A 56570-nucleotide genomic window follows, 5' to 3' on the forward strand; every position below is an offset into this window, starting at 1 on the left:
AATGGAACGGGTAGCCCTCGGGCCGGACGCTTACTGATGAAGTGGGGAGAGCTTCAGTCAAACAAGCGCAAACCCATCGTTCCTATCAGCGGGCCGATGAAGGATGTTCTCGAGCGGCTTCTTGTTTGTCATGGAGATGGATATCTCCTGAGGGCAGGGGGCAAGCCCCTCGCAGAAAGCTCGCGCAACTGGACCCAGATGATGCACCGCTTGGTGCAGCGATCCGAGATCGACAAGAACCTTGCGAAGGGACAGACGGGCGCCAACTGGTATTCCATCAGGCACACCTTCGGCGACTTTCTGGCCGGGCGTGTGCCGGATTTCGCCATATCGGCGGTGATGGGCCACACCTCCATCACGACGTCCGAACGCGACCGCCTTTTCGCCGAAGGCTCGCCCACAACGGAGATCTACAAGCGCCGGCAACTCCAGCCCGTACTGGATGTGGGTGAGGCGTTGGAGGCTGCGTGGTGGCCCGAGATCGTCGCGCGGTCGAAGACCTTAGCGAATGGCTGAGAGGCGATCACAGATACTGCCAGCCGGAGAACACAGCGAGGACGCGCATACCCTGCGCGTCCTCTTTGCTGTCGACATGGAAGCTGGCACATCCGTGGTCACGCCATGGAGGCGTCCGGCGCGAACTGGTATTCGATCCGGCACACCTTCGGGGACTTCCTGGCGGGGCGCGTCGCGGATTTCGCCATCTCCGCTGTGATGGAGCACACCTCTATCACGATTTCCGAACGGGATCGTTTGTTCGCCCGAGGCTCGCCTACAACCGAGATCTACAAGCGCCAGCAGCTTCAGCTCGTTCTGGATGTAGGGGAGGCGCTGGAGGCGGAGTGGTGGCCCGAGATCGTCAAGCGGTGGAACACTTGGCACAGGGCTGACCGACGCGCTCAGCGCGTCGGCGATCAGCCTTCCAGCAGCCTGATCAGCATCCGCCGGTGATGATCCTGCCCGCCGAAGAACACCGCGAGAACGCGCACGACCTGCGCGTCCTCGTTCGTGTCGAAATAGATGATGGCGCGCTCCTTGGTCACGCGCCGCAGGCCGGGCAGGAGACCGTGATCCAGAGTGCCTTGATGCGGGGCGTTGCCAAGCGCGAAGATCGCGTCCTCGATAGCCCTGACGCGCCGCGCCGCCTGCTCGAATGCCCGGTCCGTCGGCTCACCGAAGTCGAGCGCGGCGGCGAGCAGGAAGTCGAAGATCAGCGCCAGATCAAGATCGGCCTCTGCCGATCGCTCAACCGTCCAGGCCAAGGGCCGCCCGTTTCCGTGCCAACATCGCTTCGGTGCGTTTGCGCGCCTCGTCGGCCCCAATGAAAGCGCCCGCGCGTCGCTGTTCCAGCAGGCTGCGCAAAGCGGCCGTGTCGGCCTCGCGCGCGTCGGTTTCTTCGTGGAGAAGGTCGAGCGCACGCTGGACGACGGCGCTGACGCTGGAATACTTCCCCTCGGCGACAAGACTGCGGGCGAAGGCGTCCTGTCGATCCGTTAGGGAGATCGAAGCCTTGACGGTCATCATCGTGAGCCCTTTGCTGGTGCTACCCAGTAGTATTCTGACTCATCCGCGATGACCCTGCAACTGCATCAGTTGGCTGGTGCAGCACTGATGTACAGCCCAAGGAACTGATGCAACTGATGCAGAGTCCAAAAAATTACTTGAAGATCAAAATGATAGATTTGAACTAAGCTCATATGCACGACGTCCAGATCACGCGGGAGTCGCCGAACTATCGGCTGGGGTGATCAAGGTCTCGCAGGTCAGGCAAGCGCGGCCAAAGTCATGCGCCGGATCGGGCGCACCGCCGCGGCGGCGCGTCGCACCCGTTCGGAACGGCGCAACCGACCGCAAGGGCCAGCCCTAGTCCGAGGCGCGCTCCGCGTCGCCATCGCGCGCGTGAGAGTCGCCGTCGCGCGCGTGGCGGATGACTGGCGGGTTTCATGTTGGCGGTTGTCATCCAGCGTCGCCTTCGCGCGCGTGGGAGATGAACAGCGAGACGCTGGAAGATCGGATGAAGGGCCGCGTCGCCTTCGCGCGCGTGGGAGATGATCCCCCTTAGTTGAAAAGCGCCACAACGGCGCGGATCCGCGTCGCCTTCGCGCGCGTGGGAGATGATCCCGCTGTGTCCAGGACGCGGTTGTCGGCCGCCTTGCCGCGCGTCGCCTTCGCGCGCGTGGGAGATGATCCCAGCGCGACGTGTTCCTCACGGGGTTCGGCGCGTCGTCCATCTCGCACGGGACACCATCCGGCATCTTCTGCCGTGCCGAAGGCGGGCCGGCCCCACGGCTTTCGGTCGCTGACCGCGCGCCCACCCGCCGGCTGCAATCGCTGTTCGCCACCTGCCCGACGCGGTATCATCCGCATCATGAGTCTGCGTCAGAGCATCCGATTTTGCGCGTCGGCAGACGGGACACGGATCGCAGTCGCCTCCTGCGGGACCGGGCCGGTGATCCTTCGCGCCGCGCACTGGCTGAGCCATGTGGACTATGACCTGGCAAGCCCGGTCTGGCGCCCGTGGGTTCAGGCGCTGGCGGTGCGGAATCGCTTTGTGCGCTATGATCCGCGGGGCTGCGGCCTGTCCGACCGCTTTGTGGCCGACCTGTCGGTCGATGCCTGGCAGGCCGACCTCGAGGCGGTGGCGGCGACCGTGGACGAGCCGCGCTTTGTGCTGCTGGGCCAGTCGCAGGGCGGGTCGCTGGCCATCACCTATGCCCTGCGTCACCCCGAGCGGGTGTCGCGGCTGGTTCTGGTCAACGCCTATGCGCGCGGCGCGCGGGCGCGGGCGACCAGCGACGCCCAGCTGCTTGAGGCCGAGACGCTGGTGAACTTCATCCGCATCGGCTGGGGCCGCGAGAATCCGGCGTTCTGCCATTTCTTCACCAACCTGTTCATCCCCGGCGGCACGCCCGAGCAGCATCGCTGGTGGGGCGATCTGGAGCGCGAGACCGCAAGCCCCGAGGTGGCGGCGGCCCTGCTGCGGGAAATGCAGGGGATCGACGTCCTGACCCAGGCCGCGCAGCTGCGGTTGCCGACGCTGATCATGCACTGCCGCGGCGACATGCGCGTGCCCTTCGACGAGGGGCGCAGGCTCGCGGCCGTGATCCCCGGCGCGCGGTTCGTGCCGCTGGACAGCGCCAATCACGTGCTGTTGGCGCACGAGCCGGCGTGGAGGATGTTTCACGCCGAGCTGGCGCAGTTTCTGGAACAGGACGGCCCCCCGCAGGCCCGCGCGATGCGCGAGGCGGGGCTGACCCCGGCCGAGACGGACGTCCTGCGGCTTGTCGCCGAGGGGCTGGACAATGCCGCGATCGCGGCGCGGCTGGGCAAAAGCCAGAAGACGGTCAGGAACCAGCTTTCCGTCGTCTTCGACAAGCTTGGCGTGACGACACGCGCGCAGGCGATCGTGATGACGCTGGCCGAATAGCCGATCCGCCCGTCACCGGGACATCTGTCCCATCCGGCGGCCCCTGTTTCCGCCGCCGCGGGACGCCCGTCCCATGCGCGCGGGCGGGGCCGGGCGCACCCTGCCGACAGGGCATCCGGGGGGATGCCGATGACAGGAGGCCGTCATGGCACAGGTTGACGAAGCAAGGCTCAACGATCTTGTGGGCCGGGTTCTGGGCGATCTCGGCGGCGCGGTCAGCGTGCCGCTGGTGCGGATCGGCGACGCGCTGGGGCTGTATCGCGCGCTGGCCGAGATCGGCCCCGCGGACGAGCGCGAGCTGGCGACGGCCGCCGCGTGCGACATCCGCTATATCCGCGAATGGCTGTCCGCGCAGGCGGCGTCCGGCTATGTGACGCACGAGGGCGGCCGCTTTTGGCTGACGCCCGAGCAGGCGATGGTCTTTGCCCAGCCCGACAGCCCCGTGGCGCTGATCGGAGCCTTCGACACCGCCGCGGCGATGATGGAGAACCAGCCCAAGGTGCAGGCGGCCTTCAAGACCGGCAAGGGCGTCGCTTGGGGCGATCAGGCGGGATGCCTGTTCTGCGCAGTGGCCCGCATGTTCCGGCCGGGCTATGTGAACGCGCTGGTGCAGGAATGGCTGCCGGCGCTGGGCGGCGTCGCAGAGCGGCTGTCCCAAGGGGCTAAGGTGGCCGATGTCGGCTGCGGCCACGGCATATCGACCATCCTGATGGCGCAGGCGTTCCCCCGGTCCGAGTTCGTGGGCATCGACTTCCACATGGGTTCGATCGCCGCCGCCACGGCGCACGCCCGCGCGCATCAGGTGGACAACGTCACGTTCGAGGTCGGGCGCGCGCAGGATTTTCCGGGCCGGGACTTTGACCTGGTCACCTGTTTCGACTGCCTGCACGACATGGGCGACCCGCAGGCCGCGGCCAGCCATATCCGCCAGGCGCTGAAGCCCGACGGCACCTGGATGGTGGTCGAACCCGCCGCTGGCGACACGCTGGACGAGAACCTCAACCCGGTCGGGCGGCTTTACTATTCCGCCTCGACGATGATCTGCGTGCCGACATCGCTGGCGCAGGAAACGGGTTTGGCGCTGGGGGCGCAGGCCGGCGAGAGGAAACTGTCCGAAATCATCCGCGCCGGGGGGTTCAGCCACGTTCGCAAGGCCGCCCAGACGCCGCTGAACATGGTGCTTGAGGCGACGTGAGGGGCGGATGGCGGCCGGGTGAGCGGCAGGGGCGGGCCGTGGCTTGCGGCCCGGCGGGTTCAGCCACGTTCGCAAGGCCGCCCGGACGCCGCTGAACATGGTGCTTGAGGCGACGTGAGGGGGCGGATGGCGGCCGGGTGAGCGGCAGGGGCGGGCCGTGGCTTGCCGCGCCAGCGGGTTCAGCCACGTCCGCAAGGCCGCCCGGACGCCGCTGAACATGGTGCTTGAGGCGACGTGAGGGTCGGATGGCGGCCGGGTGAGCGGCAGGGGCGGGCCGTGGCTTGCGGCCCGGCGGACCGGGCCGCGCCAGGCCATCGGCCAACATGCCCGGCCGACGAAACCGATGCGCGGCGTTGGCGTTGACAGGGGAACGCTCCGGCCAGGCTGCAGGCATCGGCGGTGCTGGCCCGTGCGGCCCCGTGCGGCACGGTTCCACCCGCCAGGTCAGCCACCGCCGGGCCGGTTCCCCGGCCTGCACGCCGGTTCGTCCCCGCGCGCCCACGGGCGTCCCACAGCCCACGAGGTGCGCCCATGCCCGGCAGTTTTCCCGATCCGCAGGCCGAACAAGACCCCGACACGCCCCATTACGACGGCCCGGCCGGCGGCTGGGGCTCGCTCGAGGGGCTGGGCCGCGTCCTGCTGGGCGAGCCGCCTTCGGCGGGTGCGCTGAACACGCTGCGCCGCCAGAACAAGCCCGGCGGGCACATGTGCACGTCCTGCGCTTGGGCCAAGCCCGCAAAGCCCCACGTGGCAGAGTTCTGCGAGAACGGGGCCAAGGCCACGATCTGGGATCTGGCGCGGGCCACTTGCGACCCGCAGGTGCTGGCGGACAAGCCCGTCGCCGAACTGGCCGCGCTGAGCGATCACGAGCTGGAGGCGCTGGGCCGGCTGACCCACCCGATGCGCTTCGATCCCGACACCGGCTGCTATGTCCCGACCGGCTGGGACGAAGCGTTCCGCGGCATCGGCGCGGCGCTGCAACGGCTGGACCCGAAATCCGTCGTCTTCTACACCTCGGGTCGGGCCAGCCTTGAAACCTCGTTCATGTGGCAGCTGTTCGCGCGGCTTTACGGCCACAACAACCTGCCCGATTCGTCCAACATGTGCCACGAGACGACCAGCGTGGCGCTGAAGAAGTTCATCGGCTCGCCGGTCGGCACCTGCGTGCTGGACGACTTCGACCACTGCGACATGATGCTGTTTCTTGGCCAGAACACCGGGTCCAGCAGCCCGCGGTTCCTGCACAACATCCAGCGCGCGGTGGAACGGGGCTGCAAGGTCGTGACCCTGAACCCGGTGCGCGAACCGGGCCTGCTGCGGTTCCGCAACCCGCAGCGGGTGACGCAGATGCTGGGCGGATCGACCGAGATCTCGGACCTGTATCTGCAGGTGCGTCCCGGCGGCGACCTGGCGGCGATCCTGGGGCTGATCAAGCACGTGCTGGAACTGGACGCGGCGCAGGGCGGCATCCTGGACCGCGACTTCATCGCCAGCCACACGACCGGGTTCGAGGCGCTGAAAGCGCATGCCGAGGCGACCGGATGGGAGCAGATCGAGGCGCATTCCGGCCTGTCGCGGGACCATCTGCGGCAGGTGGCGGCGATCTATGCGGGGTCAAAGGCGGCGGTCTTCATGTATGGCATGGGGCTGACCCAGCATGTGCACGGCGGCGAGACGCTGGGGATGCTGGTCAATCTGATGCTGCTGCGCGGCAGTATCGGGCGGCTGGGGGCGGGCATCTCGCCGGTGCGGGGGCATTCCAACGTGCAGGGCCAGCGCACTGTCGGCATTTCCGAAAAGCCCGAACTGGTCCCCTTGGACAGGCTGGCCGACCTGTTCGCCTTTGATCCGCCGCGCGACGAGGGGCGGACGACCGTCACCGCTGCCGAAGGGATCATCGACGGGTCCGTGCGCGGGTTTCTGCAACTGGGCGGCAATTTCGCCCACTCGATCCCCGACACCGAACGCGTGCGGCCGCACTGGGCGGGGCTGGACCTTGTGGTGAGCGTGGCGACCAAACTGAACCGCTCGCATCTGTCGCCGGGGCGCGAGACGTGGCTGCTGCCCTGCCTCGTGCGGGCCGAGGAGGACATGCAGGCCAGCGGCGCGCAGACGGTGTCCATCGAGGATTCGCTGTCGCACATCCACGCTTCGCTGGGCAAGAACGCGCCCGCCGCCGACACGCTGCTGTCGGAACCGGCCATCGTGGCGGGCATCGCCAGGGCGACATTGCCCCCGAACGCGCGGGTGCCGTGGGACGACTGGGTGGCCGACTATGCCCGCGTCCGGTCGGTGATCGAGCGGGTGTGGCCCGACCAGTTCGCCGAATACGAGACGCGGATGCGCCAGCCCGGCGGGTTCCACAAGGGCAACAAGGCGCGCGAGCGGATCTGGCAGACCGAAAGCGGCAAGGCCGAGTTCTCGGTCCCTGCGGTCGCGTCGGGCCTTGGCCGCGATCTGCGGGCGGGCGAATACACGCTGGTCACGCTGCGGTCGAACGACCAGTTCAACACCACGATCTATGGCTATGACGACCGGCTGCGCGCGCTGAAGGGCAACCGCATGATCGTCCTGATGAGCCCCGCCGACGTCGCCCGCGCGGGTCTCGCCGAAGGCCAGCAGGTGACGATGATCTGCGCCGAGGATGACGGCCACCACCGCGCCGTCGCCGGGCTGACGGTCACGCCCTATGACCTGCCCGACCGCTGCGTCGCGGCCTATTACCCCGAGGTGAACGCGCTTGTGCCGGTCGGGCTGCACGACCGGATGTCCAAGACCCCGGCCTACAAGGGGACGCCGGTCAGGATCGAGGCGTGAGGCTGTGCGGCCGTCAACCTAGTGGACCGGCGTTCCGACGTCGTCCGGTCCCTGCGACAGCGACTTGACGATGGCGGTCAGGGGCGCGCCGGGCGCCACCTGCAACTGCCCGGCGGACCGGAGGGTGATGCGCGACAACAGCGGGCCTGCGGGCGTGGACAGGCGGACCAGCACGCTGCCGCCATCCTCGCGCAGGCTTTCGACGGTGCCGGGCAGGATGTTCAGCGCCGACAGGCCCGACGGCTGGCCGCGCGCCAGCATCACGTCCTGCGCGGCGATCCGCAGCCGCAGGCGGTCGCCCGGCTGCGCCGCCAGCGTCGGCAGGAACAGCGCCAGCCCGCCCGCGTCCAGTTCGGTCACGCCGTCCGCGTGATGGCACACGACGCGCGCCGCGATCACCGCGCCCGCGTCGCGGCCGCGTCCGGCGACGGCGGGATCGGCCAGCACCTCGGCCGCCGGTCCGAAGCGCACCAGCCGGCCCGCGTCCAGCATGGCGACGGTGGTGGCGATGCGCGCCACCTCGGCCGGGGAATGGCTGACATACAGCATCGGCACCCGCAGGTCGTCGCGCAGCCGTTCCAGATAGGGCATGATCTCGGCCTTGCGGTCGTCGTCCAGCGCCGACAGCGGCTCGTCCGCCAGGATCAGCCGGGGCGCGGCCAGCAGCGCGCGCCCGATGGCGACGCGCTGGCGCTCGCCCCCCGACAGCGTCGCGGGCGCGCGGTCCAGCAGCGCGCCGATGCCCAGCATCTCGACGATCGCGGGTTCGGACACCGGGGGCGTGTCGCGGGGCGCGAACCAGCGGCCATAGCGCAGGTTCTGGCGCACGCTCAGATGCGGAAACAGCCGGCCGTCCTGAAAGATCACGCCCAGGCGGCGGCGGTGCGGGGGCACCTGAACGCCCCGCGCCGTGTCGGTCAGCACCCTGCCGTTCACGGCGATGCGCCCGGCGTCCACCCGCAGCAGCCCGGCCACGGCATTCAGCACGGTGGACTTGCCCGACCCCGAGGGGCCGAACAGGACCGTCACGCCGGGGGGCGCGTCGAACGCCACGTCCAGCGTGAAACCGGACAGGCGATGGCGCAGGGCGATGCTGACCGTCATCCGGCGATCCTGCGCGCCAGCCGCCGGGACAGCGCCTCGGACGCGACCAGCGCCGCCATCGCGACGAAAAGCGAGATCGCGACAAGCCGCGCCGCCGACGCCTCGCCCCCCGGCACCTGCAGGAACGCATAGATGGCCGAGGGCAGCGTCTGTGTCTGGCCGGGGATGTTGGACACGAATGTGATGGTGGCGCCGAACTCGCCCATCGCCTTGGCGAAGGCGAGAATCGCGCCGGCGATCACGCCGGGCAGGATCAGCGGCAGCGTGACGGTGACCCAGACCCAGGGCGCCGGCGCGCCCAGGCTGCCCGCGGCCTGTTCCAGCCTTGGGTCCACCGCCTCAATCGACAGGCGGATTGCCCGCACCATCAGCGGGAACGCCATGACGGCCGCCGCCAGCACCGCGCCGGTCCAGCGAAAGGCCAGCACGATCCCGAACCACTGGTCCAGGTGCTGACCCACCCAGCCGCGCCGCCCGAAGGTCAGCAGCAGCAGATAGCCGGTGACGACCGGCGGCATCACCAGCGGCAGGTGGACCAGTCCGTTCAGCACCGCATGCCCGCGAAACCGCCAGCGCGCCAGCGCGTGCGCGACGAACAGCGCCAGCGGCAGGCTGGCCAGCGTGGCCCAGAACGCCACGCGAAGCGACAGCCGCAGCGCGTCCCATTCCTGCGGGGTCAGCCATGCGGCCACGCGCGAACCCCCTCAGTTCACGACCGCGAATCCGTTCGCCTCGAACACGGCATCCGCCTCGGGCGCGGTCAGGGCGTCAAGAAAGGCCCGGTCGGCGTCGTCCTGCGCCGATTTCAGCAGCGCCACGGGATAGGTGATCAGCTCGTGCGTGTCCGCCGGGAAAACGCCCACGACGCGGACCCCCGGCTCGGCCGCGGCGTCGGTCGCGTAGACGATGCCATAGGGCGCCTCGCCGGTCGAGACCAGCGCCAGCGCCGCCCGCACGTTGTCGGCCTGCGCGACCGAAGGGGCGACGCCGTCCCACAGCCCCAGCGCGGTCAGCGCGGCCTTGCCGTATTGCCCGGCGGGGACGGCATCGACCATCGCCATCGCCAGCTTGCCGCCGTCCAGCAGGGCGGGCAGGTCGGTGTCCGGGGTCAGGTCCACCGGCTGGGCCGCCGGGTCGGCGGCGATCAGCACCAGCGTGTTGCCCAGCAGGTCGGCGCGGGTGCCGTCCACGACCTCGCCGCCCTGTTCCACCTGATCCATCCACTCGACCGAGGCCGAGATGAAGACGTCGGCGGGCGCGCCCTGCAGGATCTGCTGGGCCAATGCGTTCGAACCCGCATAGCTGACCGTGACGGTGTGTCCGGTCGCCTGCCGGAAATCGGCCGCGACCGCGTCCAGCGCGGTTTTCAGCGAGGCGGCGGCAAAGACCACGACCTCGTCCGCCGCGGCGGGAACGGCCAGCGCCGCCACAAGGGCTGCTGCGGCGGACGTCTGGGCAAGGCGGAACGGCATGGCGGCATCCTCGCAAGCGGTTATGTCCGGCCGAACATAACCGCCGCCGGGTCAGGGGCAACCGCTATCTTTCGCCCGGGCCGTCCGCCAGCAGGTCGCGCAGCGCGGCGATGCGGTCGGCGTTGGCGTCGCGCGACGCCGCCTCGATCTGGCGATACAGCGCCAGCACGCGCCGCCCGGTGTCGGTCAGCGCCGCGCCGCCGCCGCCCGCGCCGCCGCGCACGCTGTCGACCAGCGGATCGCGGAACATGGCGTTCATCGCCTCGACCAGCAGCCAGGCGCGCTTATAGCTCATCCCCAGTCCGCGCCCCGCCGCGGTGATCGAGCCGGTGGCCGCGATCCCGTCCAGCAGCGCCGCCTTGCCGGGGCCGATCATCCCGGTGTCGGACAGGTAAAGCCGCAGGAACAGTTCGGGGTGCAGGTTGCTCATCGCGCATGGTTCGTCCGGCGCGGGACAAACTGCAAGCGGGCGGCGGGACGGCACGGCGGATCGGCGAAGGCGCACAGCGTGGCGGAATGACGCGCATCCGCGGCCACGGCCGCGATATTGACCCAAATCAAGGTAACCCCGCCCCGCATTGCTTTACGTCAGCGTCATGCGCGTGATGGTCCGACCCGTTCCAGCCCTTGCGCCGGCCCTGCGGCTGGCCCGTCGCGATGGCCCGGCTGTCGCCCATCGGTTCGCCCGCCCGCGCATTTCCGAAAAGACCCAAGGCTGATCCGCATGACCGTCCGCCTGCCTGCCCTGATCGCTGCCCTTTTCATCGCGCTGTGCGCGCTGGTGCTGCCCGCGCCGCAAGCGCGCGCGCAGGCGACGGCGGCCGCGCCGTCGCATCTGTCGCAGCTGATCGCCGACCTGAACCCGGCGGAGATCGCGGCGGGCGCGGACAGTTTCGGCCCGATCCGCGCCGACCTGCCGGTGGCGCCGGTCATGGGCGGCGGCCAGCAGCTTGGCTGGGTCTGGATCACGTCGGATTTCGTGGGCACGACCGGGTATTCCGGCAAGCCCATCCACACGGCGGTCGCCGTGGACGCCGATGCCCGCGTGCTGGGCGTCAGGCTGGTCAAGCATTCCGAACCCATCGTGCTGATCGGCATCCCCGAGGCCAAGATCCAGGCGATGGCGGCCGACTACGTCGGCATGGACCTTGCGGCCGAGGCGCAGGCGGGCGGGTCGGCGCACGAGCTGAACATCATTTCCGGCGCGACCGTCACGATCATGGTGATCGACGATTCCGTCGTGCGGTCGGGCCTGCATGTCGCGCGGGCGCTGGGGCTGGGCGGCCTGGGCGCGGCGCCCGCCGCCGCAGCGACGGGACCGGCGGTCGAACTGGACCCCGACGCCACCGCCCCCGCCGACTGGGACACGCTGGAAGGCGACGGCACGGTGCGCCGCCTGCTGCTGGACGTGGGCACCGTCAACGAGACATTCGCCAACCACGCCGACACGCGCGCCCGGGAACGCCCGCTGACGGAACCGGCGGACACGACCTTCATCGACATGCGCGTGGCGCTGGTCAGCCATCCGGCGATCGGCCGCGCGCTGCTGGGCGACGCCGAATACGAGAACCTGAAAACCTGGCTGCAACCGGGCGAGCAGGCGATCATGGTGCTGGGCAACGGCCTTTATTCATTCAAAGGGTCGGGCTATGTGCGCGGCGGCATCTTCGACCGCATCCAGCTGACGCAGGGCGACGCCTCGGTCCGGTTCCGCGACCGCCAGCACCGGCGGGTCAACGCGCTGGCGGCCGAAGGCGCCCCGGCCTTCACCGAAAAGGATCTGTTCAAGATCCCGGCCGACGCGGGGTTCGACCCGGCCCAGCCGTTCCGCCTGCAGCTGCTGGTCTATCGGGCGGTCGCGGCCATCGACAAGGCGTTCACCACCTTTGACATGGAATACCGCCTGCCGGACCAGTATCTGCGCGCGGTCCCGCAGCCCGCCGCCCCCGCCGACGAGGCCGTCGCCGCCCAGACCGCGCCCGCCTCCGGTGCCGCCGCGCCGCAGCCGGGCCAGCCGATGGCGGCGGGCGTCCCCACTGCCGCCGCGCCCCCGGCCGTCGTGATGTCGCAGGCCGCCGCCGCCGAAAGCGAGGCGCAGGCCCAGCTGTGGCGCCGCATCTGGGAGGCGAAGACCGCCCAGATCACCGGGCTGCTGGTGATGCTGGGGGTGCTGACGCTGGCCTTTTTCTTCCAGGACTTCCTGGCCCGGTCGGCGCGCGCGGTGGCCGTCTTCCGCTATGCGTTCCTGACCGTCACGCTGGTCTGGCTGGGCTGGATGATGAACGCGCAGCTGTCGGTCGTGAACATCCTGGCGCTGTTCAACAGCCTGACCAGCGGCTTTTCGTGGCAGGCGTTCCTGCTGGACCCGATGACCTTCATCCTGTGGTTCGCGGTCGCCGCCGCGCTGATCTTCTGGGGGCGGGGCGCCTATTGCGGCTGGCTGTGCCCCTTTGGCGCGCTGCAGGAGCTGACCAACCACGCCGCCCGCAAGCTGGGCGTGCCGCAATGGCGGCTGCCGTGGGGTCTGCACGAACGGCTGTGGCCGGTGAAATACATGATCTTCCTGGGCCTGTTCGCGGTGTCGCTGATGTCGCTGGACCGGGCCGAGCATCTGGCCGAGGTCGAGCCGTTCAAGACCGCGATCATCCTGAACTTCATCCGCGAATGGCCGTTCGTGCTTTACGCCGTGTCGCTGCTGGTGATCGGGCTGTTCGTCGAGCGTTTCTATTGCCGCTATCTGTGCCCGCTGGGCGCGGGGCTGGCGATCCCGGCGCGCATCCGCATGTTCGACTGGCTGAAACGCTATCGGGAATGCGGCAGCCCCTGCCAGACCTGCGGAGTCGAATGCCCGGTGCAGGCGATCCATCCGACCGGGCAGATCAACCCGAACGAATGCGTCAACTGCATGCACTGTCAGGTGCTGTATCACAGCAAGGAAAAATGCCCGGTCGTGCAGCGCACGCTGAAACGCCGGGAAACCGCTTCGGCCGGCGCACCGGCGCTGGACCGGATTCTGAACCATCCCAACATCAAGGCGAAGGGGAACTGAGATGAGCGAGAACGGTGGCATCAGCCGGCGCGGCCTGCTGGGCGCAACGGCCACGGTGGGCGGCTTTGCCGCCCTGGGCGGGGCCGGCGCGGCGCGGCTTGGCCTGATGGGCGGCGCGGGCGCCGCGGCGCTGACCGTGGGTGCGGCACCTGCCGCGGCGCAGGCCGCCCCGGCCGAGGGCGCGGCCCCCTGGCATCTCAAGCCGGGCGAGCTGGACACCTATTACGGGTTCTGGTCGTCCGGCCAGACCGGCGAGATGCGCATCCTGGGCATCCCCTCCATGCGCGAGCTGATGCGGGTGCCGGTGTTCAACCGCTGTTCGGCGACGGGCTGGGGCCAGACCAACGAGTCGCTGAAGATCCTGACCGAGAGCATGACCGACAAGACGCGGAACTATCTGGCCGCGCAGGGCAAGAAGGTCCACGACAACGGCGACCTGCACCACGTCCACATGAGCTATACCGACGGCACCTATGACGGCCGGTTCCTGTTCATGAACGACAAGGCCAACACCCGCGTCGCCCGCGTCCGCTGCGACGTGATGAAATGCGACAAGATCCTCGAGATCCCGAACGCCAAGGCCATCCACGGCCTGCGCCTGCAGAAGGTGCCGCGCACCAACTATATCTTCGCCAACGGCGAGGACGAGGCGCCGCTGGTCAACGACGGCACGGTTCTGGACGACAAGTCGAAATACGTGAACCTGTTCAGCGCCATCAACGCCGACGAGATGACCGTCGCATGGCAGGTCATCGTGTCCGGCAACCTGGACAACTGCGAGGCCGACTATGACGGCAAATATGCCTTCTCGACGTCCTACAACTCGGAAATGGGCGTCACCTCGGCCGAGATGATGGAGGCCGAGCTGGACCACGTCGTCGTGTTCAACATCGCCAACATCGAGGCGGGCATCGCGGCCGGCGACTTTCAGGAGCTGAACGGCGTCAAGGTGCTGGACGGGCGCAAGGAAAACGCGGCGAAGAAATACACCCGCTATATCCCGGTCCCGCAGAACCCCCACGGCTGCAACATGGCCCCCGACAAGGTGCATCTGTGCGTCGCGGGCAAGCTGTCGCCGACCGTGTCGGTGCTGGACGTGACCCGCTTTGACGCGATCTTCGAGGATCAGGCCGAACCGGCATCGGCGATCGTGGCGCAGCCCGAACTGGGCCTCGGCCCGCTGCACACCGCCTTTGACGGCAAGGGCAACGCCTTCACCACGCTGTTCCTGGACAGCCAGGTGGTGAAATGGAACATCGCCGACGCCGTGCGCGCCCATGCGGGCGAGGCGGTGGACCCGATCATCGAAAAGATCGACGTCCATTATCAGCCGGGCCACCTGAAATCCTCGATGGGCGAGACGCTCGAGGCGGACGGCCGCTGGCTGGTGTGCCTGTCCAAGTTCTCGAAGGACCGCTTCCTGAACGTGGGTCCGCTGAAGCCCGAAAACGACCAGCTGATCGACATCTCGGGCGACAAGATGGTGCTGGTCCACGACGGCCCCAACTTTGCCGAACCCCACGACGCGATTGCCGTCACCGCATCGAAGATGAGCAACATCAAATCGGTGTGGGACCGCAACGACCCGATGTGGGCCGACACCCGCAAGCAGGCCGAGGCCGACGGCATCGACCTGGACAGCTGGGCCGACACGGTGATCCGCGACGGCAACAAGGTCCGCGTCTACATGTCCAGCCAGGCGCCCAACTTCTCGCTGGAGCAGTTCACGGTCCAGCAGGGCGACGAGGTCACGGTCATCGTGACCAACCTGGACGATCTGGACGACCTGACGCACGGGTTCACGATGGGCAACCACGGCGTCGCGTTCGAGATCGGGCCGCAGGCCACGGCCTCCGTCACCTTTGTCGCGGCGCAGCCGGGGGTCTACTGGTATTACTGCCAGTGGTTCTGCCACGCCCTGCACATGGAGATGCGCGGCCGCATGTTCGTCGAGCCGAAGGCGGCCTGACCCATGCGCGCAGCCCTCGCCCTTGTGCTGACCCTCGCGCTGCTGCCCGGCCTTGCCGCGGCGGCGGAACGGCGGGTGCCGGCCGGGGGCGGGGCGCTGGCCGCGGCCGTCGCTGCGGCCGCGCCGGGCGACGTGCTGCTGCTGGAGGCGGGCCTGCACCGGGGGCCGGTCCTGCTGGACAAGCCCCTGACGCTGGACGGGCAGGACCGGCAGGCCCGCATCGACGGCGGGGGCCACGGCAGCGTCGTCACCATCACCGGCGAGGGCGCGGTCGTCCGCGGCCTCGTCATCACCGGGTCGGGGTCCGAACACGCGACCATCGATTCGGGCGTGCAGATCGCCAAGACCTCGAAAGGCGCGCTGGTCGAAGGCAACGAGATCACCGGCAACCTGTTCGGGGTGGACGCCCACGGGTCGCACGACACCGTCATCCGCGGCAACCGCATCGAGGGGCGGCAGGACGCGCGCATGAACGACCGCGGCAACGGGGTCTATTCCTGGAACACCCGCGGGCTGGTGGTCGAGGGCAACGACATCAGCTTTGGCCGCGACGGGATCTTTGTCATCCTGTCGCGCAAGGCGGCGTTCCGCGACAACCGGTTCACGCAGGTGCGCTTTGCCGTCCACTACATGAACACCCACGACAGCGAGATTTCCGGCAACGTCTCGATCGGCAATCACCTGGGCTTTGCGCTGATGTATTCCGACCGGCTGACGATCCGCGGCAACACCAGCCTGGCCGACGCCAGACAGGGCTTGATGCTGAACTATGCCAACAGTTCGGACATCGACGGCAACCTGGTGGTGGGCGCCGAGAAATGCGTGTTCATCTATAACGCCCACAAGAACCTGCTGGCCGGCAACCGCTTCGAGGGCTGCGACATCGGCATCCATTTCACCGCCGGGTCGGAACGCAACGCGATCACCGGCAACGCATTTCTGGGCAACCGCACGCAGGTCAAATACGTCGGCACCCGCGACGTGGAATGGAGCGTGGAGGGCCGCGGCAACTATTGGTCCGACCATCCCGCGTTCGACCTGAACGGCGATGCTGTCGCCGACAGCGCGTTCCGCCCCAACGACCTGATGGACCACATCCTGTGGTCGCAGCCCGCCGCCGCGCTGCTGACCGGGTCGCCCGTCGTGCAGCTGATCCGGTGGAGCCAGTCGAGCTTTCCCGCAACCCTGCCCGGCGGCGTGCTGGACAGCCACCCGATGATGGCGCCGATCGCCATCGCCCCCGATCCCGAAGACACCGCGCTTGCCGCCACGGCACTGGCCCGGCGCGCGGCGGAAGGAACCCAGAATGAACAGTTTGATCCTCTCGCGGCTCACTAGGCGCTTTGGCGCGGTGGCCGCGCTGGACGAGGTGAGCCTGTCGGTCGCGCCGGGCGAGCGTGTGGCCCTGCTGGGCCACAACGGCGCGGGCAAGTCCACGCTGATGAAGATCGTGCTGGGGCTGATCCCGCTGACCTCGGGGCAGGTGCAGGTGCTGGGCGCGCCCCCCGGCAGCCCGGCGGCGCGGGCGGGCACCGCCTATCTGCCCGAAAACGTCGCGTTCCACCCGGCGCTGACCGGGCGCGAACAGATCCGCGCCTATCTGGCGCTGCGGGGCCAGCCGCGCGGGCTGGCGGGCGACCTGCTGGCCCGCGTGGGCCTTGCCGACGCCGCCGACCGCCGCATCGGCACGTATTCCAAGGGGATGCGCCAGCGCGTGGGCCTTGCGCAGGCGCTGATCGGCCAGCCGCGCCTGCTGGTGCTGGACGAGCCGACCAGCGGCCTCGACCCGGTGTCGCGGCGCGAGTTCTATGCCCTGCTGGACGAACTGGCCGCGACCGGCGCGTCGATCCTGCTGAGTTCCCACGCCCTGACCGAGGTCGAGGCGCGCACCGACCGCATGGTGATCCTGTCGCATGGGCGCGTCGTGGCGCAGGGCACGATGGCCGACCTGCGGGCCGAGGCGGCGCTGCCCGTCACCTTCGCGCTGCTGCCCGCGCCGGGCCGGGCCGAGGCGCTGGCCCGCGCCTTCCCCGACGCGGCGTCGGACGGCGGCGCGCTGCGCCTGTCGGTGCCGCAGTCGGGCAAGATCGCGGCGCTGGCCCGGGTGGCGGCGGCGCAGGCGCTGCTGGCCGACGTGGACATCGTGCCCCCCAGCCTTGAGGACATCTACAGCCGCATCAGCCGCCGCGACCTGCCCGCCGGACCGGGCGCCAGCGCCGCCGCCGATGGGCGCCAACCCCTGAGGGAGGCCGCCGAATGAGCCGCATCCTTGCCCTTGCCGCGGCCGAGCTGCGGATCGCCGCCCGCAACCGCTGGGTCGTCATCGCCGTCGCCATGATGGCGCTGTTCTCGCTGGCGCTGGCCGCCGCGGGGTCCGCGCCCACCGGGGCGCTGGGGGCCGACCGGCTGTCGGTCGTCGTCGCCTCGCTGACCAGCCTTGCGGTCTATCTCGTGCCGCTGGTCGCGCTGCTGATGTCGTTCGACGCGGTGGCCGGAGAGGTCGAGCGCGGCACGCTGCCGTTGCTGCTGACCTATCCGGTCAGCCGCGCGCAGGTGCTGGCGGGCAAGTTCGTGGCCCATCTGGCGATCCTGACGCTGGCCATCGCGGTCGGCTATGGGCTGGCGGCGGGTGCCGCGCTGCTGGTCGATCCGATGGCCGGGCGGGGCATTCCGGCGCTGTTCCGGCTGGGCTGGACCTCGGTCCTGCTGGGCGCAAGCTTCCTTGGCGCGGGCTATCTGGCGTCGTCGCTGGCGCGCAGGCCGTCCGGCGCGGCGGGGATGGCCATCGGCATCTGGCTGGTCGCGGTGGTGCTGTATGACCTGGCACTGCTGGGCCTGATCGTGTCGCGGGGGGGCGAGGCGCTGGGCGCGGCGCTGCCCGCAGCCCTGCTGGCCAACGCCGCCGACGCGTTCCGCCTGTATAACCTGGGCGCCAGCGGGGCGACGGCGGCGGCGTCCGGCATCGGCGGGGCGGCGGCGGCGATCCCCGGCTGGCAGGCGCTGACCTCGCTGTCGCTGTGGCCGCTGGGCATGCTGGCGCTGGCCGTGGCCGCGTTCCGCCGGGTGACGCCATGAGGGGCGCCCTTGCCACGCTGCTGCTGGTGGCGGCACTGGCCGGGTGCCGGGACGAGGCGGCGGCCCGCCCCGAACCCGTCGCCATGACCGCCGAATCCGTGGGCCATTTCTGCCAGATGAACCTGCTGGAACACCCCGGCCCCAAGGCACAGGTCCACCTGCGCGGCATGCCGCACCCGCTGTTCTTCAGCCAGGCGCGCGACGCCGTGGCGTTCCGCCTGCTGCCCGAACAGGACGGCGAGATCGCCGCGATCTATGTCAGCGACATGGCGGTGGCGCCCTGGGACGATCCCGGCCCGTCGAACTGGATCGCCGCCGAGGATGCGTTCTATGTCACCGGCTCGCGGCAGGCGGGCGGCATGGGCACGCCCGAGCTGATCCCCTTTGGCACCCGGGACGCCGCGCAGGCCTTTGTCGCGGCGAACGGCGGCGAGGTTCGGCGGCTGGACGACATCCCGGCCGAGCTGGTGCTGGCCGCGGACAGCCGGCCCGGCCCCGCGGCGGCCGACGACGATGCGGATTTCGCCGCACGCCTCAAGGCGCTGTCCGCGACCCGACCCGAGGAGAAGACGCCATGACCGTCACCCGCCGCCGTTTCCTCACCATCGCCTCGGCCGCGGCACTGGTGCCGCTGGCCGGGCGCGCGGCGCCGGCCGCGCCCGTCACGCAATGGCGCGGCGTGGCGCTGGGGGCCGAGGCGCGGCTGATCCTGGCCCACCCCGACGCCGACCGCATGGTCGCCGCCGCGCTGGACGAGCTGGCCCGGCTGGAGGCGATCTTCAGCCTGTATCGGCCGGGGTCGGAGCTGATGCGCCTGAACCAAGCCGGCGCGCTGGACGCCCCGTCGGCCGAGATGGTCGAGTTGCTGAGCCTTGCCGGGCTGGTCCATCGCGCAACGGGCGGCCGGTTCGACCCGACGATCCAGCCGCTGTGGGCGGCCTATGCGCAGGCCGGGGCGGCCGGGCGCGCGCCGACCGCGGCCGACCGCGCGGCCGCGCTGGCCCGCACCGGCTGGGAGGGCGTCGCCCTTGCGCCCGGGCGCGTGGCGCTGGACCGGCCGGGCATGGCGCTGACGCTGAACGGGATCGCGCAGGGCTATGTCACCGACCGCGTGTCCGCCCGGCTGACCGGAATGGGCATGACCGACCTGATGTGCGCGATGGGCGAGATCGCCGCCACAGGCCACGCGCCGGACGGGGGGGACTGGCCGGTCACGCTGACCAACGGCCGCGCCGTCCCGCTGCGGGGGCGGGCGCTGGCCAGTTCCGCCCCGCGCGCCACCTGTTTCGACCGGGCGGGCCGGTTGGGCCACATCATCGACCCGCGCAGCGGCTTGCCCTCGGACCGGCCGCTGGCGCTGGTCTCGGTGTCCGCGCCGTCGGCGGCGCTGGCCGACGCGCTGTCGACGGCGGGATGCCTGATGACCCGCCCCGAACTGGACCGCGCCGCCGCCGCATTCGACGGCGTGCGGGTCGAGGCGTTCGATCCCCTGCCAGCCTGACCGGGACCAGCGGGGCGAGGGCGGCCACACGCGCCCGCAGGGACCGGGGACCGCAGGGGCATGGCCTTGGTCCCACGGCCGACGCGGCGGCTGGGCCGTTCGGCAGGCGCGGCCGTGGCCGGGGCAGGGCGCGGCTGCCACCCGTGACGGGAATCACGCGGGCGCGGCGGCCGTCTCCGGCCACTCGCCACGGCGCGATCACCCGTCCTGCGCGGGGGCGGGGATCGTGGCGTCGTCGGATTTGGCGTCCTCGTCCGCGGCCCGCCCGGCCAGCGCCGCCAGCAGGTCGGCGGCGCGCGCGAGCCTTGCGGCCGCGTCCTCGATACCCTCGCGCAACAGGACGCAGTCGTCCTGCGCCTCCAGCCCCTCGGCCGACAGCGTCACGCCGGGCCGGGGATACAGCGCGATGGCGGCTGGCCCCGCGACGACGCGCGCCACGCCTGCCGTGCGGGCGTCGATGCGCATCCGCGCCGTCGCCAGCAGCAGCTGCGCGGCGGGGGGGATCTCGCCGAAACGGTCCTCCAGCTCGGCCGACAGCAGGTCGACGGCGTCCGCCTCGGCCAGCCGGGCCAGCCGCATGTGGACGCCCAGACGCGTGTCCTGATCCGCGATCCAGTCCTCGGGCAGGCGGCCCTGCGCGCCAAGCTGCAGGTCCGGGGTCCAGCGTTCCACCGCCAGGCCCCGCAGCCCTTCCAGCGCCGAGGCCAGCAGCTGTTGATAAAGGTCCACGCCGATCAGCTTCATGTGCCCGGCCTGCGTGTCGCCCAGCAGGTCGCCCGCGCCGCGCAGGTCCAGGTCGCGGGCGCTGATCTCGAACCCCGCGCCCAGCCGGTTCAGCGATTCCAGCGTCTGCAGCCTGCGCATGGTGCGGTCGGGGATGGTCTTGTCCGCCTCGGTCAGCATCAGCATATGGCCGCGCAGGTTGCCGCGGCCGACGCGGCCGCGCAGCTGGTGCAGCTGCGACAGGCCAAAGCGGTCCGCCTTGTGGACGATCATCGTGTTGGCGCGCGGCACGTCCAGCCCGGCCTCGATGATGTTGGTGGCCAGCAGCACGTCGCCGTCGCCGTTGGCAAAGCGGATCATCGCGTCGTCGATCTCGGCCGCGGGCAGCTTGCCATGCGCCTGCAGCACGGTCAGGTCGGGCACCGCCTCGGCCAGCGCGCGGGCCATCGGGTCCATGTCCGCGATCCGGGGCACGACGACAAAGCTTTGCCCCCGCCGGGTGCGTTCCCGCAGCAGGGCGGCGCGCAGGGTGTCGGGGTGAAAGGGCGCGACGCCGGTGCGGATCGGCTGCCGCCGGGTCGGTGGCGTGGCGATGACCGACAGCTGCTGCAGGCCGACCAGCGCGGTCTGCAGCGTGCGCGGGATCGGCGTTGCGGTCAGGGTCAGCACATGGCCCGCCGAAAGGGCGCGCAGCTTGGCCTTGTCGGCGGTGCCGAAGCGCTGTTCCTCGTCGATGATGACCAGCGCAAGGTCGCGGTAGGCCACGCCCTTGGCCGCGACCGCGCTGGTGCCGATGACGATCCGGATCGACCCGTCGGCCAGCCCCGCCTTGACCGCGCGGCGGTCGGCCGCGCCGGTCAGGCGGTGCAGGGCGCCGATGCCGATGCCCAGTTCGGCAAAGCGGCGCTGGAACGTCTCGACGTGCTGGCGCGCCAGAACGGTGGTGGGCGCGGCGAGGGCGACCTGCCGCCCGCTCAGCGCGGCGATGGCGGCGGCGCGCAGGGCGACCTCGGTCTTGCCGAAACCCACGTCGCCGATGACCAGCCGGTCCATCGGCTTGCCGGATGCCAGGTCGTCGCGCACAGCCTCGATCGCGCGGGCCTGGTCGGGCGTCTCGGTGAACGCAAAGCCGGCCGCAAAGCGTTCATAGGCGGCGGGGTCGGCGTCCAGCACCGGGGCCGTCCGCGCGCTGCGGTCGCGGGCCAGGTCGGACAGGCCCCGCGCGGTTTCCGCGATGGCCGCGTCGATGTCGTCCTTGCGCTTGCGCCAGCTCGACCCGTCCAGCCGGTCAAGCGTCACCGCGTCGGGTTCCGCGCCATAGCGCCAGATCAGATGCGCCTGCGCGACCGGCACCAGCCGCACCGCGTCCCCCGCGTGACGCAGGCGGATGGCGTCGCCGGCATCCTCGCCGCCGGGGGCGGGCAGGGGTTCGATGCCCTCGACCACGGCAAGGCCGTGATCCTCGTGGACGACGACGTCGCCGGTGCGGATCTCGGAAATCTCGGTCAAGGCGTTCAGCCCGCCCGCGGCGTCGCCCTCGCGCTGGGCGCGGCTGCCCAGCAGGTCGGCGGCAGCGACCGCAAGCACGCCGCTGCGGACAAAGCCACGGTCGGCGGGCATGGGCAGGGCCAGCACCGCGCCGGGGTCGGCGGCCGTCACCTCGGCCCACGACGCGGCGGGCCGGACCGTCAGGCCAAGCTGCCGGGCCACCCCGCGCGACAGGAACCGCAGGTCGCGCGCGCCGCCCAGCAGCACCAGCCGGTCGCCCGCACGGGCGGCGGCCCGCGCGGCGGCGGCAAAGGCGCGCACGGGCCGGGCGCGTTCGACAAAGCGCGGCGGCGGGCCGCCCGCGCGGTCCAGCGCCAGCGCCTCGTGCCCCGCCAGCGACGCCTGCCAGGCCTTGTCGTCCACCAGCCGCGGGCTTGCGGCGCCGTCGATCTCGCGCCCCAGCTTCAGCGCGGATTGCCGGCGCCGGTCGGCGCGGCGGGACATGACGACGCGCGCGCCGGGCAGGTGGTCCAGCAGGCTGCACGGGCGGTCGCCCAGCGAAGGCTCGACCACCGGCGCGATGGCGCAGCGGTCGATCTCGGCCACGGTGCGCTGGTCGATCAGGTCATAGCTGCGGATTTCGGCGATGCGGTCCTCGTCCACCTCGATGCGGACGGGGGTTTCGGACTGGCCGGGAAAGATGTCCAGCACCTGCCCGCGCAGCGCGACCTCGCCGGGTTCGTCCACGCGGTCATCCTCGGCGTAGCCCAGCGCCTTGACCTGTTCCAGCAGGTCGGCCAGCGCGATCCGCTGCCCCACGGACAGCGTCATCAGGCCGGCCGCCGCATCCGCCGGGGCGGGACAGGACCGCGCCAGCGCCTCGCCGGTCGTGACCAGCACCACAGGGCCGCCGCCCTCGGGGATGCGGGCGCGCAGCGTGGCCAGCGCCGCGTTGCGCGCCCCGATGTTGGCGGGCGAGGCGGGCGCGTCGCGGCCCGCCAGCGCGTCGCTTTCGGGATACAGGACGACCTGCGCCTGCGGGGCGGCGACGGCCAGCGCGCGGGCGACGGCGCGGGCGTCAGTCTCGCTTTCGGCGGCAAGGATGATGTCGCCGCCGGTCAGCGCCTCGGCCAGGGCGGCGGCGGTTTCGGCGTGGCCCATGCGGGCGTCGGGCGCGGATCGGTCCGGGGTTCGGGGCATCTTGGCTTTCGCTGGTCAAGGCGCGGGCAAGGGTGCGCGCCGTTTCCAGACCAGCCATGCGCGCCGTCAAGGCCGCCCGTCCTGTCTGTCGAAACCACGCCGTGCCCCGCTGCTGTGCGCGGTCCAACTGCCCCCGGCGGAAACGGTTCCCGTCGGGCCGTCGGGGGCGATGGGGGGCGGCAGGGCCGCCCCCACCGGCGTCACCAGGCGGTGATGACCGCGCCCTCGTATTTGGTGTCGATGAAAGCCTTGATCTCGGGCGAGTGATAAACCTCGACCAGCTGCTTGACCCAGGGCTGGCCCTCGTCGCCCGCGCGCACGACGATCACGTTGGCATAGGGGCTGTCGGCCTTTTCCATCGCGATGGCGTCGTCCTTGGGCGACAGCCCGGCGGCCAGCGCAAAGTTGGTGTTGATGATCGCCGCGTCCGCGTCCTCAAGCGCGCGGGGCAGTTGCGCCGCGTCCAGTTCCAGGAACTTCAGGTTCCTGGGATTGTCCGCGATGTCCAGCGGCGAGGGCGTGAGGCCGGTTCCTTCCTTCAGCGTCAGCAGCCCGTTGTCCTGCAGCAGCAGCAGCGCGCGCCCGCCGTTGGTGGGGTCGTTCGGAATGGCGACGCTGGCGCCGTCCGCCAGCGCGTCCAGCGACTTCAGCTTGGCGGAATAGACGCCCATCGGGGTGGTGATGGTCTTGGCCACCACGCTCAGCGGAAAGCCGCGGTCCTTGATCTGGTTTTCCAGATAGGGGACGTGCTGAAAGCTGTTGGCGTTCAGGTCGCCGTCGGCCAGCGCCTGGTTCGGCACGACATAGTCCGAGAACTCGATGACCTCGATGTTCAGGCCCTTGGGTTCGGCCAGCTTCGCGACCTCTTCCATGATCTCGGCATGCTCGCCCGGCGTGACGCCGACCTTGATGTCCTCGGCGCTGGCAAGGCTTGCGGTCAGCGCCAGTGCGGCGGCGCTTAGGGTCAACAGACGGCGCATGGTGGGTTCCTTTCTGCGTGGTGTCATTTGCGGCGGCGGGGGGCGCGCTTGTCCAGCCGGGCGGCGATGCCCTCGCCGATCAGCTGGACCAGCTGGACCAGCACGATCAGCACGACGACGACGGCCAGCATGACCGCGGGCATGAACCGCTGATAGCCATAGCGGATGCCCAGGTCGCCCAGACCCTCGCCGCCGACCGCGCCGACCATCGCGGAATAGCCGATCAGGCTGACCACGGCCAGCGTCAGGCCCAGGGTGATGCCGGGCAGCGCCTCGGGCAGCAGCACCTTGCGCACCACCTGCCAGGGGGATGCGCCCATCGCGCGTGCGGCCTCGATCAGCCCGGCGTCCAGTTCCCGGATCGAGGTTTCGACCAGCCGCGCGATGAAGGGCGCGGCGGCGATGGTCAGCGGCACGATGGCGGCGGTGGTCCCGATGGACGTGCCGACCAGCGCGCGGGTAAAGGGGATGATCGCCACCACGAGGATGATGAACGGGACCGACCGCGCGGCGTTCACGATCAGCCCCAGCGCGGCGTTGGCGGCTGGCGCCGCCAGCAGCTCGCCCCGGCGCGAGGTCGCGAGGAACACCCCCAGCGGCAGCCCGATCAGCGTCCCCAGGATCGCCGAGGCGGCCACCATGTAGAGCGTCTGCCCCGTGGCCTCTGCGATCAGCAGCATCAGCTCAGGCGACATAGCCCAGCACCCTGGTCATCATGCCGTGTTCCTCAAGCGTGGCGGCGGCCTGCGGGGCGCGGTCGGCGTCCAGCGCCACCAGCAGGTTGCCGAAGGGGCGGGGGCCGATCTCCTCGATGGCGCCGGCCAGGATGTTGACGTCCAGCCCCAGGTCGCGGGTCAGCCGCGACAGCATGGGTTCGGTCGCATGATCGCCGATGAACGTCACCTGCATGACTGCCTGTGCGGGGCCGGGGGCGCGTTCGGGGGTGATGCGCCCGGCGACGAAACCCGGCAGCGCGACGGTGGTGATCCCGGCCAGGAACGACCGCGTGACCGGATGCGCGGGGTTGGAGAAGACCCGATAGGTCTCGCCCGCCTCGACGATGCGGCCGGCATCGATCACGGCGACATGGGTGCAGATCTGGCGCACCACGGCCATCTCGTGCGTGATCAGCAGGATGGTCAGCCCCAGCCGCGCGTTGATGTCCGACAGCAGGCCGAGGACGGACCGGGTGGTTTCGGGGTCAAGGGCGCTGGTCGCCTCGTCCGACAGCAGGACGCGCGGCCCCGTGGCCAGCGCGCGGGCGATGCCGACGCGCTGTTTCTGGCCGCCTGACAGTTCCGCCGGATAGCGGTCGGCCTGTTCGGAAAGGCCGACCAGCCCGACCAACTCGGCCACGCGGGCGGCGACCGCCGGGCCGCGCTGGCCCGCGATCTCCAGCGGCAGGGCGATGTTGCCGCGCACGGTGCGGTTGGACAGCAGGTTGAAGTGCTGGAAGATCATGCCGACGTCCCGGCGGATGCGGCGCAGCCCCGCGCCGCTGGCCCGGCCCACGTCGCGTTCGCCCAGCGTCACGGTGCCGCCGGTCGGGCGTTCCAGACCGTTCGCCATCCGCAGCAGCGTCGATTTCCCCGCGCCGGACCGCCCGATGATGCCGGTGATGGACCCGGCGGGGACGTTCAGCGTCACGTCGTCCAGCGCCGTCACGGCCCTGCCGCCGGGTTGCGGCCAGGTCTTGGTGACGTTCTGGAAGCGGATATCTGTCGCGGCACGCATCAGCGCGGGCATAGACCCCGGTTTCGGGCGGTGCAACCGGCCGGGCGGCCGCAGCGTCGCCCCTTGGCCCCGGCGTCCCGCGACGTTCATGCTTGATCTCGGACCCAGTTCTGGCCGAGTTCGTGCGCGCACCCCCATGCGGAGCCGACGATGACCGACAGCCTTGGCCACGTGCTGATCTCCTCGATGAAGGACGAGGGGCCTTATGTGCTGGAGTTCGTGGCCCATCACCGCGTTCTGGGGTTCGACCGGATCTTCATCGCCTCGAACGACTGCCGCGACGGCACCGACGCGGTGCTGGACGCGCTGGCGGGGGCGGGGGCCATCGGGCACACCCGCAACGTGCTGGAACCGGGCGACATTCCGCAGCACAAGGGCTATGCGCGGATGCGCGCCGAACACGGGCTGGACCGCGCCGACTGGCTGATGGTGCTGGACGCAGACGAGTTCCTGCAGGTCACGACCGGGCAGGGGCGCGTGCAGGATCTGACCGCCGCCGCGCCGGACGGCACCGACATCATCGCGCTGAACCCGATGACCTTCGGCACGTCCGAGGACGAGGACTGGCGCCCCGGCCGCGTCACGCAGCAGTTCCTGCGCCGCGTGCCCGCCCGCAACCGCGCGAACCGGCCGGTCAAGACCCTGACGCGCGGGCTGAAGCGGTTCCGCACGATCCACAATCATTGCGTCAACGGCTATCGCGGCCAGCTGCCGTTGCAGGTCATGCGGGGCGATGGCGCGCTGTCGGCCATCGCGCCCGGCACGCCGCTGTGGCAGGTGCTGCGCAACGTGGCGCCCGACCAGATCGCGCACGGGCTGGCGCATTACAACCACTATGCCGTCAAGTCGCTGTCGTCGTTCCTGCTGCGCCACGAACGCGGCCGGGGCGCGGTCGCGGTGGGCGAGGGGAACGCGCGCCACACCGAGGATTACTTTGCCCGCATCGCCGGCGCCCGGATCGAGGATCGCAGCATCGACGCCCGCTATGGCGAGGCCGTGGGGGCCGAGATGGCGCGCCTGCGGGCGATCCCCGCGGTCGCCGCCGCCCAGGCCGAGGCCGAACGCCGCTATGCCGGGCTGCTGGCCGCGCTTTAGCCGCCGCCGTGCCTCGACGCGAACCGCGACTGGACGCGATTTTTCAGCCGGTCCCAGCTTTCCGTCATCGGCCAGGCATAGGTCACGCCCTTGATCCCGACATGGCCATAGCGCGCCGACAGCTGCCGGCCCGCGACGCGCGGGGACGCGCCCTGAACCGCCGTCAGATACAGCGCCGCGGCCAGCCCGGTGCGGTCGGCCCCGCCCTCGCAGTGGATCAGCAACGGCTTGGGCGCGCCGGCCATCAGCAGGATCAGCGCCTCGGCCCGCGCCTCGTCCAGGGGGGCGCCCGCCCGGATGGGGAAATCCAGCAGCCGCACGCCGGCGGCGGCGGTCGTCGCGGCCTCGGCGTCATACCAGGGTGTGCCCGGCTGTTCGCCGCGCAGGTTCACGACGCTGCGGATGCCGTGCCGTTCGATCACGCGGACAAGGTCGTCGGCGGGCAGCGTGCCCGACCGGTAAAGCTGCCCCGCGACTACGGTCTGGAAATTGCCGCTGGCGTGCAGCCCGCCGAACCAGCCGACCAGGGCCAGCAGGCCCGCCAGCGCCAGGACGCAGGCCCGTCCCACGATCATCCGCATGGTCGGCCCCCCTGTTGATCCGCCCCGCCGAACATCCGCGGTCCCTGCGGACCCATCGCCGATGCCATCATGCCAGCGATGGCGGCGGGGCGGAACCTGCGGTCGCAGGCGATCTGGCGCACGGGGCATGACGGCCCGGACACGTTCGGGTGACGATGGCAAAGGCGCGCCCTTGCGCCCGCGCCGCGCATTGCCGACCCTGCGGCCGACCAAGGCGACCGAGGACGCGATGACCACGATCTATCACAACCCCCGATGCGGCACGTCGCGCAGCGTGCTGGCGATGCTGCGCGAGGGGGGCGAAACGCCCGAGGTGATCGACTATCTGAAGACCCCGCCGGATCGCGACACCATCCGCCGGTTGGCGGCCGACGCGGGGCTGACGATCCGCCAGGCGCTGCGCGAGCGGGGCACGCCCTATGCCGAACTGGGGCTGGACGATCCGTCGCTGACCGACGACCAGCTGTTTGACGCGGTCGAGGCGCACCCGGTCCTGCTGAACCGGCCCTTTGTCGTGACGGACAGGGGAACGCGGCTGGCCCGCCCGGCCGAGACGGTGTTCGAGATCCTGCGCAACCCGCCCGCCGTGCCCACGGAAAACCGGAACTGAGGCCACGCGTCCAACTTCGGCTCTTCTTCACGGGAGACGAGCCGAATCAGGTGCGGGGCGCGGGACGCGGGGCTGCCGCTATTCCGCCGCCCGCGTCGCGCTGTTCGGGGGCAGCGTGTGGTCCACCGTGCGATAGCCGGTCTGGTCGGCCTGCGCCTCGGCGTCGCCGGACAGCGGGTCGGGGCGCATGCGGAACCCGCGCTCAAGCTGGTCGAAAGGCGCGACGGGATAATCGCCCGAAAAACACGCATCGCAGTATTGCGGACAGGCGTTGTTGCGCCCGCGAGGCTCGCCCACGGCGCGATAAAGCCCGTCCAGAGACACGAAGGACAGGCTGTCCACGCCGATCCAGTCGCGCATCTCGGCCGGGGTCATGTTCGCGGCCAGCAGCTTGTCGCGGTCGGGCGTGTCCACGCCATAGAAACAGGGCCAGGCGGTCGGCGGGGACGCGATGCGGAAATGCACCTCGGCCGCGCCCGCGTCCAGGATCATGTCCTTGATCTTGCGGCTGGTGGTGCCGCGCACGACCGAATCGTCGACCAGCACCACGCGCTTGCCGCGCACCAGCGCGCGGTTGACGTTCAGCTTCAGCCGCACGCCCATGTTGCGGATCTGCTCGGTCGGTTCGATGAAGGTGCGGCCCATGTACTGGTTGCGGATGATCCCCATCGCATAGGGGATGCCAGATTCCTGCGAATAGCCGATGGCGGCCGGGGTGCCGCTGTCGGGCACCGGGCAGACCAGATCAGCGTCCACCGGGGCCTCGCGGGCCAGCTCCACGCCGATCTGGCGGCGCGTCTCATAGACCGAGCGGCCGCCGATGATCGAATCGGGGCGGCTGAAATAGACGTGTTCAAAGATGCAGAACCGCCCCGTGGACGGGCCGAACGGGCGCGAGCTTTCGATCTGCCCCTTCGAGATCACGACCATCTCGCCCGGCTCGATCTCGCGGATGAACTCGGCCCCCACGATGTCCAGCGCGCAGGTTTCCGACGACAGCACAAAGGCGTCGCCGGGCAGGCGGCCCAGCACCAGCGGGCGCACGCCCAGGGGGTCGCGCACGCCGATCAGCTTGGTGCGGGTCATGGCGATGACGCTGAACGCGCCCTCGACCCGGCGCAGCGCGTCCTTCATCCGCTCGGGGATGTTGCGCTGGATCGACCGCGCCATCAGGTGGATGATGCATTCACTGTCGCTGCCCGACTGGAAGATCGAGCCGCGCTCGATCAGCTCGCGCCGCAGGGCCATGGCGTTGGTGATGTTGCCGTTGTGGGCGATGGCGCAGCCGCCCATCGCGAACTCGCCAAAGAACGGCTGCACGTCGCGGATCGCGGTGTTGGCCTTGGTCCCGGCGGTGGAATAGCGCACATGGCCGATGGCCAGCGGCCCCGGCAGGGTCTCCATCAGCGACGCCTTGGTGAAGTTGTCGCGGACATAGCCGAACCGGTGGGCGCTGTTGAACCCGTGGTCGGGGTGGTGGACGACGATTCCGCCCGCCTCTTGGCCGCGGTGCTGCAGGGCGTGCAGCCCCAGCGCGACAAAGCTGGCGGCGTCGGTCACGCCGATCACGCCGAAGACGCCGCATTCCTCATGCAGGCGGTCCGAATCGAACGGATGGGCAAGGAAAGGCTGCATCGAACGCCTGTCTGTCGCTGGGGGAACGGGGGCTATCTAGGTAGCCCAAGGGCAAAAGTCACGCCCCGGCGCGCAGGCCGGGGCGGAAAACGACATCGCGGCGTCCCGCGGCGGGGATCGGCCGGTCAGTTCGACGCGGGCGCAGGGGTCGCCGCGGCGGGCGGCGCGGTCGGCGCCGGGGCGGCGGCGGTGGCCGGGCAGGACCGCACCAGCTGGTCATAGCGCGCCACGACCCAGCCCGGCGCGTCCTGCGGGATCTGCTGGTCCAGTTGCCCGCTCATCCGCTGGAACACCTGTGCGGACCGCGAATCGTCCACCATCGGGACCGGCTGCGTGGTCATCACCCGGTCATAGACGATAAAGGCCACCGCCACCAAAAGGATGCCGCGCGCCACCCCGAACAGGAACCCCATGCCCTGATCGACGCCCCCCAGCGCGCTGCGCTGCACGACGGACGAGAACAGCGGCGTCAGGATGGAAAACACCACCAGCGCCAGCGCGAAGACGACGGCGAAGCCCGCGATGGTCGCCAGTTCGCAGCTGTCGGCCAGGATTTCGTTCACATAGGGGATCTGCGCGATCAGCGGCCGCATTGCGGCGGCGAAGATGAAGGCCAGGATCGCGGCCCCGATCCAGCCCATGATCGCCAGCGATTCGCGCACGAAGCCGCGCGAATAGGCCAGGATCGCCGACAGGATGATGACGGCCGCCACGATGCCGTCGACAAGGGTAAAGCCGTCCATTCTAACCGCCCTTTTGCGGCTTTCGCCGCAGGTTGGGGGCGGTCATCCGGCCCCGAATGTCTCGCCCGTGAAACTCGTCAGATCGGCGGCGCGGGTCACGCGCATGCCGTCCGTGCCCTCGACCTTCTGGACGGTGGGCAGGATCGCCTGTGAAAAACCAAGTTTCCGCGCCTCTTTCAACCTGTTTTCGGCCTGACCGACCGGGCGCAGCGCGCCGGACAGGCTGACCTCGCCGAAAAACACGGTTTCGGCGGGCAGGGCGTGATCCTCGCGTGCGCTCAGCAGGGCGGCGGCGATGGCCAGGTCGGCAGCGGGTTCGCTGACCCGCATGCCGCCCGCGACATTCAGGAACACGTCCAGCCCCGCAAAGGGCACACCGCAGCGCGCCTCGAGCACGGCGAGGATGGTGCTGACCCGCCCGCCGTCCAGCCCGACCACCGTGCGGCGCGGCGAGGCGAGCGTGGAGGGCGCGACCAGCGCCTGAATCTCGGTCAGCACCGGTCGCGTGCCCTCGATCCCGGCAAAGACGGCGCTGCCGGGGTTCGGCTGGCCGCGTTCGGACAGAAACAGGGCCGAGGGGTTGGCGACCTCGGCCAGCCCGCCCCCGGTCATCTCGAAGACGCCGATCTCTCCGGCCGGGCCGAAGCGGTTCTTGACGGCGCGCAGGATGCGGAACTGGTGGCCGCGCTCGCCCTCGAAATACAGGACCGTATCGACCATGTGCTCGACCACGCGGGGGCCGGCGATCTGGCCGTCCTTGGTGACGTGGCCGACAAGGATGACGGCGACTCCGCTGCGCTTGGCAAAGGTCACAAGCTCGTGCGCGGCGGCCCGGACCTGCCCCACGCTGCCGGGGGCTGCATCGACGGTGTCGGACCACAGCGTCTGGATCGAATCGATCACCGCGACGTCGGGGCGTTCGGTGTCCAGCGTGGTCAGGATGTCGCGCAGCGCGGTTTCCGTCCCCAGCCGCACCGGCGCGTCGGCCAGCCCCAGCCGCCCCGCGCGCATCCGCAGCTGTGCGCCCGCCTCCTCTCCGCTGACATAGACGGCGCGGGCGCCCGCGCGCGCAAAGGCTGCGGCGGCCTGCAGCATCAGCGTGGACTTGCCGATCCCCGGATCGCCGCCGACAAGGATCGCGCTGCCGGGGACCAGCCCGCCGCCCAGCACGCGGTCCAGTTCGGCGATGCCGGAGGCCGACCGGGCGGGCGGCGGCTCGTCGCTGGACAGCCCTGTCAGCGGGATGACCCGGCCGCGCGCCGCGCCAAGGCCACGGCCGGGGCCCTGGGACAGCGGCGCCTCCTCGACGATCGAGTTCCATTCGCCGCAGGCGTCGCAGCGCCCCGACCATTTCCGGTGAGACGCGCCGCAGGCGGTGCAGGTGAAGGCGGTGACGGGCTTGGCCATGATGCGGGCGGTTGTGGCAGAGGTCGGGGGCGGGCCGCAAGACGCGGGGCGCGCTGCCCACGCGGTGGGATACGGTGAAGGAAGAACAGGACCGCCGCCGCGCTCACGCCCTTGTCGCCTTGCCAAGCGCGGCGGCTGCGGCCAGTTTGCCGCGATCCGACGAAAGGCCCCCCGATGGCAAGCCCGCGCCCCTTTGCGCCCTACGAGTTCATGATCGCCTGGCGCTATCTGCGCGCCCGCCGGGCCGAGGGCGGCGTGTCGGTGATGACCTGGATCAGCCTGATCGGGATCGCGCTGGGGGTGATGGCGCTGATCGCCACGCTGGCCGTCCGTTCCGGGTTCCGGGCCGAGTTCGTGGACACCATCCTGGGCGCGAACGCCCACACCACCGTCTATATGCCGCCCAGCTATATCGAGAACGACCTGACCGGGGAAACCTATGCGGTCGCGGGCACCGTCGCGGATTACGATGCCGTGGCTGCGCGCATGGCGGCGCTGCCGGGCGTCACGCGGGCGGATCCGGTGGTCAAGGGACAGGTCATGGCCAGCGCCGGCGACCGTTCGAACGTCGCCGAGGTCTTTGGGATAACCGCGGCGGATCTTGCGGAAATCCCCCGCGTTGCCGATCCGCAGACCGCCGTCGGCGACATCGCGGCCCTTGATCGCGGCGTGGCCATCGGGTCGGGCCTCGCGCGCGAGCTGAACCTGGGCATCGGCGACCGCATCCAGCTGATCTCGCCGCAGGGCGCGCAGACGGCGTTCGGCACCACCCCCCGCGTCGCCGCCTATGAGGTGGTCTATGTCTTTACCGCCGGGCGCTATGACATCGACCGCACCCGCATCTATATGCCGCTGGCCGAGGCGCAGTCCTATTTCAACCGCGAGGGCGTGGTGGACGAGATCCAGGTCTATGTCGCCGACCCGGAACGGGTGGACGACCTGACGCCTGCGCTGATGCAGGCGCTGCCGGGCAGTCTGGTGTGGACGTGGCGCGACAGTTCCGGCAGCTTTCTCAAGGCGTTGGACATCGAGGATGACGTGATGTTCATCATCCTGTCGGTGCTGGTGCTGATCGCGTCGATGAACATCACCTCGGGGCTGATCATGCTGGTCAAGAACAAGGGCCGCGACATCGGCATCCTGCGCACGATGGGGCTGACGCAGGGCGCGGTGCTGCGCGTGTTCTTCCTGTGCGGCGCGTTCACCGGGGTCATCGGCACCATCGCGGGGGTGGTCCTGGGCGTCGCGCTGGCGCTGAACGTCGATCACATCATGGCGGCGGTGAACTGGTTTTCGGGTGGCGGCGCGTGGGATCCGGCGGTGCGCGGCATCTATGAGCTGCCCGCCCAGCTGCGCGGCGTGGACATCGCCCGCGCGGTCGGGCTGTCGTTGGTTCTGTCGTTCGTCGTCACCATCTTTCCCGCCCGGCGCGCCGCGCGGATGAACCCGGTCGAGGCGCTGCGCTATGAATGACGTCCTGCGGATTGAAGGCATCGCCAAGACCTATAACCCCGGCACGCCGGGCGCGGTCCCGGTGCTGCGCGACCTGGACCTGACGGTTGCGCGGGGCGAGGTGGTGGCGCTGGTCGCGCCCAGCGGGGCCGGCAAATCGACGCTGCTGCACATCGCGGGGCTGCTGGACACGCCCGACGCGGGCCGCGTGCTGCTGTCGGGACGCGACATGACCGGCCTTGCCGACCGCCCCCGGACCGAGGCGCGGCGGCGCGAGCTGGGGTTCGTCTATCAGTTCCACCACCTGCTGCCCGAGTTCACGGCGCTGGAAAACGTCGTGCTGCCGCAGCTTGCCGATGGCGTGTCCGAACGCGCCGCGCGCGACCGGGCGCGCGGCCTGCTGGACCGGGTGGGGCTGGCGGCCCGCGCCCGTCACCGTCCCGCCGCGTTGTCGGGCGGCGAACAGCAGCGGGTGGCGTTCTGCCGGGCGCTGGCGAACGAACCTGCGCTGTTGCTGGCCGACGAGCCGACGGGGAACCTTGACCCCGCAACCTCGGACCGGGTGTTCGAGGTGCTGATGGCGCTGGTGCGCGACACCGGCCTGTCGGCGCTGATCGCCACGCACAACATGGACCTGGCGGGCCGCATGGACCGCGTCGTCCGGCTGGACAAGGTGGCGGGCGGGGCTGATCCCGCTAGCGGTTCACGAACCTGAAAAAGCGGCTTTCCTTCCCGTCCTTGGTTTCGTCCTGATACAGGAAGGCAAGGCCGCGATCCTCGAAGGTTTCGAAGAACTCCTCCCAAGGGATTTCCTCCAGCGCGTCGTCGCGTTCGGCAAAGTCGATGCGCAGGATGCCTTCGCCCTCGTCGTCCTGGGTGCCCCTGACGACGGTGGGGATGCCGCCGCGCTGTTCGATCCACTGGCGGATCACGTCATGGTCGGTGGTGGTTTCGCTGGATGACATTCGGCTGCTCCGTGCAAGTCGGCAGGGGACAACGCGGGTGGTCCGCGGCCGTTCCTCAGACGTCGCCGATGGGGGCGCCGCGCCGGGGCCAGCGGTCGATTTCGGCGGCGACCAGCTGCTGCAACTGCCAGACATAGGGGTCGTGCAGGCCGTGCGCCGCCAAAGCCTCTGCGGTGCGGTGCAGGTATTCCGCCCCGGACCCCGCGTGGCCGCAAGCATGGGCCAGCCGCATCGCCTGTTTCTGCACCGGCAGATGCACAAGCGTCTGCCCGACCGTTCCGGCATAAAAGGTCAGCGCCTGCTCGCGCCCCCGGTCAGTGTCCACCGTGATCCAGCAGGCGTTCGCCACCAGCTCATGCGCCACCAGCTCTCGGCGCAGGATGGCGCGCAGCGAATCCTGTTCGGTCCCCGCCGCGATTTCCATCACGAGGCCCGTGCAGCTGCCGCCCGGTTCCAGCGCCAGCATCAGGCCGGGGCAGTCGGGCGAGCCGCGCCAGTGGTTCAGGTGGATGCAGAAACTGCGGTGCCAGTCGGGCGCCGTGGCCAGGCGCGTGGCCCCGACCGCGAACCCCGGATTCCAGATCAGCGAGCCATAGGCGAAGATCGGCACCGGACGCGGGCGGCCTGTGGTCAGCTGATCGGCCAGCGCGTCCAGCTCGTCGTCGGTCAGCAGCGTCCAGCCGGCGTCATAGGGCGGTTCCGCCACCTCGCGGTGGGCGCGGGCGACGTGATCGGGCGTCAGCGCAAGGGCTGCGCGAAAGGGAAGGTCGTCGGTCATGAGAGGTCCAGTTTCGGCCGAACGGACGCCGGGGGCAATGCCGGTCCGGTTTCGGGCTGTGGGTCAGGGTGGATGGCGCCGCCCGGACCTGCCCCGGCCGCGCCACGTTCCACCGGCGCAAGGCGGAGTTGCCGTTCGGCGCCGGGGAACGCCCCGGCCGTGATGCACGACTGCGGGGACGGCATCACTGCACCCGCAACGGCAGGCGGTCGGATAGGCCCAGGCATTACCGCGCCAGTCCGCACCGACCTGCCGCACGGCATGACACCGCAGCAGGTCGCGCGCGGCTACTGCGCGGGCGCCATCCCCAGCGCGCGCGTCCCGGCCGTCCACAGCGGGATGAACACCGCCTTGCTGAGCGGGATCAGCGCGAACCCCAGGACCAGCCCGAAGACGCCGTCGAAATAGGCGGTGACCAGCCAGCGGACGAACCCCTGCGCGGTGCCCAGCGCCTGCGCCGCCCATACGGCCTGATCGTGGATCCACTCATACGGCTGGTGCAGCCCCAGCTCGTGCAGCCCGTGGATGACGATGTTGCCGCCGACCCAGATCATCGCGGCGGTGCCGACGATGGTCAGCATCTTCATGAACCCCGGCATGATCCGCACGATCCAGCGCCCCAGCGCGGCCGACGCGCCGTTGCCGCGGCGCGCCAGCGACAGGCCGACGTCGTCCGCCTTCACGATCAGCCCCACAAAGCCATAGACCGCGACGGTGATCGCCAGCGCGACGAAGAACAGGATGACGGCGCGCATCACGATCCCCTCGGTCGCGGGGATGGTGGACAGGGCGATGGTCATGATCTCGGCCGACAGGATGAAGTCGGTCTTGATCGCGCCCTTGACCTTGGTTTCCTCAAGCTGTCCCGCATCGCCCTTTTCCTGCCCCTCATAGGTGTCATGGTGGGGATGGGGGTTCAGCGCGTGCCAGACCTTTTCGGCCCCCTCGAAACACAGATACGACCCGCCGATCATCAGCAGGGGCGAGATCAGCCAGGGCGCGAACGCCGACAGCAGCAGCGCGATGGGCAGCAGGATCACGACCTTGTTGAAGATCGACCCCTTGGCGATGCGCCACACGATCGGCAGCTCGCGGCTGGCGTCGAAGCCGTGGACGTATTTGGGCGTCACCGCCGCGTCGTCGATGACCGCGCCCGCCGCCTTCATCCCGGCCTTGGCCGACATCCCCGCCACGTCGTCGATCGAGGCCGCCGCCACCTTGGCGATGCCCGCCACGTCGTCGAGAAGTGCAATCAGCCCGCTCATCCCCAGTCCCCTTGCCTTGCCTGCCCGCCAGAACGCGCCAGCGCGGCTGCGGTTCACCGCCTGTCTGCCGTGCCGGCGCGTGGCTTGCAAACGGCGGGGCCGGGGCGGCTGCGGGTTGCACCCCGCCCCGCGATGCGCCATCACAACCCGGATCAGGAAAGGGGCAGGGCATGGCCGATCTGGACCACAACGCGAAACCGACCGAGGACATCGACGTCCGCGACGTCTTCGGCATCGACAGCGACATGAAGGTCAAGGGCTTTGCCGAGCGGACCGAGCGCGTGCCCGACCTGGACCCGACCTACAAGTTCGACCCCGACACCACGCTCGCGATCCTTGCGGGCTTCGCCTATAATCGGCGGGTGATGATCCAGGGCTATCACGGCACCGGAAAATCGACCCATATCGAACAGGTCGCCGCGCGCCTGAACTGGCCCACCGTGCGGGTGAACCTGGACAGCCACGTCAGCCGGATCGACCTGATCGGCAAGGACGCGATCAAGCTGGTCGAGGGCAAGCAGATCACCGTCTTCCACGAGGGCATCCTGCCCTGGGCGCTGCGCAACCCCGCGGCCATCGTCTTCGACGAATACGACGCGGGCCGCGCCGACGTGATGTTCGTGATCCAGCGCGTGCTGGAGGCCGAGGGCAAGCTGACCCTGCTGGACCAGAACGAGGTCATCACGCCGAACCCGTATTTCCGCCTGTTCGCGACCGCGAACACCGTGGGTCTGGGCGACACCACGGGGCTTTACCACGGCACCCAGCAGATCAACCAGGGCCAGATGGACCGCTGGAACCTGGTGGCCACGCTGAACTATCTGTCCCACGACGCCGAAACCGCGATCGTCATCGCCAAGGTGCCCCAATACAACACCGACAAGGGCCGCAAGCTGGTCGCCCAGATGGTGACGTTGGCCGACCTGACGCGCACCGCCTTCATGCAGGGCGATCTGTCCACGGTGATGTCGCCCCGCACGGTGATCAGCTGGGCGCAGAACGCCCGCATCTTCGACAACGTGGGTTACGCCTTCCGGCTGACGTTCCTGAACAAATGCGACGAGCTGGAACGCCAGACGGTTGCCGAGTTCTATCAGCGCCTGTTCGACGAGGAACTGCCGGAGAGCGCCGCGGCGAAGGCGGGGTGATGGATGTTCGCGCAAGCTCCCTAACAGGGGCGGCCGGCGAGCATCTGGTCATGTCGCGGCTGTTGAGCCGTGGTTACATCGCTGCGTTAGCCCCGCAAGGCGTTCTGAATTTCGACATTGTCGTTACCTCGCCGGAAGGGGCGCGTCTTTGCGCCTTTCAGGTTAAGACGAGTTGGGAGAAGGGGAGTGACCGCGGCTGGCATATGCAGGAAAAGCACGAGGCGCTTGTTGCCGACAGCATATTCTACGCGCTTGTCGATCTTGGTAAGAACGCCGACGCGACGCCGACAGTGTATGTCGTTCCGTCGGAAAAGGTGGCGGACGCAGTCAGAACAAGCCATGTTGCCTGGCGGCAAAAATTGGGAAAGAAGGGTCAATCACGCAATGATACAAAGTTTCGTCGACTGAATCTCGACTATACCAAGATTTGCGGATCTGACTTTCCTCTGAAAGCGGGATGGCTTGACCCCTACAGAGAGAATTGGGCGCAGATCGCCAGTTTTTCTCGGCCCGCCCACGAGGCCGAATAAGAGCGGGAATGGGCCGGTCAGCCACTGAGTAACCGGCTCCTCTGCTTACCTCACCCCTCCCGCGCCGCCTTCGTCGCCCTCGTCCACCACACCAGCTCCTCCAGCATGGCGTCCAGCGAGCCCTGCAGATGGTCCTCGATCTCGCTGATCGGCGCGTCCTGGCCGCCGGTCCAGACCTTGAAGAAATCGCCGCCGCCGATGTGGACGGCGTTTCTCAGCGGCACCATCTGCAGTTCCACCGCCGAGTTTCGCAGATGCTCCAGCGCCCGCGCGCCGCCCAGCGACCCATAGGCCAGCGCCGCCATCGGCTTGCGGTTCCATTCCTTGTAGGCCTGGTCCAGTGCGTTCTTAAGCGCCCCGGTGATCGAGCGGTTGTATTCCGCCACGATGAACAGATAGCCGTCGAACTGGGCCAGCTTGTCCTGCCACGCGACCGCGCGCGGATCGGACGAGGGCACCCACAGGTTCGACGCCGCCTCGTCAAAGAACGGCAGGTCGAAATCGCGCAGGTCCACCAGTTCAAAATCCAGTTCGGCGTGATCCTTGATCTTGCCCATCAGCCACTGCGCGGGCTTGTCGGCAAAGCGGGCCTTGCGGGTCGATCCGATGATGACGGCGATGCGGGGCTTGGGCATGGGGTTTCCTTTTCGGGTTGGGGCCGCTGGCACCCGCACTAGCGGGCATAGTCCATCAGCGCGCGGAACAGGTCGGGGGGCAGCGATTGCGGGTCGGTTATGGTGATCGTGGTGCCCGGCGGAAGGTCCGCAGGGGTCGCGGGCACATCTGCGGGCGGGTTAACGGCCGGGCGGGGCGGCAGCGTGAGGGGCGGCAGCGTCGGCATGCGGCTGACCGGCAGGGCTGCGGGCGCGCCGCTCGGGGCGGCCCCGGCAGAGCGGTCCGCCGGGGCGGCCAGCGCCTCGGCCTGGGCCGCGGCAAGGCGGGCGTCCAGCTCGCGCCCGCGCCGCGCCTCGATCTGCGCCAGCTGGGCGTTCACCTGGTCCTGCACCTGCTGCTGGATTTGCGCCGTCACCGGCCCCATTTGCGCGTTCACCGCCGCGACCCCGTCCTGGAACCCGCGGCGATAGGCCTGCTGCGGGGTTTCCGCCGACGCAGGGGCCGCGATCGCGGCCAGCGCGGCCAGGGCAAGGGCAAGGCGCATGTCGTTCCCCGCGGTCGGTTGCGCGGGGGCAACGCCGGACGGCCCGGTCCGGTTCGCCGCACCTCGTTTGCCCGGTGGACAGTCGCCCCGGCTTGGCGGAAAAGATAGACATGAAACCGACCGACAACCCCGCCGACCCGTTCAAGAAGGCGCTGGCCGAGGCGACCCGCGCCCTGGCGGACGAGCGTGAGCTGAACGTCACCTTCACCGCCGACCCGTCGGGCGTGGCCGGCGACACCATGCGCCTGCCGCAGGTCAGCCGCCGCATGACGCGGGACGAGATCGTGCAGGCGCGCGGCACCGCCGACGCGCTGGCCATGCGGCTGCGCCACCACGACGCCGCGACCCATGCCCGCTATGCGCCCGCCGGCCCGATGGCGCGCGACCTTTACGAGGCGATGGAAACCGCCCGCTGCGAGGCGCTGGGCGCGCGCGACATGCCGGGGGCGCTGTCCAACATCGACGCGAAGCTGGGGGCCGAGGCGGACCGCAAGGGTTACGGCCAGATCAAGGCCCCGGCGGACGCGCCGCTGGCGGTCGCGGCGGGCTATCTGCTGCGGCAGGCGGCGACGGGGCGCGCCCTTCCGCCCGCGGCGCAGCACGTGGCCGACCTGTGGCGCCCGTTTGTCGAACAGCAGGCCGCCGCCGCGCTGGACGACGCCACCGCCGCGCTGGCCGATCAGGCGGCCTTCGCGCGGGTGGCGCGCCGGGTGATCGCCGACCTGGGCTATGGCGACCAGCTGGGCGACGACCCCGACCAGCCCGATCAGGACGACGCCGACGACACCGCCGAGCCCGATCCCGAATCCGGCGACAACCAGGCCCGCGAGGAGGAGCAGGGCGACGACGCCGACGCCACCCCCGAGCAGAGCCAGGAGCGCACGCAGGACGAACGCCAGGCCCAGGTCAGCCTTGACGACCAGTCCGACGACGAGATGGCCGAAGACGCCGAAATGGCCGACAGCGAGATGCCGCCCGAGCTGCCGCCCCCGGTCAGCGAGGCGTCCGCCGACTACAAGGTCTACAGCCTCGCCCACGACGAGGAGATCCGGGCCGAGGATCTGGCCGAACCGGCGGAACTGGAACGCCTGCGGTCCTATCTGGACAAGCAGCTTGAACCGTTGCGGGGCGCGGTCAGCAGGCTGGCCAACAAGCTGCAGCGCCGGTTGCAGGCCCAGCAGAACCGCAGCTGGGAGTTCGACAAGGAAGAGGGCGTGCTGGACGCCGGCCGCCTGGCGCGCGTTGTCGCGAACCCGACGACGCCGCTGTCGTTCAAGGTCGAGAAGGACACCGAGTTCCGCGACACCGTGGTGACGCTGCTGATCGACAACTCCGGCTCGATGCGCGGGCGGCCGATCAGCATCGCCGCGATCTGCGCCGACGTGCTGGCGCGCACGCTGGAACGCTGTTCCGTCAAGGTCGAGATCCTGGGCTTTACCACCCGCGCCTGGAAAGGCGGCCAGTCGCGCGAGGCGTGGCTGGCGGCGGGGCGGCCGGCGGCGCCGGGCCGGCTGAACGACCTGCGCCACATCGTCTATAAATCCGCCGACGCGCCGTGGCGGCGGGTGCGCCCGAACCTTGGGCTGATGATGAAGGAAGGGCTGCTGAAGGAAAACATCGACGGCGAGGCGCTGGAATGGGCGCACCGCCGCCTGACCCGCCGGGCCGAGGCGCGGCGCGTGCTGATGGTGATTTCCGACGGCGCGCCGGTCGACGACAGCACCCTGTCGGTGAATCCCGCGAACTATCTGGAGAAGCACCTGCGCGACGTGATCGCGATGGTCGAACGCCGTCAGCAGGTGGAACTGATCGCCATCGGCATCGGCCATGACGTGACGCGCTATTACCAGCGCGCGGTCACGATCACCGACGTGGACCAGCTGGCCGGTGCGATGACCGAACAGCTGGCCGCGCTGTTCGAACCCGACCCCCGCAAGCGCGCCCGCGCGATGGCGGCCGGATCGCGGCGCTGATCGGGGCGGCGGGCCACGCGCCCGCTGCGCCCGACCGTGACGGCGCCTGACTGCCGCTGGCCCGTTGATCCGGTCAGCACCGCCCGCAGGGCCGCCCGACCTCAGCCGCGGCTTTCCGCAATCAGGCGGATCAGCGTCTCGGCGCCGCGGGCCGCGCCGAAGCCGCGGACGATCCGGTCCCGCCCGGCGCGTCCCAACCGGCCCGCCAGTTCCGGGTCGCCCGCCACGCGCAGGATCGCCTGCGCCAGCGCTGCGGGTGATCTGGGCGGAACCAGCAGCCCGTCGACGCCATCGGTGATCAGTTCGGCCACCCCGCCCGCCGCCGTCCCGATGGTCGGAACCTCGCAGGACATCGCCTCCATCAGGGCGACGCCCAGCGGCTCGTGCCAGCTTGCCAGCGCGAAGACATGCGCCGAGGTCAGCTGGCGATGCACCTCGCCCTCGGACACGGCGCCCAGCAGGGTCACAAAGGGCGCAAGCCCCAGTTCTCGGACCCGCGCCTCAAGCTCGCGGCGATAGCCGGTGCCGCCTGCGTCATCCTCTCCGGCGATGGTCAGCCGCACGTCATGGCCCCCGTCGCGCAGCTGGCGGACCGCCGCAAGCAGATCCTGGTGACCCTTGACGATGTTCAGCCGGCCGCAGGACACGACATGGATCGGGCCGCTCGCCGAAGGGGGCTGCCAGGGCGCGGTGCGTTTCAGCCGGTCGGTGTCGACGCCCATCGGCTGGACGGCGACGAGCGGGGGCACCGCGCCGGCAAGGGTGGCGCCCGCCTCGGACAGCAGCTTTTCCGTGATGATCGTGGCGAATGCCGCGTGGCGCCATTTATACGGCTGGCCGGGGCCGTAATCCTCAAGCGGGCCGTGCAGCGTCAGCGAATAGCGCGGCCCGCCCATGCGGAACGCCAGCGCCGCGATCAGGGCCGCGCGGCCGCAGGAATGGGCGTGGACATGATCGATCCCCTTCAACCGCGCCACCCGCACCAGCCGGCGGGCCGCGGGGAGGGCCAGCAGCAGGTCGCGCATCATCGACCGGGGTTCGCCCCGCCGCGCGCGCGCCAGATCGCCCAGCGGCAGGCGGCGCAGCGCGTCAAGCGCCGCCAGCGGATCGGCGCGGCCCAGATAGGTCGTGCGCGCCATCGCCTCGTCCGACCACTCATGCGCCACCAGCCCCGGCGGCGGCGGCCGGGTGGACAGCAGTTCGACCGCCACGCCCCGCGCCTCAAGCGCCTTCATCTCGCGCCAGAAGAAGATGTGCGTCTGTCCGGGAAACTGCGGGATCAGATAGCCCAAGCGAAGTAAGGAGGTCATTGCCACGGGCACCTGTGTCTTGTCAGCGCGACAGTTGGCCGCCGCCCCGCGCGGAGTCAAAGCCAAACTGCGCCGCGTTGCCGGCGGGCCGATCCGCGTTGGACGCTGGACGCCCCCGCCGGGATGCGCGACTGTCCCCGCGACGCGGGCAACGAGGGCAGTGATGGCGCTTCAGGATTTCGAGCAGGCGGGTTCGCCTGCGGACAGCGCGCCCCGCATCGCGGCGCTGCGCGCGCTGATGGCGCGCCAGGGCTTGGACGCCGTCATCGTGCCCCGCGCCGACGCCTATCAGGGCGAATATGTCGCCGACTGCGACGCGCGGCTGCGCTGGCTGACCGGGTTTTCCGGCAGCGCGGGGTTCGCCGTCGTGACGGCCGACCGCGCGGGCGTGTTCATCGACGGCCGCTATCGGGTGCAGGTCCGGGCCGAGACGGACCCGGCCACCTTTGCGCCGGTCCACTGGCCCGAAACCCCGGCCGCAGGCTGGCTGCGGGATGCCCTGCCGAATGGCGGCGTGGTGGGCTATGACCCCTGGCTGCATACGCGGGCCGAGATCGAGGCGCTGGCCCGTGGACTGGACGGCAGCGGCGTCGCGCTGCGCGCCGTGGCGAACCCGGTCGATGCGATCTGGCCCGACCGTCCGGCCCCGCCGCAGGGCGCCGCCCGCATCCACGACGCGACCCTTGCGGGCGCGACGTCGGCCGAGCGGCGCGGCGACATCGCGCAGGCGCTGACGGCGGCGGGGCAGGGGGCGGCCGTGCTGACGGCCCCCGATTCCATCGCCTGGCTGCTGAACATCCGCGGCGCGGACGTGCCCCGCAACCCTATCGTGCAGGCGTTCGCCACCATCGACGCGGCGGGTGCCGTGCATCTGTTCGCCGACCCCGCCAAGTTCGGCGCCGATGTGCGGGCGCATCTGGGGAACGCCGTGCGCATCGACCCGCCGGCAGGCTTTGCGCCCGCGCTGGCGGACCTGCAGGGTCCGGTCCGCGTCGATGCCGACACCGCCCCCGAGGCGGTCTTTGCCGCGCTGGAAACCGCGGGCGTCGCCGTCGCCCGCGACCGCGATCCAGTGGCGCTGCCCAAGGCGCGCAAGACGGCCGCCGAACTGGACGGCATGCGCGCCGCGCACCGGCAGGACGCCGTGGCGATGATCCGCACGCTGGCCTGGATCGACGCGCAGCCGCCCGGCAGCTTTGCCGAGATCGACGTGGTGCGGGTGCTGGAATCCTTCCGCCAGCAGGCTGGCGCGGCCGACATCAGCTTCGACACGATCTGCGGATCGGGGCCGAACGGGGCCATCGTGCATTACCGCGTGACCCGCGCCACCAACCGCATCGTGCGGGCGGGCGAGGTGCTGCTGCTGGATTCGGGCGGCCAGTATCCCTGCGGGACGACCGACGTCACCCGCACCCTGCCGGTGGGCAAGCCGGACCCGGCCGTGCGCGACGCCTATACCCGCGTGCTGCAGGGGATGATCGGGCTGTCGCGCCTGCGCTTTCCGCGCGGGCTGGCCGGGCGCGACATCGACGCGGTGGCGCGCGCGCCCTTGTGGCAGGCGGGGATGGATTACGACCACGGCACCGGCCACGGCGTCGGCGCGGCGCTGTGCGTCCACGAAGGGCCGCTGCGCATCTCGCGCCGGTCAGAGCTGCCGATCGGCCCGGGGATGATCTTTTCCAACGAGCCGGGCTATTACCGCGAGGGCGCCTGGGGCATCCGCATCGAGAATCTGGTCGCCGTCGAACCCGCCCAAAGCCCGGACGGCCGCGACCTGCTGGGGTTCGAGACGCTGACCCTGGTCCCCATCGACACGCGCCTGATCGAACCCGGCATGCTGAGCCGGGCCGAGATCGCATGGCTGGACGCCTATCACGCCCGCGTCGCGGCCGAGATCGGACCGCTGATCGACGACGCCGCAGCCCGCGACTGGCTGGCGCAGGCGAGCGCGCCGTTGTGACGCCGCGGGGGTCCGGGTCCGACCGGGGGCCAGCCCCCTTGGGCCTGCCGGCCCCGCCTCGCTGAAAACGGTCCGCTGGACCGTTTTCCGGGCGCTCGGCAGCCCGGAGTATTTCCGCCAAGAAGAAGCCATGGCGAGAGCCTGCGGGGCGGCACGGGACCGGGGCTTCGATGCCGCGCCAAAGGGTCGCGCTTGAACGGCGGCGCGCGCGGCGGCATGGTCGCGCGACGTTCTTCACCCACTCGCCCGAGGCCTGCCATGCCGATCCCTGCCACTGTCCTTGACCAACTGCGCGCCGTGCTGGGCGAACGGCTGTCCACCGGCGCGTCGGACCTTGAACTGCACGCCGCGTCCGAAACGTTCCACCGCGCGCCCCCGCCCGACGCCGTGGCGTTCCCGCAGACCACCGACGAGGTGTCGCAGGTTCTGCGGATCTGCAACGACGCCCGCGTGCCGGTGATCGGCTGGGGGACCGGCACCTCGCTGGAAGGCCACGCGCTGGCGGTCCACGGCGGGCTGGTCGTGGACATGATGCGGATGGACCGCGTGCTGGCCGTCCGCCCCGAGGACATGCAGGCCACCGTCCAGCCCGGCGTCACGCGCGAGGCGCTGAACCGCGAACTGCGCGCGACCGGGCTGATGTTCCCGGTTGATCCCGGCGCCAACGCGTCGCTGGGGGGCATGGCCGCGACCCGCGCCAGCGGCACGACCGCCGTGCGCTATGGCACGATGCGCCAGAACGTGCTGGCGCTCGAGGTGGTGCTGGCCGACGGGACGGTGATCCGCACCGGGACGCGCGCCGCGAAATCCAGCGCCGGATATGACCTCACCGCGCTGATCGTCGGGTCCGAAGGCACGCTGGGCATCATCACCGAACTGACCCTGCGCCTGCACGGCCAGCCCGAGGACGTGGCCGCCGCCGTCTGCGCCTTTGCCACGCTGGAGGATGCGGTGAACTGCGTCGCCCAGACGATGCAGATGGGCATCCCGATGGCGCGGATCGAGTTCATGGACGAGCTGGCGATGCGGGCGGTCAACCTGCATCTGGGATCGTCCTATCCCGAACAGCCGCATCTGATGGTCGAGTTCAACGGCAGCCCCGATGCGGTCAAGGCGGATGCCGAGGCCTTCGGCGCGCTGGCCGCGGACCACAACGGGCAGGGCTTTGCCTGGGCCACAAGCCTGGACGACCGCAACCGCCTGTGGGCCGCGCGCCACGCGTCCTATTACGCGGCGCTGCGGCTGCGGCCGGGCGCGACGGGCATGTCCACCGACATCTGCGTGCCGATGTCGGAACTGCCCGGCGCGGTGGCCGCGGCGTCGGCCGACATGCACGCAAGCGGGCTGCTGGGCGACGTGGTGGGCCATGTCGGCGACGGCAATTTCCACGTGCTGATGCTGCTTGAACCCGGCAACGCCGAGGAACTGGCCGCGGCAAAGGGCGTCGCCACCCGCATGGCGGAACGCGCCATCGCGGTCGGCGGGACGATCAGCGGCGAACACGGCATCGGGGTGGGCAAGCGCCCGCTGATGGCCGCCCAGCACGGCGCGGCATGGGGGGTGATGGGCACGATCAAGCGCGCGCTGGACCCCAACAACATCATGAATCCGGGCAAGATGGTGCCGGACATGAACTGACCGGCGCGGCCCCTGCGGCGGTCCTGACGCGTTCGTGATCCGCCCCGCGTCCGCGCCGGCACGGGGGCAGCGTGACAATCCCGCGCCCGCCATGAAAGATGCCCGCCAACGATAATCAAGACTTTGGGGCGACAGGCAGCATGCGGTTCTTGTTCAAGGCGATGGCGGTTCTGACGATTGCGGCGGTGGCCGCGTGCGGGGGACCGCCGCGCCGCGTCGTCACCAACATCAGCATCGGGTCGGGCCAGTCGGTCCAGGGCGCGTTCCGGGGCGGCGCGGTGCCCGCGCTGGGCGACAGCGCCCCCCATGTCTGGACCAGCGGCCACCCCTATGACCACCAGGTCCACGGCGTCGACGTCTCGCGCTATCAGGGCGGGGTGGACTGGCACACGGCGCGCCGGGCGGGGATCAGCTTTGCGTTCATCAAGGCGACCGAGGGGGGCGACCATTCCGACCCCGCGTTCGGCACCTATTGGGCGCAGACGCGGGCGGCGGGCATCCCGCGCGGCGCCTATCATTTCTATTACTTCTGCCGGTCGGGGGCGGAACAGGCGGCCTGGTTCATCGCCAACGTGCCGCGCGAGCGCGGCGCGCTGCCGCCGGTGCTGGACCTGGAATGGAACCACGCCTCGCGCAGCTGCAAGCACCGGCCGTCGCCGGCCGAGGTGCAGCGCGAGGTCAACACCTTCATCGGCATGGTGTCGCGCCATTACGGCCAGCGGCCGATCATCTACACGACCGTCGATTTCTATCACCAGACCGGGGTGCGCAACATCAACGCCGAGTTCTGGCTGCGCTCGGTCGCCGATCATCCCAGCCGCATCTATCCCGGCCAGCGCTGGAGTTTCTGGCAGTATACCGGCACCGGGACCGCGCCGGGCTTTTCGGGCAACGTGGACCTGAACGCCTTTGCCGGAAGCAGGCCGCAATGGAACCGCTGGCTGGCCGCCCGCTCGCAGCGGTGACGGCGCGGCCGGCCGGCGCGCGCGGGCGCGGCTGGCTGTGGGCCGAGTTCGTCGCGCTGTATGCCGGCGCGCCGCTGGCGATCGCGCTGTTTCTGAACCCGGACTGGATGTTTGCCGCGCTGTTCGGGTTCACGCTGGTCGGTCTGGGCCTGATCTGGCTGACCGGAGAGTTCGACTGGCGCGAGCTGGTGCGCGGCTGGGGCCGGGTGCGCTGGGGGCGGACGGCCGCGTTCGCGCTGTTCGTGGGCGCGACGGGGTTCCTGATCATGGCGGCGACCCGGCCGGGGTTCGTCCCGTACCTGTCGCCCGAACGCCTGCGGTTCCTGGCGGTGCTGTGGCTGCTTTACCCGCTGCTGTCGGCGCTGCCGCAGGAACTGATCTTTCGCGCCCTGTTCTTTCACCGCTATGCGCCCCTGCTGCCCGATCCGCGCGCGGCCCGGCTGGTCAACGCGGCCGTGTTCGCGCTGGCGCATCTGATGTACTGGTCGGTCGTGGTCGCGGTGATGACCTTTGTCGGCGGCTGGATCTTTGCCCGCGTCTATCAGCTTCGCGGCTTTGCGGCGGTGTGGATGCTGCACGCCGTCGCCGGCAACGTGCTGTTCACCGTGGGGATGGGGACGTATTTCTGGTCGGGCAACGTGGTGCGGCCGTTCTGACCCGGCCGTCCGCGACCCCGCTGCCGTGACCGCGCCTTGACTTCGCGGCCGCAAATCCGTGTAAGCACGCCCGACACGCGCCGCCACCACCCGCGGCCCCGACGCCCGGAAGGACACCCGATGAACGCCTATCGCAGCCATACCTGCGGCGCCCTGACCGCCACCGAGGCGGGCGCGCCCGTCCGCCTGTCGGGCTGGGTGCATCGCGTGCGCGATCATGGCGGCGTGCTGTTCATCGACCTGCGCGACCATTACGGCATCACCCAGGTGATCGCCGACGGCGACTCGCCCGCGTTTGCGGCGCTGGAGCGGCTGCGGGCGGAAACGGTCGTGCGCATCGACGGCCGCGTCAAGCTGCGCGACGCGAGCCTGGTGAACCCAAAGCTGCCGACCGGCGAGATCGAGGTCTATGCCACCGACGTTCAGGTGCTGGGCGCGTCCGACGACCTGCCGCTGCCGGTGTTCGGCGATCAGGACTATCCCGAGGAAACGCGCCTCGCCTATCGCTTCCTCGACCTGCGGCGCGAAAGCCTGCACAACAACATCATGCTGCGGTCGCGCGTGGTCAAATGGCTGCGCGACGCGATGTGGGACGCGGGGTTCACCGAGTTCCAGACGCCGATCATCACCGCGTCCAGCCCCGAAGGCGCGCGCGACTTCCTCGTGCCCTCGCGCCTGCATCCGGGCAAGTTCTATGCGCTGCCGCAGGCGCCGCAGCAGTTCAAGCAGCTGATCATGGTCGCGGGCTTTGACCGCTATTTCCAGATCGCGCCGTGTTTCCGCGACGAAGACCCGCGGGCCGACCGCTCGCCCACGGATTTCTATCAGCTCGACATCGAGATGTCCTTCGTTGAACAGCAGGACGTGTTCGACACCGTCCAGCCGGTCATCCAGGGGCTGTTCGAGACATTTGGCGGCGGCCGCCGGGTGGACAGCGAATGGCCGCTGATCCCCTATGTCGAAAGCCTGCGCAAATACGGCACCGACAAGCCCGACCTGCGCAACCCCATCGAGATGCAGGACGTCAGCGAACATTTCCGCGGCTCGGGCTTCGGCATCTTCGCCAAGCTGCTTGAGCAGGAGGGGACCGAGGTCCGCGCCATCCCCGCGCCGACCGGCGGGTCGCGCAAGTTCGCGGACCGCATGAATGCGTTCGCGCAGGCGCAGGGGCTGCCGGGGATGGGGTATATCTTCTGGCGCAAGGCTGACGACGGCACGACCGAGGCCGCCGGTCCCATCGCCAAGGCCCTTGGCCCCGAGAAGACCGAGGCGATCCGCGCCCAGCTGGGCCTGAAGGAAGGCGATGCGGCGTTCTTCCTCGGCGGCAAGCCCTCGGACTTCGAGGCCGTCGCGGGCCGCGCGCGGACCGAGATCGGGCGCGAGCTGGGCCTCATCGACGAAAACCAGTTCAAGTTCGCCTGGATCGTCGATTTTCCGATGTATGAGCGGACCGACGACGGGAAAATCGACTTCAGCCACAACCCGTTTTCCATGCCGCAGGGGGGGCTGGACGCGCTGAACGGCGACCCGCTCAAGGTTCATGCCTGGCAGTATGACCTTGCCTGCAACGGGTATGAGCTGATCTCGGGCGGCATCCGCAACCACACGCCGGAAATCATGTTCAAGGCGTTCGAACTGGCCGGTTACGGCCGGGACGAGGTCGAAAAGCGTTTCGGCGGCATGGTCAAGGCGTTCCGCTATGGCGCGCCGCCGCACGGCGGTTGCGCCGCGGGCATCGACCGCATCGTGATGCTGCTGGCCGACGAGAGCAACATCCGCGAGGTCATCATGTTCCCGATGAACCAGCGCGCCGAGGATCTGATGATGGGCGCGCCCAGCGAACCGACGAACGAACAGCTGCGCGACCTGCGCCTGCGGGTGCTGCCCAGGGACGCCTGACCGCGACGCCTGACGCGGGGCTTTGCCGGGCGGCGGGCGCCCCCGGCCGCTCGCGCCCATGTCAGCAAAGCGTGAGGTGCCCTGCCGCGCCGGGCGTGGCATAGACGGACCGTGCGGGGCGCGATCCCGCGCGGCGACAAGGGGCCGACCCGTGCCACAGACGACCGATTTCGCCGACGTTCTTGCCATCCGTCTGGGCTTTGGCCTTGGACCGGACCCGGCCGCCGCGGATGCGGCCGCGATGCTGGCGTCGGTCGATGCGGCCCGCGCGGGTGACGGCTGGACCGTCCCGCGCGCGGGCGAGGCGCATCGCCAGTTCGCCAAGTCGCGGCGCGACCGCGACGCGGGCACCATCTCGGCCGACGAATACAAGCGCATCTCGCACGAGCTGACGGCGCTGAACCGGGGCGTGCTGCGCCGCCGGATCGCGCGCGCGGTGGGTGCTCCGGCGGGATTCGGCGAACGGCTGGTCCAGTTCTGGACCGACCATTTCACCACCGTCGCCCCGAACCTGCCCCAGCAGATGATGGCCGCCGCCTTCGTGGACGAGGCGATCCGCCCGAACCTGAACGGCCGTTTTGCCGACCTGCTGTTCGCGGCCGACACCCATACGATGATGCTGGTCTATCTCAACCAGGTGAACAGCTTCGGTCCCGGTTCGGTCTTCGTACGCAAGCGGCCCGAAAAACGGCTGGGCCTGAACGAGAACCTGGCCCGCGAGGCGATCGAGCTGCACAGCCTGGGCGTCGGCGCCGCCTATACACAGGCCGACGTGCGCGAACTGGCCGAGCTTCTGACCGGCCTCAGCGCCGACAACCGCAAGGGCACGCGCTATATCGCGCAGGCGGCGGAGCCGGGCGCGGACGTGGTGCTGGGGGAAAGCTATGGCGGGCCGGGCACGTCCGGGATGGACGAGATCCGGCGCGCCATGACCGACCTTGCCGGCCACCCCGCGACGGCCGCGCATCTGTCGCGCAAGCTGGCGGTGCATTTTGTGGCCGACGACCCGCCCGACGCGCTGGTGGCCGACCTGACCGATGCGTGGCGGGGCAGCGGCGGCGATCTGGCGACGGTCTATGGCGTGCTGGTCCGACATCCCGCGCTGATGGCCGGATTCCGGCACAAGGCGCGCCAGCCCTTCGACTTCATCGCCGCATCCCTGCGGGCGCTGGGACTGGGCGAGGCGGGGGTGATGGCGCTGGACAGCCAGCGCGTCCAGCAGGCGCTGGCCTATCCGCTGACGCTGATGGGCCAGCCCTGGAACCGCGCGCGCGGCCCCGACGGCTGGCCCGACCGGGCCGAGGACTGGATCACGCCGCAGATGCTGTCGGCGCGCATCGGCTGGTCGCTGCGCCAGCCCGCGCGGCTGGTCGATCCGCTGCCCGACCCGCGCGCGTTCCTTGCGACGGCGCTGGGCAGCACCGCGTCCGAGCCGCTGGCCCGGGCGGTGCCGCGCGCCGAATCCGCGCGCGAGGGGGTGGCGATCGTGCTGGCCTCCTCGGACTTCAACCGCCGCTGAGGGGGCATGATGCACACACGCCGTTTCCTGCTGAAATCCGCGCTGATGGCGGCCTGTTCGGCGGCAGCCCACCCGTTGCTGTCCACCATGACCTTTGCCGCCGCGCCCGGCGACAACCGGCTGGTGGTGATCGTGCTGCGCGGCGCGATGGACGGGCTGGACGCGGTGCAGCCATACGGCGACCGGGCCTTGCGCGGCCTGCGGCGCGGCATTTCGCTGGGGCCGCAGGGCGGGGCGCTGGACCTGGACGGGTTCTATGCGCTGCACCCGGCGCTCGCCCCCTTGATGCCGCTGTGGCAGGCGGGCGAGCTGGGTTTCGCGCAGGCCGTCGCCACCCCTTACCGCGACAAGCGCAGCCATTTCGACGGCCAGGATGTGCTTGAGGCCGGGACCGGCAACGACCTGCCCATCGACGCGCAAAAGGGCGGCTGGCTGAACCGGCTGCTGCAGCAGATGCCCGGCGCCAGCGCCGAAACCGCCTATTCCGTCGGCACCGAGGAGATGCTGATCCTGTCCGGCCCCGCCCACGCGCTCAGCTGGGCACCGGACGCGCGGCTGTCGCTTTCGGCGCAGGCGCAGCTGCTGCTGACCGAGGTCTATCACGACGACCCGCTGTTCCGGCAGGCCGCCGCCGACGCGGCCGAGATCGGATCGGCCAGCATGGCGCCGGTGGGCGAGGGCGGCCCGAAAGGCGACGCCGTCAAGCTGGCGCGGTTTGCCGCAGACCGGCTGAACGGGGCGACGCGCATCGCCTCGTTCTCGCTGTCGGGCTGGGACAGCCACGCCCGTCAGCCGCAGGTCATCACCCGGTCGCTGGGCGCGCTGTCGGACGCGATCCTGACGCTGCGCGCCGCGCTCGGCGCGAACTGGGGGCGCACCACCGTGCTGGCGATGACCGAATTCGGCCGCACCGTGCGCGAGAACGGGTCGGGCGGCACCGACCACGGCACCGGCGGCGCGCTGGTCATGGCGGGGGGCGCGGTGCGCGGCGGCCGGGTCTATGGCGACTGGCCGGGTCTGGGGGAGGGGATGCTGTATCAGGACCGCGACCTGCTGCCGACCCGCGACGTGCGCGCCTATGCCGGCTGGGCGATGCGCGGGTTGTTCGGGCTGGACGCGGGGCTGGTCGAACGCAGCGTCTTTCCGGGGCTGGATCTTGGGGCCGACCCGCGCTTTCTGCTGTGACGGCGCCATTCTGGACAGGGGGGCCGCGCATCGCTATCTCTGCGCGGCAGCATTTCCCCGCAGGACACCCCAATGGCCAGCCTGAACGACATCCGCGCGACATTCCTGGATTTCTATGAACGGAACGGGCACGCCCGCGTCGACAGCTCGCCGCTGGTGCCGAGGAACGATCCGACGCTGATGTTCGCCAACTCGGGCATGGTGCAGTTCAAGAACCTGTTCACCGGGCTGGAAAAGCGCGACTATACCCGCGCGACCACGGCGCAGAAATGCGTGCGCGCGGGCGGCAAGCACAACGACCTGGACAACGTCGGCTATACCGCGCGCCACCACACGTTCTTTGAAATGCTGGGCAACTTCAGCTTTGGCGATTACTTCAAGGAACAGGCGATCCCCTATGCGTGGGAGCTGCTGACCAAGGATTTCGCCATCCCCAAGGACCGGCTGCTGGTCACCGTCTATCACACCGACGACGAGGCCGCGGAGATCTGGAAAAAGGTCGCGGGGCTGACCGACGACCGCATCATCCGCATCCCGACCGACGACAACTTCTGGCGCATGGGCCCGACCGGGCCGTGCGGCCCCTGCACGGAAATCTTCTTCGACCACGGCCCGTCGATCCCCGGCGGCCCGCCCGGCAGCCCGGACGAGGACGGCGACCGCTTCATCGAGATCTGGAACCTCGTCTTCATGCAGTTCGAGCAGTTCGAGGACGGCAGCATGAAGCCGCTGCCGAACCCGTCCATCGACACCGGCATGGGGCTGGAACGGATCGGCGCGCTGTTGCAGGGCAAGCACGACAACTATGACACCGACCTGATGCGGGCGCTGATCGAGGCCTCGGCCCATGCGACCAGCAGCGATCCCGACGGGCCGGGCAAGGTGCATCACCGGGTCATCGCGGACCATCTGCGGTCCACCAGCTTCCTGATCGCGGACGGGGTGATGCCGTCGAACGAGGGGCGCGGCTATGTGCTGCGCCGGATCATGCGCCGCGCCATGCGCCACGCGCACATGCTGGGCGCGCAAGACCCGGTCATGCACCGGCTGGTGCCCGCGCTGGTGCGCCAGATGGGCGCGGCCTATCCCGAGCTGGTGCGCGGCCAGGCCATGATCGAGGAAACCCTGCGCGGCGAGGAAGCGCGCTTCCGCCAGACGCTGGACCGCGGCCTGCGCCTGCTGGGGGATGAGCTTGGCCGCCTGCCCGAGGGCGCCGACCTGCCCGGCGAGACGGCGTTCAAGCTGTATGACACCTATGGCTTTCCGCTGGACCTGACGCAGGACGCGCTGCGCGAGCAGGGGCGCGGCGTCGAGGTCGCGGGCTTTGACGCCGCGATGGCGGAACAAAAGGCCAAGGCCCGCGCCGCCTGGGCCGGGACGGGCGAAACCAAGGACGCCGCGATCTGGTTCGAGATGGCCGACCGCTTCGGCGCGACCGAGTTCCTGGGCTATGACACCGAAACCGCCGAGGGCGCGATCCTGTCGCTGGTGATCGACGGGACCGAGGCCGAGACCGCGGCCGAGGGCCAGCAGGTCCAGATCGTCGTGAACCAGTCGCCGTTCTATGCCGAAAGCGGCGGGCAGGTGGGCGACACCGGGCTGATCAAGACCGAAACCGGGGCCGCGCGCGTCACCGACACGCGCAAATCCGGCAGCCTGTTCATCCACGTGGCCGAGGTGACGCTGGGCCAGATCACGCGCGGGCAGGGGGCCACGCTGTCGGTGGACAGCGACCGCCGCGGCAAGGTCCGGGCCAACCATTCCGCGACGCATCTGCTGAACGAGGCGCTGCGCGCCGCGCTGGGCGAGCATGTCGCGCAGAAAGGCAGCCTGAACGCCGACGACCGGCTGCGCTTCGACTTCAGCCACGGCAAGGCGCTGTCGGCCGACGAGCTTTCGCAGATCGAAGCCGAGGTGAACGCCATCATCCGCCAGAACACGCCGGTCGAAACCCGCGTGATGGCCCCGGACGACGCCCGCGCACTGGGCGCGCAGGCGCTGTTCGGCGAGAAATACGGCGACGAGGTGCGCGTCGTGTCGATGGGCCGCAAGCCGGGCGCGGGCAAGGGGTCGAACAACGACACTTATTCCATTGAACTCTGCGGCGGCACCCACGTCGCCCGCACCGGCGACATCGGGGCGTTCGTGCTGCTGGGCGACAGCGCGTCGGCGGCGGGCATCCGCCGGATCGAGGCGCTGACCGGCCCCGCCGCGCTGGCCCATCTGCGCGCCGCTGAGGGGCAACTGACCGAGATCGCCGTTCTTCTCAAGGCGCAGGCGGGCGACGTGGTGGACCGGGTGCGGGCGCTGGCGGACGAACGCAAGGCGCTGGCCAACGAGGTCGCGCAGCTGCGCCGCCAGCTGGCGATGGGCGGCGGCGGGACCGAGGCCGGGCCAAGGGAAATCGGCGGGCTGCAGCTGATTGCCCGCACCGTCAGCGGGGTTTCCGGCAAGGAACTGGGGGCGCTTGCCGACCAGATGCGCGGCGGGCTGACCCGCGGCGCGGTGGTCGTCATGGCCGAGGACAACGGCAAGGCCACCGTCGCCGCCACCGTCACGCCCGATCTGGCCGACCGCCTCAGCGCCGTCGCGCTGGTGCAGGCCGCCGTGGCCGCGCTGGGCGGCAAGGGCGGCGGCGGGCGGCCGGACCGCGCGCAGGGCGGCGCGCCCTCGCTGGACGCCGCCGCCGCCGCCATCGCCGCTGTCGAACAGCTTGTAAGGGACGCCGCATGACCGCGCTGTGGATTGCCCATGTGACCGTGACCGACCCGGACCGCTATGCCCGCTATGCGGCGCTGGCGACCGGGGCCATCGCCGCGCATGGCGGCCAGTTCCTTGTCCGCTCGGGGGCGTATGTCCAGCTTGAGGGCAGCGACCGCGCCCGCAACGTCGTGGCGCGCTTTCCCAGCCTGCAGGCTGCCGAGGCGTGCTATCGCTCGGCGGAATACCAGGCGGCGCTGGACCACGCCCGGGGCGCTGCCGAACGCGACCTTGTGATCGTCGAAGAGAACGGCGACGGCACGAAATGACGTGATCGGTCAAGCTTTGCCTGCTAGCCTGCGCGCAAAGCACAAGAAAAGGGACGGGGCATGTGTCGCTGGGCGGCCTATATCGGCAGGCCGATCTATCTTGAGGACATCGTCAGCCGGCCCGGCCATTCGCTGATCCGGCAAAGCCACGGCGCCACGCGCTGCCACACGGCGGTCAACGCGGACGGGTTCGGCATCGCCTGGTATGGCGACCGCGACGAACCCGGCCTTTACCGCGACGTGATGCCCGCGTGGTCCGACCCGAACCTGCGCAGCCTGACCGCGACGGTGAAATCGCATCTGTTCATGGCGCATGTCCGCGCCTCGACCGGGACCGCGACCAGCCGCAACAACTGCCATCCCTTTGCCGTCGGGCGCTGGTCGTTCATGCACAACGGCCAGTTCGGCGGCTATGACGGCTGGCGCCGCTCGGCCGAGGTGCTGATCCCGGACGAGATGTATCCGCACCGCAAGGGCGCGACCGACAGCGAGGCGCTGTTCCTTGCGGCGCTGGGCGACGGGCTGGACGCCGACCCCGCGGGCGCGCTGGCCCGCGCCACGGCCCGGTTCCAGGCGCTGGCGCTGGCGCGCGGGGCGGCCCCGCATGTGCGGCTGACCTGCGCGTTCTCGGACGGGCGCAGGCTATACGCGGCGCGCTATGCCTCGGACGACCAGGCGCCGTCGCTGTATCACCGCTGGTCCGACAGCCGTCACGGCTGCGCCGTCGTGTCCGAACCGCTCGAGGTCGAGCAGTCCGACTGGATCGAGGTGCCGCAGGGGTCGTTCTGCGTCTTCGACGGGGCCGAGGTGACGATCACGCCCTTTGCCCCCGCCGAACTGCGCGCGGCCGCCTGACGGCAGACAGCCCGATCCTGCGCCCGCTGTCCGGGCTTCTTCTTGGCGCAAATACTCCGGGCTGCCGGGCGCACCCGTGGACCGTTTCAGCGAGGCAGGGGCCGGCAGGCCCAAAGGCTGGCCGCCGTCTTGCCCGCCACACCATGCCCGCGGCCGCGCCACGCCGCTTGTCCCACAAGCCGCGCTGTGCGACAGCCCGCCGCAAAGGAACCTGCGATGACCCCAATCCCCGCCGACCCGCCCGCCGATCTTCCCGTCGTCCGGCTGCGCCCTAAGGCGAACGCCCGCGCCGTCCGCCACGGGTTCCCGTGGGTCTATGCCGATGAGCTGGTGATGGACCGCCGCACCGGCGCGCTGCCGCCCGGCAGCTTTGCCCGGCTCGAGGATGCCGAGCGCGGGTCGCTTGGCGTCGTCACCGTCAATCCGAAATCCCGCATCGTCGCGCGGGTGATGGACGCGGACCCGGCCGCCCTGATCGA

49 protein-coding genes and 1 pseudogene (1 of these 50 running past the window's edge) are annotated in these 56570 nt (G+C 70.3%); 30 read left to right on the forward strand and 20 right to left on the reverse strand.

Annotated features, from left to right (window positions below):
* Positions 1-516 (forward strand): site-specific integrase (locus tag EPA64_RS12630; RefSeq protein ID WP_220443754.1); only part of this gene is annotated, 516 nt, incomplete at its 5' end.
* A 105-nt stretch (positions 517-621) separates the two neighbouring features.
* Entirely contained in the window at positions 622-951 is a 330-nt protein-coding gene (locus tag EPA64_RS12635; protein WP_134726718.1) for a hypothetical protein, read from the forward strand.
* On the opposite strand, the gene EPA64_RS12640 is transcribed toward EPA64_RS12635, so the two are convergent.
* Together EPA64_RS12640 and EPA64_RS12645 are read right to left on the reverse strand one after the other, a co-directional pair.
* Positions 915-1262, reverse strand: a complete 348-nt coding sequence (locus EPA64_RS12640) for a type II toxin-antitoxin system RelE/ParE family toxin (protein WP_134726719.1) — start codon at positions 1260-1262, stop codon at positions 915-917. The two genes, EPA64_RS12635 and EPA64_RS12640, sit on opposite strands and share 37 nt — an antisense overlap.
* Entirely contained in the window at positions 1246-1524 is a 279-nt protein-coding gene (locus EPA64_RS12645) for a ribbon-helix-helix domain-containing protein (protein WP_246026751.1), read from the reverse strand. Before EPA64_RS12645 ends, EPA64_RS12640 begins: the two co-directional genes overlap by 17 nt.
* A 925-nt stretch (positions 1525-2449) precedes the next feature.
* On the opposite strand from EPA64_RS12645, the gene EPA64_RS12650 reads away from it, so the two are divergent.
* From EPA64_RS12650 to EPA64_RS12660, 3 genes are all read left to right on the forward strand, one after another.
* Entirely contained in the window at positions 2450-3427 is a 978-nt protein-coding gene (locus EPA64_RS12650) for an alpha/beta fold hydrolase (protein WP_220443755.1), read from the forward strand.
* Between the two features lie 145 nt (positions 3428-3572).
* The gene (locus EPA64_RS12655; RefSeq protein ID WP_134726721.1) at positions 3573-4622 is read left to right on the forward strand and encodes a class I SAM-dependent methyltransferase; all 1050 of its coding nucleotides are present in this window, start codon (positions 3573-3575) and stop codon (positions 4620-4622) included.
* 531 nt (positions 4623-5153) lie between these two features.
* Positions 5154-7439, forward strand: a complete 2286-nt coding sequence (locus tag EPA64_RS12660; protein WP_134726722.1) for an FdhF/YdeP family oxidoreductase — start codon at positions 5154-5156, stop codon at positions 7437-7439.
* An 18-nt stretch (positions 7440-7457) separates the two neighbouring features.
* Here the strand turns inward: EPA64_RS12660 and modC are convergent, their stop codons facing one another.
* The 4 genes from modC to EPA64_RS12680 all read right to left on the reverse strand — a co-directional run bounded on the left by modC (position 7458) and on the right by EPA64_RS12680 (position 10445).
* Positions 7458-8543, reverse strand: a complete 1086-nt coding sequence (gene modC, locus EPA64_RS12665; RefSeq protein WP_134726723.1) for a molybdenum ABC transporter ATP-binding protein — start codon at positions 8541-8543, stop codon at positions 7458-7460.
* Positions 8540-9235 (reverse strand): molybdate ABC transporter permease subunit, encoded by a 696-nt coding sequence (modB, locus tag EPA64_RS12670; protein ID WP_134726724.1) that lies wholly within the window; start codon positions 9233-9235, stop codon positions 8540-8542. Before modB ends, modC begins: the two co-directional genes overlap by 4 nt.
* A 12-nt stretch (positions 9236-9247) precedes the next feature.
* Entirely contained in the window at positions 9248-10015 is a 768-nt protein-coding gene (gene modA / locus EPA64_RS12675) for a molybdate ABC transporter substrate-binding protein (protein ID WP_134726725.1), read from the reverse strand.
* Between the two features lie 64 nt (positions 10016-10079).
* The gene (locus EPA64_RS12680; protein WP_134726726.1) at positions 10080-10445 is read right to left on the reverse strand and encodes a winged helix-turn-helix domain-containing protein; all 366 of its coding nucleotides are present in this window, start codon (positions 10443-10445) and stop codon (positions 10080-10082) included.
* Positions 10446-10739: 294 nt separating this feature from the next.
* Between EPA64_RS12680 and EPA64_RS12685 the strand changes: the two genes are divergently transcribed.
* The 7 genes from EPA64_RS12685 to EPA64_RS12715 are packed head-to-tail and all read left to right on the forward strand — an operon-like array spanning position 10740 to position 19609.
* Positions 10740-13064, forward strand: a complete 2325-nt coding sequence (locus EPA64_RS12685) for a NosR/NirI family protein (protein ID WP_134726727.1) — start codon at positions 10740-10742, stop codon at positions 13062-13064.
* Position 13065: 1 nt separating this feature from the next.
* On the forward strand, positions 13066-15033 hold the full coding sequence (nosZ, locus tag EPA64_RS12690) for a TAT-dependent nitrous-oxide reductase (protein ID WP_134726728.1): 1968 nt from the start codon (positions 13066-13068) through the stop codon (positions 15031-15033).
* Positions 15034-15036: 3 nt separating this feature from the next.
* Entirely contained in the window at positions 15037-16371 is a 1335-nt protein-coding gene (locus EPA64_RS12695; protein ID WP_134726729.1) for a nitrous oxide reductase family maturation protein NosD, read from the forward strand.
* Positions 16340-17293 carry an ABC transporter ATP-binding protein gene (locus tag EPA64_RS12700; RefSeq protein WP_134726730.1) on the forward strand — a complete coding sequence of 318 codons (954 nt, stop codon included), beginning with the start codon at positions 16340-16342 and terminating at the stop codon, positions 17291-17293. The genes EPA64_RS12695 and EPA64_RS12700 overlap by 32 nt, the downstream gene beginning before the upstream one ends.
* On the forward strand, positions 17290-18108 hold the full coding sequence (locus EPA64_RS12705) for an ABC transporter permease (protein WP_134726731.1): 819 nt from the start codon (positions 17290-17292) through the stop codon (positions 18106-18108). Before EPA64_RS12700 ends, EPA64_RS12705 begins: the two co-directional genes overlap by 4 nt.
* The gene (locus tag EPA64_RS12710) at positions 18105-18686 is read left to right on the forward strand and encodes a nitrous oxide reductase accessory protein NosL (RefSeq protein WP_134726732.1); all 582 of its coding nucleotides are present in this window, start codon (positions 18105-18107) and stop codon (positions 18684-18686) included. The genes EPA64_RS12705 and EPA64_RS12710 overlap by 4 nt, the downstream gene beginning before the upstream one ends.
* Positions 18683-19609, forward strand: coding sequence for an FAD:protein FMN transferase (locus EPA64_RS12715; RefSeq protein WP_134726733.1), 927 nt, complete (start codon positions 18683-18685; stop codon positions 19607-19609). Before EPA64_RS12710 ends, EPA64_RS12715 begins: the two co-directional genes overlap by 4 nt.
* Positions 19610-19807: 198 nt before the next feature.
* Here EPA64_RS12715 and EPA64_RS12720 read toward each other — a convergent pair whose 3' ends face one another.
* The 4 genes from EPA64_RS12720 to EPA64_RS12735 form a co-directional block, all read right to left on the reverse strand.
* Complete coding sequence (locus tag EPA64_RS12720) at positions 19808-23020, reverse strand: helicase-related protein (protein WP_134726734.1); 3213 nt, start codon at positions 23018-23020, stop codon at positions 19808-19810.
* A gap of 200 nt (positions 23021-23220) precedes the next feature.
* On the reverse strand, positions 23221-24000 hold the full coding sequence (locus tag EPA64_RS12725) for a MetQ/NlpA family ABC transporter substrate-binding protein (protein WP_134726735.1): 780 nt from the start codon (positions 23998-24000) through the stop codon (positions 23221-23223).
* Between the two features lie 23 nt (positions 24001-24023).
* Positions 24024-24695, reverse strand: coding sequence for a methionine ABC transporter permease (locus tag EPA64_RS12730; protein ID WP_134726736.1), 672 nt, complete (start codon positions 24693-24695; stop codon positions 24024-24026).
* Complete coding sequence (locus tag EPA64_RS12735) at positions 24685-25734, reverse strand: methionine ABC transporter ATP-binding protein (protein WP_167626671.1); 1050 nt, start codon at positions 25732-25734, stop codon at positions 24685-24687. The genes EPA64_RS12730 and EPA64_RS12735 overlap by 11 nt, the downstream gene beginning before the upstream one ends.
* A gap of 150 nt (positions 25735-25884) precedes the next feature.
* Here EPA64_RS12735 and EPA64_RS12740 point away from each other — a divergent pair, with 150 nt between their 5' ends.
* Positions 25885-26829, forward strand: a complete 945-nt coding sequence (locus EPA64_RS12740) for a glycosyltransferase family 2 protein (RefSeq protein WP_134726738.1) — start codon at positions 25885-25887, stop codon at positions 26827-26829.
* On the opposite strand, the gene EPA64_RS12745 is transcribed toward EPA64_RS12740, so the two are convergent.
* Positions 26826-27410: a tyrosine-protein phosphatase gene (locus EPA64_RS12745; RefSeq protein WP_167626672.1), complete on the reverse strand. Its 585-nt coding sequence runs from the start codon at positions 27408-27410 to the stop codon at positions 26826-26828. The two genes, EPA64_RS12740 and EPA64_RS12745, sit on opposite strands and share 4 nt — an antisense overlap.
* 190 nt (positions 27411-27600) lie before the next feature.
* Between EPA64_RS12745 and arsC the strand changes: the two genes are divergently transcribed.
* Entirely contained in the window at positions 27601-28020 is a 420-nt protein-coding gene (arsC, locus tag EPA64_RS12750; RefSeq protein ID WP_246026752.1) for an arsenate reductase (glutaredoxin), read from the forward strand.
* 183 nt (positions 28021-28203) lie between these two features.
* Here arsC and purF read toward each other — a convergent pair.
* From purF to radA, 3 genes and pseudogenes are all read right to left on the reverse strand, one after another.
* Positions 28204-29655 (reverse strand): annotated as a pseudogene (gene purF / locus EPA64_RS12755) (amidophosphoribosyltransferase); the annotation flags it as partial.
* Positions 29656-29780: 125 nt separating this feature from the next.
* On the reverse strand, positions 29781-30398 hold the full coding sequence (locus EPA64_RS12760) for a CvpA family protein (protein ID WP_134726740.1): 618 nt from the start codon (positions 30396-30398) through the stop codon (positions 29781-29783).
* A gap of 42 nt (positions 30399-30440) precedes the next feature.
* Entirely contained in the window at positions 30441-31805 is a 1365-nt protein-coding gene (gene radA / locus EPA64_RS12765) for a DNA repair protein RadA (protein ID WP_134726741.1), read from the reverse strand.
* 174 nt (positions 31806-31979) lie between these two features.
* Here radA and EPA64_RS12770 point away from each other — a divergent pair, with 174 nt between their 5' ends.
* Together EPA64_RS12770 and EPA64_RS12775 are read left to right on the forward strand one after the other, a co-directional pair.
* A complete protein-coding gene (locus EPA64_RS12770; protein ID WP_134726742.1) occupies positions 31980-33278 on the forward strand; it encodes a lipoprotein-releasing ABC transporter permease subunit in 1299 nt (432 codons plus the stop codon).
* On the forward strand, positions 33271-33972 hold the full coding sequence (locus EPA64_RS12775; protein WP_134726743.1) for an ABC transporter ATP-binding protein: 702 nt from the start codon (positions 33271-33273) through the stop codon (positions 33970-33972). Before EPA64_RS12770 ends, EPA64_RS12775 begins: the two co-directional genes overlap by 8 nt.
* On the opposite strand, the gene EPA64_RS12780 is transcribed toward EPA64_RS12775, so the two are convergent.
* From EPA64_RS12780 to EPA64_RS12790, 3 genes are all read right to left on the reverse strand, one after another.
* The gene (locus tag EPA64_RS12780; protein WP_134726744.1) at positions 33953-34222 is read right to left on the reverse strand and encodes a hypothetical protein; all 270 of its coding nucleotides are present in this window, start codon (positions 34220-34222) and stop codon (positions 33953-33955) included. The two genes, EPA64_RS12775 and EPA64_RS12780, sit on opposite strands and share 20 nt — an antisense overlap.
* A gap of 55 nt (positions 34223-34277) precedes the next feature.
* Positions 34278-35000, reverse strand: coding sequence for a gamma-glutamylcyclotransferase (locus EPA64_RS12785; protein WP_134726745.1), 723 nt, complete (start codon positions 34998-35000; stop codon positions 34278-34280).
* A gap of 287 nt (positions 35001-35287) precedes the next feature.
* Complete coding sequence (locus EPA64_RS12790) at positions 35288-36265, reverse strand: DUF808 domain-containing protein (protein ID WP_134726746.1); 978 nt, start codon at positions 36263-36265, stop codon at positions 35288-35290.
* A 170-nt stretch (positions 36266-36435) separates the two neighbouring features.
* Here EPA64_RS12790 and cobS point away from each other — a divergent pair, with 170 nt between their 5' ends.
* Together cobS and EPA64_RS12800 are read left to right on the forward strand one after the other, a co-directional pair.
* Positions 36436-37413: a cobaltochelatase subunit CobS gene (gene cobS, locus EPA64_RS12795; protein ID WP_134726747.1), complete on the forward strand. Its 978-nt coding sequence runs from the start codon at positions 36436-36438 to the stop codon at positions 37411-37413.
* Positions 37413-37943, forward strand: coding sequence for a hypothetical protein (locus EPA64_RS12800; RefSeq protein WP_220443756.1), 531 nt, complete (start codon positions 37413-37415; stop codon positions 37941-37943). Before cobS ends, EPA64_RS12800 begins: the two co-directional genes overlap by 1 nt.
* A gap of 50 nt (positions 37944-37993) precedes the next feature.
* Here the strand turns inward: EPA64_RS12800 and EPA64_RS12805 are convergent, their stop codons facing one another.
* On the reverse strand, positions 37994-38578 hold the full coding sequence (locus tag EPA64_RS12805) for an NADPH-dependent FMN reductase (RefSeq protein ID WP_134726748.1): 585 nt from the start codon (positions 38576-38578) through the stop codon (positions 37994-37996).
* A 38-nt stretch (positions 38579-38616) separates the two neighbouring features.
* Positions 38617-39102 carry a hypothetical protein gene (locus EPA64_RS12810; protein ID WP_134726749.1) on the reverse strand — a complete coding sequence of 162 codons (486 nt, stop codon included), beginning with the start codon at positions 39100-39102 and terminating at the stop codon, positions 38617-38619.
* A 110-nt stretch (positions 39103-39212) separates the two neighbouring features.
* On the opposite strand from EPA64_RS12810, the gene cobT reads away from it, so the two are divergent.
* Positions 39213-41075 carry a cobaltochelatase subunit CobT gene (gene cobT, locus EPA64_RS12815; RefSeq protein WP_134726750.1) on the forward strand — a complete coding sequence of 621 codons (1863 nt, stop codon included), beginning with the start codon at positions 39213-39215 and terminating at the stop codon, positions 41073-41075.
* A gap of 101 nt (positions 41076-41176) precedes the next feature.
* Here the strand turns inward: cobT and epsE are convergent, their stop codons facing one another.
* A complete protein-coding gene (gene epsE / locus EPA64_RS12820) occupies positions 41177-42385 on the reverse strand; it encodes an exopolysaccharide biosynthesis GT4 family glycosyltransferase EpsE (protein ID WP_134726751.1) in 1209 nt (402 codons plus the stop codon).
* A 163-nt stretch (positions 42386-42548) separates the two neighbouring features.
* Between epsE and EPA64_RS12825 the strand changes: the two genes are divergently transcribed.
* The 11 genes from EPA64_RS12825 to EPA64_RS12875 form a co-directional block, all read left to right on the forward strand.
* Entirely contained in the window at positions 42549-44345 is a 1797-nt protein-coding gene (locus EPA64_RS12825) for an aminopeptidase P family protein (RefSeq protein WP_134726752.1), read from the forward strand.
* Between the two features lie 258 nt (positions 44346-44603).
* Positions 44604-45983, forward strand: a complete 1380-nt coding sequence (locus EPA64_RS12830) for an FAD-binding oxidoreductase (RefSeq protein WP_134726753.1) — start codon at positions 44604-44606, stop codon at positions 45981-45983.
* A 140-nt stretch (positions 45984-46123) separates the two neighbouring features.
* On the forward strand, positions 46124-46948 hold the full coding sequence (locus tag EPA64_RS12835) for a glycoside hydrolase family 25 protein (protein ID WP_134726754.1): 825 nt from the start codon (positions 46124-46126) through the stop codon (positions 46946-46948).
* Entirely contained in the window at positions 46912-47604 is a 693-nt protein-coding gene (locus EPA64_RS12840; protein WP_134726755.1) for a CPBP family intramembrane glutamic endopeptidase, read from the forward strand. The genes EPA64_RS12835 and EPA64_RS12840 overlap by 37 nt, the downstream gene beginning before the upstream one ends.
* A gap of 120 nt (positions 47605-47724) precedes the next feature.
* Positions 47725-49503, forward strand: coding sequence for an aspartate--tRNA ligase (gene aspS / locus EPA64_RS12845; protein WP_134726756.1), 1779 nt, complete (start codon positions 47725-47727; stop codon positions 49501-49503).
* Between the two features lie 151 nt (positions 49504-49654).
* The gene (locus tag EPA64_RS12850; protein ID WP_246026754.1) at positions 49655-51022 is read left to right on the forward strand and encodes a DUF1800 domain-containing protein; all 1368 of its coding nucleotides are present in this window, start codon (positions 49655-49657) and stop codon (positions 51020-51022) included.
* Between the two features lie 9 nt (positions 51023-51031).
* Entirely contained in the window at positions 51032-52207 is a 1176-nt protein-coding gene (locus tag EPA64_RS12855; RefSeq protein WP_134726797.1) for a DUF1501 domain-containing protein, read from the forward strand.
* A gap of 72 nt (positions 52208-52279) precedes the next feature.
* A complete protein-coding gene (gene alaS, locus EPA64_RS12860) occupies positions 52280-54940 on the forward strand; it encodes an alanine--tRNA ligase (protein WP_134726758.1) in 2661 nt (886 codons plus the stop codon).
* On the forward strand, positions 54937-55236 hold the full coding sequence (locus tag EPA64_RS12865; protein ID WP_134726759.1) for a DUF1330 domain-containing protein: 300 nt from the start codon (positions 54937-54939) through the stop codon (positions 55234-55236). The genes alaS and EPA64_RS12865 overlap by 4 nt, the downstream gene beginning before the upstream one ends.
* 60 nt (positions 55237-55296) lie before the next feature.
* Positions 55297-56091: a class II glutamine amidotransferase gene (locus EPA64_RS12870; protein ID WP_134726760.1), complete on the forward strand. Its 795-nt coding sequence runs from the start codon at positions 55297-55299 to the stop codon at positions 56089-56091.
* Positions 56092-56307: 216 nt separating this feature from the next.
* Positions 56308-56570: the 5' portion of an RSP_2647 family RNA methyltransferase gene (locus tag EPA64_RS12875; protein WP_134726761.1), read on the forward strand. It continues 955 nt past the right edge of the window; only the first 263 of its 1218 coding nucleotides appear in the window; the start codon lies at positions 56308-56310; its stop codon lies beyond the right edge, outside the window.

It is taken from the genome of Paracoccus luteus (assembly GCF_004522155.1).
Taxonomy (GTDB): Bacteria; Pseudomonadota; Alphaproteobacteria; order Rhodobacterales; family Rhodobacteraceae; genus Paracoccus; species Paracoccus luteus.

What these genes read in the sequence shown, in the direction of transcription:
- EPA64_RS12635 (WP_134726718.1), top strand. Translation starts at nt 622, where the DNA reads ATGGAGGCGTCCGGCGCGAACTGGTATTCGATCCGGCACACCTTCGGG.
- EPA64_RS12645 (WP_246026751.1), bottom strand. Translation starts at nt 1,524, where the DNA reads ATGATGACCGTCAAGGCTTCGATCTCCCTAACGGATCGACAGGACGCC.
- EPA64_RS12655 (WP_134726721.1), top strand. Translation starts at nt 3,573, where the DNA reads ATGGCACAGGTTGACGAAGCAAGGCTCAACGATCTTGTGGGCCGGGTT.
- EPA64_RS12660 (WP_134726722.1), top strand. Translation starts at nt 5,154, where the DNA reads ATGCCCGGCAGTTTTCCCGATCCGCAGGCCGAACAAGACCCCGACACG.
- modC (WP_134726723.1), bottom strand. Translation starts at nt 8,543, where the DNA reads ATGACGGTCAGCATCGCCCTGCGCCATCGCCTGTCCGGTTTCACGCTG.
- modA (WP_134726725.1), bottom strand. Translation starts at nt 10,015, where the DNA reads ATGCCGTTCCGCCTTGCCCAGACGTCCGCCGCAGCAGCCCTTGTGGCG.
- EPA64_RS12680 (WP_134726726.1), bottom strand. Translation starts at nt 10,445, where the DNA reads ATGAGCAACCTGCACCCCGAACTGTTCCTGCGGCTTTACCTGTCCGAC.
- EPA64_RS12685 (WP_134726727.1), top strand. Translation starts at nt 10,740, where the DNA reads ATGACCGTCCGCCTGCCTGCCCTGATCGCTGCCCTTTTCATCGCGCTG.
- nosZ (WP_134726728.1), top strand. Translation starts at nt 13,066, where the DNA reads ATGAGCGAGAACGGTGGCATCAGCCGGCGCGGCCTGCTGGGCGCAACG.
- EPA64_RS12695 (WP_134726729.1), top strand. Translation starts at nt 15,037, where the DNA reads ATGCGCGCAGCCCTCGCCCTTGTGCTGACCCTCGCGCTGCTGCCCGGC.
- EPA64_RS12700 (WP_134726730.1), top strand. Translation starts at nt 16,340, where the DNA reads ATGAACAGTTTGATCCTCTCGCGGCTCACTAGGCGCTTTGGCGCGGTG.
- EPA64_RS12705 (WP_134726731.1), top strand. Translation starts at nt 17,290, where the DNA reads ATGAGCCGCATCCTTGCCCTTGCCGCGGCCGAGCTGCGGATCGCCGCC.
- EPA64_RS12710 (WP_134726732.1), top strand. Translation starts at nt 18,105, where the DNA reads ATGAGGGGCGCCCTTGCCACGCTGCTGCTGGTGGCGGCACTGGCCGGG.
- EPA64_RS12715 (WP_134726733.1), top strand. Translation starts at nt 18,683, where the DNA reads ATGACCGTCACCCGCCGCCGTTTCCTCACCATCGCCTCGGCCGCGGCA.
- EPA64_RS12720 (WP_134726734.1), bottom strand. Translation starts at nt 23,020, where the DNA reads ATGCCCCGAACCCCGGACCGATCCGCGCCCGACGCCCGCATGGGCCAC.
- EPA64_RS12725 (WP_134726735.1), bottom strand. Translation starts at nt 24,000, where the DNA reads ATGCGCCGTCTGTTGACCCTAAGCGCCGCCGCACTGGCGCTGACCGCA.
- EPA64_RS12730 (WP_134726736.1), bottom strand. Translation starts at nt 24,695, where the DNA reads ATGTCGCCTGAGCTGATGCTGCTGATCGCAGAGGCCACGGGGCAGACG.
- EPA64_RS12735 (WP_167626671.1), bottom strand. Translation starts at nt 25,734, where the DNA reads ATGCGTGCCGCGACAGATATCCGCTTCCAGAACGTCACCAAGACCTGG.
- EPA64_RS12740 (WP_134726738.1), top strand. Translation starts at nt 25,885, where the DNA reads ATGACCGACAGCCTTGGCCACGTGCTGATCTCCTCGATGAAGGACGAG.
- EPA64_RS12745 (WP_167626672.1), bottom strand. Translation starts at nt 27,410, where the DNA reads ATGCGGATGATCGTGGGACGGGCCTGCGTCCTGGCGCTGGCGGGCCTG.
- EPA64_RS12760 (WP_134726740.1), bottom strand. Translation starts at nt 30,398, where the DNA reads ATGGACGGCTTTACCCTTGTCGACGGCATCGTGGCGGCCGTCATCATC.
- radA (WP_134726741.1), bottom strand. Translation starts at nt 31,805, where the DNA reads ATGGCCAAGCCCGTCACCGCCTTCACCTGCACCGCCTGCGGCGCGTCT.
- EPA64_RS12770 (WP_134726742.1), top strand. Translation starts at nt 31,980, where the DNA reads ATGGCAAGCCCGCGCCCCTTTGCGCCCTACGAGTTCATGATCGCCTGG.
- EPA64_RS12775 (WP_134726743.1), top strand. Translation starts at nt 33,271, where the DNA reads ATGAATGACGTCCTGCGGATTGAAGGCATCGCCAAGACCTATAACCCC.
- EPA64_RS12780 (WP_134726744.1), bottom strand. Translation starts at nt 34,222, where the DNA reads ATGTCATCCAGCGAAACCACCACCGACCATGACGTGATCCGCCAGTGG.
- EPA64_RS12785 (WP_134726745.1), bottom strand. Translation starts at nt 35,000, where the DNA reads ATGACCGACGACCTTCCCTTTCGCGCAGCCCTTGCGCTGACGCCCGAT.
- EPA64_RS12790 (WP_134726746.1), bottom strand. Translation starts at nt 36,265, where the DNA reads ATGAGCGGGCTGATTGCACTTCTCGACGACGTGGCGGGCATCGCCAAG.
- cobS (WP_134726747.1), top strand. Translation starts at nt 36,436, where the DNA reads ATGGCCGATCTGGACCACAACGCGAAACCGACCGAGGACATCGACGTC.
- EPA64_RS12800 (WP_220443756.1), top strand. Translation starts at nt 37,413, where the DNA reads ATGGATGTTCGCGCAAGCTCCCTAACAGGGGCGGCCGGCGAGCATCTG.
- EPA64_RS12805 (WP_134726748.1), bottom strand. Translation starts at nt 38,578, where the DNA reads ATGCCCAAGCCCCGCATCGCCGTCATCATCGGATCGACCCGCAAGGCC.
- EPA64_RS12810 (WP_134726749.1), bottom strand. Translation starts at nt 39,102, where the DNA reads ATGCGCCTTGCCCTTGCCCTGGCCGCGCTGGCCGCGATCGCGGCCCCT.
- cobT (WP_134726750.1), top strand. Translation starts at nt 39,213, where the DNA reads ATGAAACCGACCGACAACCCCGCCGACCCGTTCAAGAAGGCGCTGGCC.
- epsE (WP_134726751.1), bottom strand. Translation starts at nt 42,385, where the DNA reads ATGACCTCCTTACTTCGCTTGGGCTATCTGATCCCGCAGTTTCCCGGA.
- EPA64_RS12825 (WP_134726752.1), top strand. Translation starts at nt 42,549, where the DNA reads ATGGCGCTTCAGGATTTCGAGCAGGCGGGTTCGCCTGCGGACAGCGCG.
- EPA64_RS12830 (WP_134726753.1), top strand. Translation starts at nt 44,604, where the DNA reads ATGCCGATCCCTGCCACTGTCCTTGACCAACTGCGCGCCGTGCTGGGC.
- EPA64_RS12835 (WP_134726754.1), top strand. Translation starts at nt 46,124, where the DNA reads ATGCGGTTCTTGTTCAAGGCGATGGCGGTTCTGACGATTGCGGCGGTG.
- EPA64_RS12840 (WP_134726755.1), top strand. Translation starts at nt 46,912, where the DNA reads ATGGAACCGCTGGCTGGCCGCCCGCTCGCAGCGGTGACGGCGCGGCCG.
- aspS (WP_134726756.1), top strand. Translation starts at nt 47,725, where the DNA reads ATGAACGCCTATCGCAGCCATACCTGCGGCGCCCTGACCGCCACCGAG.
- EPA64_RS12855 (WP_134726797.1), top strand. Translation starts at nt 51,032, where the DNA reads ATGCACACACGCCGTTTCCTGCTGAAATCCGCGCTGATGGCGGCCTGT.
- alaS (WP_134726758.1), top strand. Translation starts at nt 52,280, where the DNA reads ATGGCCAGCCTGAACGACATCCGCGCGACATTCCTGGATTTCTATGAA.
- EPA64_RS12865 (WP_134726759.1), top strand. Translation starts at nt 54,937, where the DNA reads ATGACCGCGCTGTGGATTGCCCATGTGACCGTGACCGACCCGGACCGC.
- EPA64_RS12870 (WP_134726760.1), top strand. Translation starts at nt 55,297, where the DNA reads ATGTGTCGCTGGGCGGCCTATATCGGCAGGCCGATCTATCTTGAGGAC.